Source organism: Kribbella alba (assembly GCF_039529635.1).
GTDB lineage: Bacteria > Actinomycetota > Actinomycetes > Propionibacteriales > Kribbellaceae > Kribbella > Kribbella alba.
This window is the reverse complement of the sequence record NZ_BAAANE010000008.1, coordinates 266,743-308,713: the sequence shown is the minus strand read 5'-3', so window position 1 is coordinate 308,713 and position 41,971 is coordinate 266,743. Positions and strand designations below refer to the sequence as shown.

Annotated in this window: 43 protein-coding genes, 2 tRNA genes and 1 other RNA gene; 25 read left to right on the top strand and 21 right to left on the bottom strand. The window is 67.9% G+C overall.

The window, feature by feature from the left end; genetic code table 11:
- The first annotated feature begins 194 nt into the window (after positions 1-194).
- The gene (locus ABD210_RS24770) at positions 195-926 is read left to right on the top strand and encodes a hypothetical protein (RefSeq protein WP_344114478.1); all 732 of its coding nucleotides are present in this window, start codon (positions 195-197) and stop codon (positions 924-926) included.
- A 207-nt stretch (positions 927-1,133) separates the two neighbouring features.
- Here ABD210_RS24770 and ABD210_RS24765 read toward each other — a convergent pair.
- Positions 1,134-1,221, bottom strand: a tRNA-Ser gene (locus tag ABD210_RS24765).
- A gap of 257 nt (positions 1,222-1,478) precedes the next feature.
- Here ABD210_RS24765 and ABD210_RS24760 point away from each other — a divergent pair.
- Positions 1,479-1,928, top strand: coding sequence for a hypothetical protein (locus ABD210_RS24760; RefSeq protein WP_344114477.1), 450 nt, complete (start codon positions 1,479-1,481; stop codon positions 1,926-1,928).
- Positions 1,861-2,475, top strand: coding sequence for an SET domain-containing protein (locus tag ABD210_RS24755; RefSeq protein ID WP_344114490.1), 615 nt, complete (start codon positions 1,861-1,863; stop codon positions 2,473-2,475). Before ABD210_RS24760 ends, ABD210_RS24755 begins: the two co-directional genes overlap by 68 nt.
- 121 nt (positions 2,476-2,596) lie before the next feature.
- Here the strand turns inward: ABD210_RS24755 and ABD210_RS24750 are convergent, their stop codons facing one another.
- The gene (locus ABD210_RS24750) at positions 2,597-3,406 is read right to left on the bottom strand and encodes a TIGR03620 family F420-dependent LLM class oxidoreductase (protein WP_344114476.1); all 810 of its coding nucleotides are present in this window, start codon (positions 3,404-3,406) and stop codon (positions 2,597-2,599) included.
- A 105-nt stretch (positions 3,407-3,511) separates the two neighbouring features.
- Between ABD210_RS24750 and ffs the strand changes: the two genes are divergently transcribed.
- From ffs to ABD210_RS24735, 3 genes are all read left to right on the top strand, one after another.
- Positions 3,512-3,608: signal recognition particle sRNA small type (ffs, locus tag ABD210_RS24745), an RNA gene on the top strand.
- A 173-nt stretch (positions 3,609-3,781) separates the two neighbouring features.
- The gene (gene nadE, locus ABD210_RS24740; RefSeq protein ID WP_344114475.1) at positions 3,782-4,597 is read left to right on the top strand and encodes an ammonia-dependent NAD(+) synthetase; all 816 of its coding nucleotides are present in this window, start codon (positions 3,782-3,784) and stop codon (positions 4,595-4,597) included.
- Positions 4,598-4,781: 184 nt separating this feature from the next.
- Entirely contained in the window at positions 4,782-5,954 is a 1,173-nt protein-coding gene (locus ABD210_RS24735) for an acyl-CoA dehydrogenase family protein (RefSeq protein WP_344114474.1), read from the top strand.
- Positions 5,955-5,964: 10 nt separating this feature from the next.
- On the opposite strand, the gene ABD210_RS24730 is transcribed toward ABD210_RS24735, so the two are convergent.
- The 3 genes from ABD210_RS24730 to ABD210_RS24720 form a co-directional block, all read right to left on the bottom strand.
- Positions 5,965-6,363, bottom strand: coding sequence for an SRPBCC family protein (locus ABD210_RS24730; protein WP_344114473.1), 399 nt, complete (start codon positions 6,361-6,363; stop codon positions 5,965-5,967).
- Between the two features lie 11 nt (positions 6,364-6,374).
- Positions 6,375-6,833, bottom strand: a complete 459-nt coding sequence (locus ABD210_RS24725; RefSeq protein ID WP_344114472.1) for a MarR family winged helix-turn-helix transcriptional regulator — start codon at positions 6,831-6,833, stop codon at positions 6,375-6,377.
- Positions 6,834-6,927: 94 nt separating this feature from the next.
- Positions 6,928-7,563 (bottom strand): TetR/AcrR family transcriptional regulator, encoded by a 636-nt coding sequence (locus ABD210_RS24720; RefSeq protein ID WP_344114471.1) that lies wholly within the window; start codon positions 7,561-7,563, stop codon positions 6,928-6,930.
- 79 nt (positions 7,564-7,642) lie between these two features.
- Between ABD210_RS24720 and ABD210_RS24715 the strand changes: the two genes are divergently transcribed.
- The 10 genes from ABD210_RS24715 (at position 7,643) to ABD210_RS24670 (ending at position 17,801) form a co-directional block, all read left to right on the top strand.
- Positions 7,643-8,356 carry an SDR family NAD(P)-dependent oxidoreductase gene (locus ABD210_RS24715; protein WP_344114470.1) on the top strand — a complete coding sequence of 238 codons (714 nt, stop codon included), beginning with the start codon at positions 7,643-7,645 and terminating at the stop codon, positions 8,354-8,356.
- A 25-nt stretch (positions 8,357-8,381) separates the two neighbouring features.
- Complete coding sequence (locus ABD210_RS24710; protein WP_344114469.1) at positions 8,382-8,720, top strand: VOC family protein; 339 nt, start codon at positions 8,382-8,384, stop codon at positions 8,718-8,720.
- Between the two features lie 109 nt (positions 8,721-8,829).
- Positions 8,830-9,933, top strand: a complete 1,104-nt coding sequence (locus ABD210_RS24705; RefSeq protein ID WP_344114468.1) for a Gfo/Idh/MocA family protein — start codon at positions 8,830-8,832, stop codon at positions 9,931-9,933.
- Between the two features lie 50 nt (positions 9,934-9,983).
- Positions 9,984-11,609, top strand: a complete 1,626-nt coding sequence (locus ABD210_RS24700; protein WP_344114467.1) for a long-chain fatty acid--CoA ligase — start codon at positions 9,984-9,986, stop codon at positions 11,607-11,609.
- Positions 11,610-11,659: 50 nt separating this feature from the next.
- The gene (gene rfbA, locus ABD210_RS24695; RefSeq protein WP_344114466.1) at positions 11,660-12,538 is read left to right on the top strand and encodes a glucose-1-phosphate thymidylyltransferase RfbA; all 879 of its coding nucleotides are present in this window, start codon (positions 11,660-11,662) and stop codon (positions 12,536-12,538) included.
- 45 nt (positions 12,539-12,583) lie between these two features.
- Positions 12,584-15,052 (top strand): DNA polymerase III subunit gamma and tau, encoded by a 2,469-nt coding sequence (locus ABD210_RS24690; protein ID WP_344114465.1) that lies wholly within the window; start codon positions 12,584-12,586, stop codon positions 15,050-15,052.
- Between the two features lie 286 nt (positions 15,053-15,338).
- Positions 15,339-15,845 carry a YbaB/EbfC family nucleoid-associated protein gene (locus tag ABD210_RS24685; protein WP_344114464.1) on the top strand — a complete coding sequence of 169 codons (507 nt, stop codon included), beginning with the start codon at positions 15,339-15,341 and terminating at the stop codon, positions 15,843-15,845.
- A gap of 1 nt (position 15,846) precedes the next feature.
- Entirely contained in the window at positions 15,847-16,446 is a 600-nt protein-coding gene (gene recR / locus ABD210_RS24680) for a recombination mediator RecR (protein ID WP_344114463.1), read from the top strand.
- Complete coding sequence (locus ABD210_RS24675; RefSeq protein WP_344114462.1) at positions 16,439-17,083, top strand: DUF5063 domain-containing protein; 645 nt, start codon at positions 16,439-16,441, stop codon at positions 17,081-17,083. Before recR ends, ABD210_RS24675 begins: the two co-directional genes overlap by 8 nt.
- Positions 17,084-17,147: 64 nt before the next feature.
- Positions 17,148-17,801 carry a hypothetical protein gene (locus tag ABD210_RS24670; RefSeq protein ID WP_344114461.1) on the top strand — a complete coding sequence of 218 codons (654 nt, stop codon included), beginning with the start codon at positions 17,148-17,150 and terminating at the stop codon, positions 17,799-17,801.
- A 13-nt stretch (positions 17,802-17,814) separates the two neighbouring features.
- Here the strand turns inward: ABD210_RS24670 and dinB are convergent, their stop codons facing one another.
- Positions 17,815-19,020: a DNA polymerase IV gene (dinB, locus tag ABD210_RS24665; protein WP_344114460.1), complete on the bottom strand. Its 1,206-nt coding sequence runs from the start codon at positions 19,018-19,020 to the stop codon at positions 17,815-17,817.
- Between the two features lie 80 nt (positions 19,021-19,100).
- On the opposite strand from dinB, the gene ABD210_RS24660 reads away from it, so the two are divergent.
- Positions 19,101-20,309, top strand: a complete 1,209-nt coding sequence (locus ABD210_RS24660) for an MFS transporter (RefSeq protein WP_344114459.1) — start codon at positions 19,101-19,103, stop codon at positions 20,307-20,309.
- Here ABD210_RS24660 and ABD210_RS24655 read toward each other — a convergent pair.
- On the bottom strand, positions 20,306-20,626 hold the full coding sequence (locus ABD210_RS24655; RefSeq protein WP_344114458.1) for an ArsR/SmtB family transcription factor: 321 nt from the start codon (positions 20,624-20,626) through the stop codon (positions 20,306-20,308). The genes ABD210_RS24660 and ABD210_RS24655 overlap by 4 nt on opposite strands.
- 262 nt (positions 20,627-20,888) lie before the next feature.
- Here ABD210_RS24655 and ABD210_RS24650 point away from each other — a divergent pair, with 262 nt between their 5' ends.
- Together ABD210_RS24650 and ABD210_RS24645 are read left to right on the top strand one after the other, a co-directional pair.
- The gene (locus tag ABD210_RS24650; protein WP_344114457.1) at positions 20,889-22,157 is read left to right on the top strand and encodes an aspartate kinase; all 1,269 of its coding nucleotides are present in this window, start codon (positions 20,889-20,891) and stop codon (positions 22,155-22,157) included.
- Positions 22,158-22,162: 5 nt separating this feature from the next.
- Positions 22,163-23,257 (top strand): aspartate-semialdehyde dehydrogenase, encoded by a 1,095-nt coding sequence (locus tag ABD210_RS24645; protein ID WP_344114456.1) that lies wholly within the window; start codon positions 22,163-22,165, stop codon positions 23,255-23,257.
- Between the two features lie 9 nt (positions 23,258-23,266).
- Here ABD210_RS24645 and ABD210_RS24640 read toward each other — a convergent pair whose 3' ends face one another.
- The 9 genes from ABD210_RS24640 to ABD210_RS24600 all read right to left on the bottom strand — a co-directional run bounded on the left by ABD210_RS24640 (position 23,267) and on the right by ABD210_RS24600 (position 30,926).
- A complete protein-coding gene (locus ABD210_RS24640; protein ID WP_344114455.1) occupies positions 23,267-24,259 on the bottom strand; it encodes a helix-turn-helix domain-containing protein in 993 nt (330 codons plus the stop codon).
- A gap of 625 nt (positions 24,260-24,884) precedes the next feature.
- A complete protein-coding gene (locus ABD210_RS24635; RefSeq protein WP_344114454.1) occupies positions 24,885-25,952 on the bottom strand; it encodes a carbohydrate kinase family protein in 1,068 nt (355 codons plus the stop codon).
- Between the two features lie 126 nt (positions 25,953-26,078).
- Entirely contained in the window at positions 26,079-26,708 is a 630-nt protein-coding gene (locus tag ABD210_RS24630; protein ID WP_344114453.1) for a CoA transferase subunit B, read from the bottom strand.
- Position 26,709: 1 nt separating this feature from the next.
- Positions 26,710-27,534, bottom strand: a complete 825-nt coding sequence (locus tag ABD210_RS24625) for a CoA transferase subunit A (protein WP_344114452.1) — start codon at positions 27,532-27,534, stop codon at positions 26,710-26,712.
- A gap of 30 nt (positions 27,535-27,564) precedes the next feature.
- The gene (locus ABD210_RS24620) at positions 27,565-28,653 is read right to left on the bottom strand and encodes a hypothetical protein (RefSeq protein ID WP_344114451.1); all 1,089 of its coding nucleotides are present in this window, start codon (positions 28,651-28,653) and stop codon (positions 27,565-27,567) included.
- 45 nt (positions 28,654-28,698) lie between these two features.
- Positions 28,699-29,394 (bottom strand): carbohydrate-binding family 9-like protein, encoded by a 696-nt coding sequence (locus ABD210_RS24615; protein ID WP_344114450.1) that lies wholly within the window; start codon positions 29,392-29,394, stop codon positions 28,699-28,701.
- Complete coding sequence (locus ABD210_RS24610) at positions 29,387-29,812, bottom strand: hypothetical protein (RefSeq protein ID WP_344114449.1); 426 nt, start codon at positions 29,810-29,812, stop codon at positions 29,387-29,389. The genes ABD210_RS24615 and ABD210_RS24610 overlap by 8 nt, the downstream gene beginning before the upstream one ends.
- Before the next feature lie 71 nt (positions 29,813-29,883).
- Positions 29,884-29,957, bottom strand: a tRNA-Pro gene (locus tag ABD210_RS24605).
- Between the two features lie 9 nt (positions 29,958-29,966).
- Positions 29,967-30,926 (bottom strand): metallophosphoesterase, encoded by a 960-nt coding sequence (locus ABD210_RS24600; RefSeq protein ID WP_344114448.1) that lies wholly within the window; start codon positions 30,924-30,926, stop codon positions 29,967-29,969.
- Positions 30,927-30,952: 26 nt separating this feature from the next.
- On the opposite strand from ABD210_RS24600, the gene ABD210_RS24595 reads away from it, so the two are divergent.
- A complete protein-coding gene (locus ABD210_RS24595) occupies positions 30,953-31,420 on the top strand; it encodes a GatB/YqeY domain-containing protein (protein WP_344114447.1) in 468 nt (155 codons plus the stop codon).
- Positions 31,421-31,479: 59 nt separating this feature from the next.
- On the opposite strand, the gene ABD210_RS24590 is transcribed toward ABD210_RS24595, so the two are convergent.
- The 4 genes from ABD210_RS24590 to bagA form a co-directional block, all read right to left on the bottom strand.
- Positions 31,480-33,873, bottom strand: a complete 2,394-nt coding sequence (locus ABD210_RS24590) for a penicillin-binding protein (protein WP_344114446.1) — start codon at positions 33,871-33,873, stop codon at positions 31,480-31,482.
- 152 nt (positions 33,874-34,025) lie between these two features.
- Complete coding sequence (lon, locus tag ABD210_RS24585) at positions 34,026-36,380, bottom strand: endopeptidase La (protein ID WP_344114445.1); 2,355 nt, start codon at positions 36,378-36,380, stop codon at positions 34,026-34,028.
- 132 nt (positions 36,381-36,512) lie between these two features.
- A complete protein-coding gene (gene bagB / locus ABD210_RS24580) occupies positions 36,513-37,661 on the bottom strand; it encodes an ArsA family ATPase (RefSeq protein WP_344114444.1) in 1,149 nt (382 codons plus the stop codon).
- On the bottom strand, positions 37,658-38,608 hold the full coding sequence (gene bagA / locus ABD210_RS24575) for an ATPase BagA (protein ID WP_344114443.1): 951 nt from the start codon (positions 38,606-38,608) through the stop codon (positions 37,658-37,660). The genes bagB and bagA overlap by 4 nt, the downstream gene beginning before the upstream one ends.
- A gap of 61 nt (positions 38,609-38,669) precedes the next feature.
- Here bagA and sp36 point away from each other — a divergent pair, with 61 nt between their 5' ends.
- From sp36 to cynS, 5 genes are all read left to right on the top strand, one after another.
- Positions 38,670-38,831: a Sp36 family protein gene (gene sp36, locus ABD210_RS24570; RefSeq protein ID WP_132190429.1), complete on the top strand. Its 162-nt coding sequence runs from the start codon at positions 38,670-38,672 to the stop codon at positions 38,829-38,831.
- Positions 38,828-39,289, top strand: a complete 462-nt coding sequence (locus ABD210_RS24565; RefSeq protein ID WP_344114442.1) for a RidA family protein — start codon at positions 38,828-38,830, stop codon at positions 39,287-39,289. Before sp36 ends, ABD210_RS24565 begins: the two co-directional genes overlap by 4 nt.
- A 44-nt stretch (positions 39,290-39,333) precedes the next feature.
- A complete protein-coding gene (locus ABD210_RS24560) occupies positions 39,334-40,125 on the top strand; it encodes an NUDIX hydrolase (protein ID WP_344114441.1) in 792 nt (263 codons plus the stop codon).
- Positions 40,122-40,916 carry an MBL fold metallo-hydrolase gene (locus ABD210_RS24555; RefSeq protein ID WP_344114440.1) on the top strand — a complete coding sequence of 265 codons (795 nt, stop codon included), beginning with the start codon at positions 40,122-40,124 and terminating at the stop codon, positions 40,914-40,916. The genes ABD210_RS24560 and ABD210_RS24555 overlap by 4 nt, the downstream gene beginning before the upstream one ends.
- A 173-nt stretch (positions 40,917-41,089) precedes the next feature.
- On the top strand, positions 41,090-41,539 hold the full coding sequence (gene cynS / locus ABD210_RS24550; RefSeq protein ID WP_344114439.1) for a cyanase: 450 nt from the start codon (positions 41,090-41,092) through the stop codon (positions 41,537-41,539).
- A gap of 58 nt (positions 41,540-41,597) precedes the next feature.
- On the opposite strand, the gene ABD210_RS24545 is transcribed toward cynS, so the two are convergent.
- Positions 41,598-41,971: Crp/Fnr family transcriptional regulator (locus tag ABD210_RS24545; RefSeq protein WP_344114438.1), on the bottom strand; the 374-nt coding region annotated here is incomplete at its 5' end.

Genomic DNA, 41,971 nt, shown 5'->3' with positions numbered 1-41,971 from the left:
CCATGACCACCAAGGGGTCAATTTTCAACTGCCGCAACGGGGTCAGTTTTCGGCTACCGTTGACAGTGCATCGCGGAGTACGTAAGGCGGCTTCGAGACAGCGACCGCCGAGACCAGACAGCATAGCTATGGGACGCAAACCGAACCTTGCATCAAGCATCTACGAGGGCGCGGACGGGAGTTGGCATGAGCGGGTGACCGTTGGTGTCCGCGATGACGGGACCCCTGACCGGCGGCACGTAAGAGGGAAGACCGAGGCCGCGCGCGAGCACAAGTTCAAGCGAACCGATCTTACGCGGATGTGGACGGGCGACGGTCTGATGTGGGGCGGCGATGCGCCACGACTGTCCAAGGTTCCGAGCCCTAAATCGCAGATCGCGAAGTTCCCTGCCAATCTCTGCCGACGCTGCAACAACGAGCAAGGCCAGCCATTCGATGCCGCATACGACAAGTTCGCTGAATATGTATGGAATAACACCGATTTGCTCTGGCGAAGCAGGCATGTAGATATGCAGACCATCTACGGGACCCCTTGGAATTCTTCCGTGGTTGATCTTGCGCGTTACTTCGCTAAGCACATCGGGTGTCGTATCTCGGAGGGTGGGTACGCGGTGCCTGACACTCTCGCGACGTTCATGGATGGCGGCGAGATGATGACCGACGTTCAGATGGTCCTCTTCAAGGAGCGAGCGCGGCGAAAGCTAGAACGCATGGGCCGGCGGGACGGTTTGGACTCTCGTGGTCTCTGGCTCGGCCCCGCTTCCGATGCCGTGAGTAAGAGTCGGCAGATACTGACCATGTACTCGTCGACCCTGATCTTGGCTCACGTCGGTGTTCTATACCGATGGGAGGAAGGAACGACCGACGCTGACCCCCTTCTATCTGTACCGACGTGCGCGGTTACACAGGCGGCATCGGCTGCCTGAGTTCTGAGGCGTCCAAGCAGCCAGCGCGAGCGCAGCCCTGGCGCGGGTGCGAGCTCTCAGGTGGCCGTAATGAGACAAGAACTGAGACCACCGATGGAACCAGCCCGGTCGCTGATGCGGCCGGGCCGGTTCTACTTCGGTCTCTCTGCGAGTGCCGGTACTGCGCTCTGACCAGCGGAAACACCGGTCAATCGGCCGCTCGGAGAGTGGCGGAGGATACGAGATTCGAACTCGTGAGGGGTTGCCCCCAACACGCTTTCCAAGCGTGCGCCCTAGGCCTCTAGGCGAATCCTCCAAGCCGAGAGAATACGCGGTCCGGGGCGACTTCTGAAATCGGGGGTGTGGAGTGTGGATCGTCGCGGTTGAGCCGACCGCCAGGCCATCGACGGGGTCCGCCGCGTACTTGTCACCGCCTGCGGGGCAGGGCCGGCGCGCCGATTGATGGCCTGGCGGTCCCAGTGGCGCGGGAGGGGCAGCCCTGGTAGCGACTGCGCCTAGCGCGAGGGTGTAAATGGCGCGAGCGAAGGCGTGCGGCGATCTAGGGTCCGAGGCATGGAGAGCGCTCGGATGGAGTTGAAGGAGATCGGACCCGAGGACGTCGCGGAGGTTCAGTTGCTGATCGAGTCTGATCCCGGCTACACCGAGCGGATCACGGGGTATCCGCCTGGGCAGGCGGATGCGGAGAGCTTGTTGATGGCGCGGCCTGAGGGATTGTCGGAGGACGCCAAGGTCGTGCTTGGCGTGTGGGAGGACGACCAGTTGGTGGCGGTGGTGGATCTGCTCAGGGGGTATCCGACTGGGCACACCGGGTTCATCGGGTTGCTCGAGGTACATGGCGGACCACCAGGGGCGGGGAGTGGGCGCCGCGGCGTACAGGTTGGTGGAGGACTACGTCGCGACGGCCTGGCCGGAGGTGAGGACGTTGCGGTTGGCGGTGGTGGATACCAACGCGGCGGTGGCTGCGGGGTTCTGGCAGCGGCGCGGGTTCGAGCTGACTGGTGAGGAGAAGCCGTACAAGTACGACAAGCTGGAGTCGGTCGTTCGGCTTTATGAGAAGCAGCTCTGCTGGGGGCATCCGCACCTGGCAATACAGAGGTCGGAGATTGCGGGGCAGGGCTTGTTCGCGAGCAAGCCGATCTCGAAGGGCGAGGTCGTCTCCCGGCTTGCTGGGCGGAAGGTCACCACGGCGGAGCTGAAGGAGTTGCTGAAGAATCCGCCGGTGGACACGATCACGCTCGACGAAGACGAGCATCTGGTGCTGCCGAGGGATCCACGGCCGGTAATTGCCTATGGCAACCACAGTTGTGACCCGAATCTGTGGTGGATCGATGCCGTCACGTTGGAAGCGCGGCGGGACATCGCGGCCGGCGAAGAGGTGACGAGCGACTACGGCACCAGCACGGGGGTCGACTACGAGCTCGCTTGCCGTTGTGGCTCACCGCTGTGTCACGGCACGATCACCGGCGACGATTGGAGGCGGCCTGAGCTTCAGGAGCGCTACGGCGACCACTGGATCCCAGCGCTACTGAGCAAGCAGCGTGTGAGCTGAGACCGCTCACCTTCGTCCATGCGGATGCGGCAGCCCAGAACTTCCGGACTGCACTCCACGGTGAGGTCGTCTTCCTGGAGTCGGAAGGCCCAGGTGGAACAACCGCCTCGAGGAGGCAGTACTACGAAGAGAGCAGCACGGGGGCTAGGGCTCTCCACTGCTCGATGGGTTGCGGGCCGGTTTCGCCGGTGATGACGTTGATGGCGACCTGGTCGGCGCCTGCAGCATGGTGTTCGGCCAACTTTGCCGCGATCTCCTCCGCCGTACCCCAGGCGGCAAGCTCGTCCACCATGGCGTCAGGCAGCTCCGCCAGATCCGTTTCGCTGAAGCCCTGCCGCCGAAGTGAAGCCGCGTAGGCGGGGATCCGGGGGAAGAAACTGATCGTTTCCCGCGCAATCGAACGAGCCCGCGAGGCGTCGGTCTCCAGCACGACCAGGTGGTTCACGGTGAGCAGCTTGTCCGGGCCAAGGATCGCGCGGGCTGTGGCCGTGTAGGCCGACGTGATCAGGAACGGATACGCCCCAGCGCTGCGGTCGCGGGCGAGCTCGAGCATGCGTGGGCCGAGCGCCGCGAGCACCCGACGATCGACTGGTACGCCGGTCAGCTGGTCGAGGTAGGCGTTCAGGGTGGCGAGCGGTTTCGGGCCGCGGGCGCCGCCGAGTCCGACGATGAACCGGCCGGGTGCAGACGCCTCCAACCCGACGTACGTCGCGGCTACATCCCCCGCGGGATAGGTGTCGACGGCAAGGATGCCGCTGGCGAACTTGATCGACCTGGTCGCGCCGACCAGCTCGACGATCGTCTGCAGGCCGGGGAGTGGACCCCGACAGCCAGATGACGGGATACCCGAGCTCTTCCGCGGCTGCGGCGGCTTCGAGGGAATGGGGGCTGCTGGTGAGGCCTGTCGAGATCCCGAACGGCCCGAGTGCAAGCTTCGTCACATCAGCCAGCTTAGGAAGCCCCGCCAAGCCCGAACCGGGCGGAGGCCCGGAGGAGGCCGATTCCAGACCTTGGCCGGAGATCCCGTACACTCTTGGCTGGTTCCCCGCGTGGCGGTATCTCGCCCAACTCCCCCAGGGCCGGAAGGCAGCAAGGGTAAGTGAGCTCTTCCGGGTGCGCGGGGAATCCTCATGTCCGGACCCAGACGGCCCGCCGAAGCATGGCTCTCGGGTGGCTCGGCTCCACATCGGCGGAGCGGACAGCGCCCGCCCGGTCGGCGGATTCCGGCACCCGGACGGCCACCACCTGATCCCGCTGCAGGAGAAATAGGCTGGCCGGGTCAGACCCGAGCCGACGAGGGAGCCCGATGAACGAGGACCGCCGCTATCTGCAGGAGTTGATCATCGCGGAGCTCGGGGTGACCCCGTCGTTCGATCCCGACCTGGAGATCCAGCGCCGCCTGAACTTCCTGACCGACCAGCTCCGCCTGTCCGGCGCCTCGTCGTACGTGCTCGGCATCAGCGGCGGCGTCGACTCCAGTACTGCGGGGCGCCTGTGCCAGCTGGCCGTCGAACGCATCCGCGAGGACGGGGGGAACGCCCGCTTCATCGCGATGCGCCTCCCGTACGGTGTCCAGCTGGACGAGGACGACGCCGCGAGAGCGCTCGAGTTCATCCGCCCGGACGAGACACTCACGGTGGACATCAAGCCCCCGACGGACGCGATGGTCGAGTCGGTCAAGCACTCCGACCTCGGCGAGCGGGCGGACTTCCACACCGGGAACATCAAGGCGCGGCAACGGATGATCGCCCAGTACGTCGTGGCCGGCGCGCGCGGGGGACTCGTGGTCGGGACGGATCACGCGGCAGAGGCGGTCGTCGGATTCTTTACCAAGTACGGCGACGGCGCGTGCGACCTGACACCGCTGTCGGGGTTGACCAAGCGCAGGGTCCGGGCGATCGGCGCCAAGCTCGGCGCCTCGGACGAGATCACGGGGAAGGTCCCGACCGCGGATCTGGAGACGAACAACCCGGGCCTCCCCGACGAGGTCGCTCTGGGCGTCACCTACGACGAGATCGACGACTTCCTCGAGGGCAAAGACATCGACGACAAGGCGGCCGAGGTCATCATCCGCCACCACCGCCGCACGATCCACAAACGAGCCGTCCCCATCGCCGTTTGATCGCCCCCCGGACGTCCAACACTCACCAAGGCCGCCCGTCGGGACGTAGCGACGCTCACCTCCACCGCTGCGCGCTCGGTCAACCCTGCTTGGTGAGTGTGGGCGGTCCGCCCCGCCGTGAAGCCGGGTCCCGCGAATCTCCATCAACAGGTGAGTGAGCGTAGATCGGCCTAGGGTGAACCACATGGTTGACTTCTCACTCACTGATGAACAGCAGGCGATCCGCGAGACGACTCGTGAGTTCGTCCGCCGCGAGCTCATGCCGCTGGAGAACGAGGTGCTGCGGCGTGAGCGGGAAGGGCTCCCCGGGCTGGAACCGGAGCGGACCCAGGAGCTGAGGGCGAAGGCGAGGTCGTTCGGGTTCTGGGGGCTGAGCACGCCCGAGGAGTACGGCGGGATGGACCTGTCAGCCGTCGACCAAGCCCTGATCACGAGCGAGCTGGGGCGTACCTTCGTGCCGTTCTCGTTCGGCGGCGAGGCCGACAACATCCTCTATGAGTGCAACGAGGAGCAGCGCAAGGAATACCTGCTGCCGACCATCTCCGGCGAGCGGCGGTCCTGCTTCGCGATCACCGAACCGGGCGCCGGCTCTGACACCCGCGCGATCCGTACGACGGCGCGGCGCGACGGCGACGACTGGGTCATCCGCGGTGAGAAGACCTTCATCACCGGGGGCAACGAGGCCGACTTCGCCATCGTCATCGCGGTCACGGATGCCGAGAAGGGCTCGAAGGGCGGGTTCACCGCGTTCCTGGTCGACCGCGAGCGCGGCTGGACCTCGGACCGGATCATCACGATGGGCCAGGCAGTCCCCGCGACGCTGAACTTCGACGACGTCCGGGTACCGGCCGACCACGTGCTCGGCGAGATCGGGCAGGGATACGAACTGGCGATGCGCTGGATCATGAAGGGCCGGTTCATCATCCCGGCCCGCGGTATCGGCGCCTGCGAACGCCTACTCCAGCTGGCGATCGACCACGCCAACACGCGGCAGACCTTCGGCAGCGCGATCGGTGACAACCAGGCGATCCAATGGATGATCGCCGATTCCGAGGTCGAACTCGAGGCCGCTCGCTGGCTCGTTCTGTACGCCGCTTGGGTGGTCGACCAGGGCCGGCATCCGCAACACGACAGCGCGATCGCCAAGCTCTACGGCACGAACACGGTGAACCGCGTGGCCGACCGGGTCCTGCAGATCCACGGCGGCATGGGCTACACGAAGGAGCTGCCGATCGAGCGGTGGTTCCGCGAGGTCCGTCTGTGGCGCATCTTCGAGGGCACGGACGAGATGCAGCGCCTGATCATCTCCCGCGACCTGCTCCGCGGCTACCGCAAACCAGGCGCCCACTTCCACTGAGCCCGCAGGGTCACGCGGTTCGGCTGAGCTGGGTGACCCGGTTGGCGAGGCGGCCCAGACGGACTGACGCGATCCCGCGGTAGGCAGGCCGCAGTACTGCGGCGAGCGGGCCGGCCTGTTCGAAGGAGTGGGTGACCTGGTCGTCAGGGCCAAGGATCCAGCTGCCAGTCTCGTGGAAGCCCGGGACCTGCCAGCTGATCTCGATCCGGTCCGGCTCGATCGCCGTGTACTCGAGGTGGCCGCTCAGACCGGGGCGGACGCGCAGGGCGTAGCGAACGCCGACAGCCGGCTCGTCCGGACCATCGATCGCGAGGAAGGCCTCGTTCCACTCCGGCAGGGAGAGTGTGTCCAGCAGCGTGTGACGGATCGCGATCGGGTCGGCGGGGATGCGTGAAACGGCTTGTTCCATGACTATTTCTCCTACTCGGTGTCGCGCCGACGGGCCAGCGCCTCGCCGGTGGGGAAGGCCTCGGCGACTGCTCGCAGCGTGCTGATGGTTTCGCTCACCGGTTGTCCGGCGACGAGTTTGTCGATGGTGTTGTGCAGGACTCGCTCGGCCGCGACGATGCGGCGGCAGAGCGCCCGGCCGTCCTTGGTCAGGCTCAGCGCCAGATAGCGCCGGTCGTCAGGATCGATGTCGCGCTCGACCAGACCCTGCGCGACCAGCCGATCGACCAGGCGGCTCGGGCTGTTGCCGGTCTCGCAGACCAGCAGCCCGCCCAGTGCGTTCAGCGTCAGCGGCCCGTGGTCCCGAAGCACGCGCAGCACCTCAGCCTGCGACGGCGTGATCCCGAGCGGCCGGAGCTCGGCGGCGAGCAGCCGGTTTCCCTCGCGCTGGACCGCCAGCACGAGATACCGCAGCTCCTCGGCAACCTTCACCTCAAACAGATTACACGACACGTATGTCGTATCAACTAATACCCAATGCCTGTTACTACTGGGGTTTGGCGATCTGGGACTTACCCGGGCACGCTCAAGAAGTAGCGGCGTCTACCAGAGCGGCTGCCACCGTGCGCGCAGTGTTGTCCGCCGCCTTGTCCTTGTCGAGCCACGCGCTGATGCCCGACCCGTCGTACAGCAGCACCAACTGCTGAGCCAGCAGCACGGGATCCTTCGCACCCGCCTCCACTGCAAGGTCGAGGAACAGTGCGTGCAGCCAGGCCCGATAGTTGTGCGAGGACTCCTCGACCGCCGGGATGTTCGGCGCGTCCGCGTTCGCGCCGATGAACGCGCAACCGCGGAAGGACGGGTCCGTGAACGACAGTCCCTGGACCTCGAACACGCCGACCAGCCGCTCTTTGGCGGTCTCGTACCGCTCGGCGAGCTCCTTCGCCATCCGCTCGCTGGTCGCGTCATGCCGGGCCTGCAGGTACGCCCGGATCAGCCCTTCCTTGTTGCCGAACGCGCTGTAGAGCGTCGCCTTCGCCACCCCTGCGTGCTCGATCACCCGGTCGATGCCGACGCCCTGGATGCCCTCGGCATAGAACAGCTCGTTCGCCGCCGCCAGCAGACGCGCCTTCGCGGCCGCGCTGCGCTCCTTCGGTGACGGATTCGGTGTGGCGGTCTTGGCGGTAGAGCTCTTGGTGGTGGTCGGTGCCTTCGGTGCCATGTCTTTGACTTTAACAGACAGGTCTGTCTAGTATCAATCATATAGCAGACAGACCTGTCTGCCTCATAAGGAGAAGACCATGTCACAGACCGCGTTGGTCACCGGTGCGACCTCGGGAATCGGCCGGGCGATCGCGCTCGAGCTCGGCAAGGCCGGCCACGAGGTGGTGGTGCATGGCAGGGACGCTCTGCGCGGCGCCGCCACCGTCGAGGCCATCACCAGGGCAGGCGGCCGCGCCCGTTTCATCGCCGCCGACCTGACCGACGCCGATGACGTACGGCGCCTTGCCGCCGCGGCCGGGCAGATCGACGTACTGGTCAACAACGGGGGACTGTCGGCCTTCGCGCCGACTGCGGAGTTCCCTGTCGATCGGTTCGACGCGTTGTTCGCCGGGAATGTGCGAGCGCCTTTCCTGCTGGTCGCGGCCTTCGCGCCCGGGATGGCCGAGCGAGGGAACGGAAGCATCATCAGCATCGGCAGCATGGTCGGCGCGATCGGCCTACCGGGCGGCGCGGCCTACGGAGGCACGAAGGCCGCGCTGTCAGCGATGACGCGAGCGTGGGCGGCGGAGTTCAGCGCCAAGAACGTGCGGGTGAATCTCGTGGCCCCGGGTCCGGTCTACACCGACGGCGCGGATTCCGACTTCATCAAGTACCTCGGCAGCACGACCGCCATGGACCGCGGCGCCGAACCCCGCGAGATCGCCGAGGTCGTCGCGTTCCTGGCGTCCCCAGCGGCCGGCTACATCACCGGTGCCACCATCGCCGTCGACGGCGGTCGCACCGCCATCTGAAAAGCCTCAAGGAAGAAGGAGAAACATGAGTACAACCGTGATCGGAGTCAGCCTCGACACAACGGACTCGGCCGAGCTGGCCGGATTCTGGGCGGGTGTCCTCGGCCTGACCGTCAACGCCGGCGCCACCTCGGAGTACGCGGCAATCGAGTCCACGCCCCGGTTGGTGTTCCACCGGGTTCCGGAGGGCAAGGTCGTGAAGAACCGGCTGCACCTCGACCTGCTCAGCGACGAGTTCGACCTTGAGCTCAAGCGACTGCTCGGGCTCGGCGCCACCCGCGTCAACGAACTTAGGCAGGGCGGTGCGCACTGGATCACGCTGGCAGATCCGGAGGGCAACGAGTTCGATCTGATCGCGGGCTGATCGGATCAGCGGGCGAGTCCATCATGGGGACGGCGGTCGCGGCAGGCGATGGGCGGGCGAGAATGATGTGGTGCCGTGGGAGCGGCGGCTGAACCGATGAAGGGGCCACATGCTGACAAGTCCGCTGAAGGGTTCGCGTCCTGGGCGGTACGGGATCGTCGGCAGCGGCTGGCGGACCGGATTCTTCTTCCGTCTGGCGCGGGCGATGCCGGAGCGATTCGCCGTCACGGGTGTTGTCACGCGCAGCGCCGATCGCGGCCGGGAGGTCGAACGCGAGTGGGGAGTGTCGACCTTCCGGTCGGTGGACGAGCTGGTCGCGGCGGACCGGCCGGACTTCGTCATCGTGTCCGTGCCCTGGGATGTCGCTCCCGACGTGACCGGCGAACTCGTTGCCCTAGGCATCCCGGTGCTGAGTGAGACCCCACCGGCCCCGAACGCGGCGGGTCTGCGCCGGCTGTGGTCGGAGGTCGGCGACAGCGGCCTGGTCCAGGTGGCAGAGCAGAACCCGCTGCTGCCGTCGCACGCCGCACAGTTGGCGCTGATCCGGGCCGGGGTACTCGGTGAGGTGACTTCGGTCCAGCTGTCGTCCACCCACCTGTACCACGCTGTCGCCGTGATCCGTCGGCTGCTGGGCGTGGGCCTGGCGTCGGCGACCGTTGAAGCGCGGAAGTACGTCGCGCCGCTGGTCGATCCGATGGCCCGCGACGGCTGGTCAGGCGACACCGAGCCGAAGGACGCGACCACCACCCTGGCGACGATGGATTTCGGCGGCGGACGGATGGGTCTTTACGACTTCACCGACAACCAGTGGCACAACCCGCTGCGCAGCAACCGGATCGTCATCCGCGGCAGTCGCGGTGAACTCGTGGACGAGAAGGTGGTCCGGCTGGCGGATCCGGCGACGGTGCTGGAGTCGCGGTTGGTCCGACGCCAGACCGGCCTCGACCTCAACCTGGAGGGGTTCGCGCTGGACCACCTCAGCCACGACGGCACCGTGCTTTATCGCAATCCGTTCCCGGGTGAACGGCTGGCCGACGAGGACATCTCGATCGGGGCTTTGCTGGCGGGGATGACGGCGTGGTGCCACGGGGAGGGCGAGCCGCCTTACCCGCTCGCCGAGGCGTCCCAGGACCACCTGATCGCGCTCGCCATCGAGGAGTCAGCCGGCACCGGGCAGCCAGTCGTCGCCGGCCGAGAGCCCTGGTCGAGCTGACTCCCGAGCTGTGGTGGCCAATCTGACATCGGGACTGGCACAGTGGGCCCATGAAGGGTCTGATGCAGGACTACCAGCTGTCCTTGGACACGATCTTCCGCCGGGCTGAGCAGCACTACCCGGACAAGACCGTCTATACGGGCGGCCCCGCGCCCTCCAGGACGACGTACGCGGAATGGGCGGCGCGGACCAGACGGCTGGGTGGCGTGCTCGACACGCTCGGGATCAGTGCCGACGGCCGCGTCGGCACGTTCGCCTGGAACTCCGGCCGACACCTTGAGCTGTACTTCGCGGCGCCGTGCACCGGCCGAGTCCTGCACACGCTGAACATCAGGCTGTTCCCCGACCAGGTCGTCTTCATCGCGAACCACGCCGAGGACGAGGTCGTCTTCGTGGACCGCTCCCTGCTCGGGGTGTTCCTTCCGCTGCTGGACAGGCTCCCGCTGGTCCGGCACGTCGTCGTGATGGACGACCTGCCGCCGGGTGCTCCCGGGGTGGAGGTCCCGGAAGACGGCCGCTTCCACGACTACGAGGAACTCCTGGCGGCGGCGGAGCCGGTCGAGTTCCACGTCGACGACGAGAACCAGGCCGCCGCGATGTGCTACACGAGCGGGACGACCGGGAATCCCAAGGGCGTCGTGTATTCGCATCGGTCGACCTGGCTGCATTCGATCGGCGTGCTCACGAACGCGGGGATCGGCCTGGCCGAGACCGACACGGTGTTGCCGGTGGTCCCGATGTTCCACGCGAACGCCTGGGGTCTCGCGCACGCTGCGCCGATGGCCGGGGCGAGTCTGGTGTTCCCGGGTCCGGACATGTCGCCGCAGGGAATCCTCAAGCTCCTGCAGGAGCAGGGCGTCACCCTGGCTGCGGGTGTGCCGACGATCTGGCAGGGGTTGCTGCCGCTTCTGGATGGCGTGGAACTACCCAAGCTGCGGCGAATCCCCTGCGGCGGGTCCGCAGTACCGAAGGCCTTGTCGGAGGCGTTCCGGGAGAAGTTGGGCAAGCCGATCCTGCAGGCGTGGGGCATGACGGAGACGAGCCCGGTCGCGACCGCGGCGCACGTGCCTGCTCGGTATGCGGATCTGCCGGAAGAGGACAAGGCGAACCTGCGGGCCAGGCAGGGACTGCCGCTGCCCGGCGTGGAGGTCCGCATCGTCGAGCCTGGCTCGATCACGCCGCTGCCGTGGGATGACGAGGCCACGGGTGAGCTGCAGGTTCGCGGACCTTGGATCGCGGCCGAGTACTACCGGCCCGATGAAGGTGTCCAGCTGAACACCGACGACGGCTGGATGAAGACCGGCGACGTGGCTGCGATCGACGCGTACGGCTCGGTGCGGCTCGTGGACCGGACGAAGGACCTGGTGAAGTCCGGTGGCGAATGGATCAGCTCGGTGGAGCTCGAGAACCTCCTGATGGCTCACCCGGCGATCAAGGAGGCGGCGGTGGTCGGCGTACCGCATCCCAGGTGGGACGAGCGGCCGCTGGCGTGCGTAGTCCTGGCAGAGGGCGAGACCGCGACAGCCGAGGAGATCCTTGCTTACCTCGAACCGCTGGTCGCGAAGTGGTGGCTGCCGGACGCGGTCGAGTTCATCGACGAGGTGCCGAAGACGTCGGTCGGCAAGTTCTCCAAGAAGGACCTGCGGACGCGATTCGCGGAGTACCACCTGGAGTGATCGTCGCCTCGACGTGGTCCGGACTGTGAACCTGGGTAGGGTGCGGTCGCATGCGAGGGATCATCCTGGCCGGCGGCTCCGGCACGCGACTGCATCCGCTGACCATGGGTGCCAGCAAGCAGTTGCTGCCGGTGTACGACAAGCCGATGGTCTACTACCCACTGTCCACGCTGATGCTGGCGAACATCCGCGAGGTGCTCGTCATCACCACGCCGGACGACACGTCGCAGTTCCAGCGCTTGCTGGGCGACGGGTCGCAGTTCGGGATGGAGATCTCGTACGCCGTGCAGCCGAGCCCCGACGGGCTCGCCCAGGCCTTCCTGATCGGCGAGTCCTTCATCGGTGGTGAGCCGGTTGCGCTGGCGCTCGGGGACAACATCTTCTACGGACCGGGTCTCGGGATCCGGCTGCAGACGTTCAATGAGGTCGACGGTGGGGTCGTGTTCGCCTATCGCGTGGCGGATCCGAGTGCGTATGGCGTCGTGGAGTTCGACGCCGAGGGGCGCGCGCTCAGCATCGAGGAGAAGCCGGACGAGCCGAAGAGCAACTACGCGGTGCCGGGGCTGTACTTCTACTCCAGTGACGTGATCGAGATCGCCAAGGAGATCAAGCCTTCCCCCCGGGGTGAGCTGGAGATCTCGTCGATCAACGACGCCTACCTCAGGGCCGACCGGCTCCACGTCGAGGTGCTGCCGCGCGGCACGGCCTGGCTGGACACGGGGACCTTCGACTCGCTGATGGCGGCCGGCGAATTCGTCCGTGCCGTCGAGATGCGGCAGGGGCAGAAGATCAGTTGCCCCGAGGAGATCGCCTGGCGGCGCGGGTTCATCGACGACGCCGGACTGCAGAAGCGCGCCGACGCGCTGGCCAAGTCGGGCTACGGCGACTACCTCGCCGGCCTGCTCGAGGAAGCCGGCAAGCTCCGCTGATCGGGTGGGGAGGTTTTGTCGGCGCTCGGCGCTAGGGTTGCGGTCGTGGAAGCACCCCTAGCGTTGTACCGCCGGTATCGCCCGGAGACGTTCTCCGAGGTGATCGGGCAGGACCATGTCACCGCTCCGCTGCGGAACGCGCTGAGCAACAACCGGGTCAACCACGCCTACCTGTTCTCCGGACCGCGTGGCTGCGGCAAGACCACCAGCGCCCGGATCCTGGCCCGCGCGATCAACTGCGAGAAGGGCCCGATCGCCGAGCCGTGCGGGGTCTGCAAGTCCTGCACCGACCTGGCCCGCGGCGGGCCCGGCAGCATCGACGTGATCGAGATCGACGCAGCCTCGCACGGTGGTGTCGACGATGCGAGAGACCTGCGCGAGCGGGCCTTCTTCTCGCCGGTCGAGAGCCGCTACAAGATCTACATCATCGACGAGGCGCACATGGTCACCACGCAGGGCTTCAACGCCCTGCTGAAGCTGGTCGAGGAGCCGCCGCCGCACCTCAAGTTCATCTTCGCGACCACCGAGCCGGACAAGGTGATCGGCACGATCCGGTCCCGGACCCACCACTACCCGTTCCGCCTGGTGCCGCCGAAGGTGCTGGCCGACTACATGGCTTCCCTGTGCGAGGCGGAAGGCGTGACCATCGCGCCGGCCGTGCTGCCGCTGGTGGTCCGGGCGGGTGCGGGGTCTGTGCGTGATTCGCTGAGCGTGCTCGACCAGCTGATCGGTGGTGCTGACGCCGACGGCGTGACCTATCAGTTGGCGGTCGCGCTGCTCGGGTTCACGCCCGACTCGCTCCTGGACGCGTGCGTGGACGGGTTCGCGGCGCACGACAGCAAGGCCGTGTTCGAGACGATCGAGAAGGTGATCGAGACCGGCCAGGACCCGAAGCGATTCGCCGAGGACCTCCTGCGTCGGCTGCGCGACCTGGTGATCCTGTCGGCGGTGCCGAACGCCGTGGCGTCGGGATTGATCGAAGCAGCCGAGGATCAGGGCGAGCGCCTGCAGACCCAGGCGGCCGGGATCGGCGCCGCCGAGCTGACTCGCGCGGCAGACATCGTGGCAGCCGGGCTGCTGGAGATGCGCGGCGCGACCGCCCCGCGGCTGCAACTGGAGCTGATCTGCGCGAAGGTCCTGCTGCCGGGCGCGGACGATTCCACCAACGGCATCCAGGCCCGACTCGACCGAATGGAACGCCGCCTGACCATCGGCGTCCCCGGCGCGCCGGACGCCGGCTCAAGCGGTACTGCGGGACCCCCGGCAGCCGCGCCCTCCTCGCCTACGTCTTCTTCAGCCTCGGCTGGTTCGGGCCGCTCGGCCGCTGCACCTTCCGCACCGAATCAGGCTGCTCCGTCGGTGACCCAGGCCGCGTCCTCGAAGGCGGCCGGTGCGGCAGGAGCCTCTTCGGCAAGTGATCGCTCCGGCGCCTGGGGGGACGAGTCCAGCGCATCCCAGCCGACCACAGAATCGCGAGGTGGACCGAACTCTGCCTCGGCAGGTTCCGCTTCCGCCGGCTCGACGCCGGCGGCAGGCCCGTCCGCTGGGTCGTCTGCCGCACCTGCCACGGCTGGGACCTCACCGGGCTCGGTCGGGTTGGCTGATGTGCGGCGGTTGTGGCCGGAGATTCTCGAGGCGGTGAAGACCAAGCGGCGGTTCGCCTGGATCATGCTGAGCCAGAACGCCCAGGTCATCGCGATCGACGAGCAGATCTTGACCCTCGGACTGGTGAACGCCGGTGCCCGGGAAAGCTTCGCCCGCTCCGGCAGCGACGAAATCCTCCGCGAGGCGATGATGGACACGATCGGCCTGAACCGCCGGGTCGAAGCCGTCGTCGACCCCTCCACCGATCCTGGTTCCGGCTCTCCAGCTGCTCCCAGCTCCCCGCCTCCGAGCAGCCCGCCCACCTCGTCGTGGGAGTCCACTCCCCCCAGCGATCACACTCCAGGCACCCCAGCCGGCGCCGCGCCGAACCACCCAGCCGACCCGTCAACCCCTGCCGGCAACACGCAAAACCCCGGAACTACTCCGAACCAGCCATCCACGGGGATCAACCAGCCCGCCGGTGCGGCGAGCGGCGGGGTCGACACCCCGGGAGCCCCTGTTGGTGGTCAAACCCATGCGGACTCAGCGGGGAACTCCCCGCGCGCGGCAGTCGCAGTACAAGATCGACCGGCTACGAATGGCGACCCGGCCGGCGAAAGCGCAGTGCGGGCTCCTCTCCAAGCCGACCAGCAGGCCGGTGGCCCCCCTGCTCCCACCGCAGCACCCGATCTCCCTGCGGACCGCCGCGACCAGGCCGCCAGCAAGCGCCGCGCCGCCGAAGCAGCCGTCGCCGCCGAGCAAGCCCGACGGGCAGCTGTCGCCCCCGTCGACGAAGCCCCCCTCACCCCAGAGGAAGAAGCCGAAGCCGTCGGCGAGGATGACGTCGTCCTGGAAGAGGACTCCCGCAGCCACACCGACCTCCTCCGCGAAACCCTCGGCGCCCAGATCATCACCGAAGAACCCAACTGATCCCCCACGGGTCGAGCAGGTCACCAGCTGAGCATGGTGCGTGCTCCCTGAAGTCGAGGTTCATCCACAACGTCGGAGCGGCCCTGTGGTTGTCGACACGCGCCGGGCGCAGGCTCGGCGTACCGGCTTCATCCACAGACTGTGGATGAAGCTGTCCACAGTCTGTGGAGAACCCCTGGGATACTCATCGGTTTCCGCCGGTACGATGGCTCGCGCTGGGGTTGTCCGCAGGACCGGCTAGGCTCGGGTCAGCGGAACTGGGAAGCAGTTCGGACGGGAGATCGCGGTGTTCGACGGTGGCGGTGCGCAGGGCGGCGGCGGCTTCGACATGTCCGACCTGCTCGCACAGGCGCAGGCGATGCAGAACCAGCTGATGGAAGCTCAGGCCAACCTGGAGAACCAGGAGGTCGAGGGCACCGCCGGCGGTGGTCTGGTGACCGCGCTCGTGTCCGGCACCGGTGAACTGCTCAGCCTGACCATCCACCCGCAGGCTGTGGACCGCGACGACACCGAGACGCTGGCCGACCTGATCGTGGCCGCGGTTCGTGACGCCTCGGAGAATGCCAAGGAGGTCGCGGCCCGCGCGATGGGCCCGCTCGCGGGTGGCCTCGGCGGCGGGTTGCCCGGCTTCGGCGGCCCGGGAAGCAGCGGCCCGGGAAGCGATGGTCCCGGCGACGAGGGCCACGGCACCCCGGAGATCGGCGGCTCCAGCAGCGGCAACGACAACACCCCCGGCATCGGCTTCACGCGTCCTGGCGGCACGACCGGGCAGCCCGGTCAGAACCCGGGCTGACGTGTACGAAGGGGCCGTCCAGGACCTCATCGACGAGCTCGGCCGGCTCCCCGGCGTCGGTCCGAAGTCCGCACAACGCATCGCCTTCCACCTGTTGTCCGCCGACGAGACCGACGTCCGGCGGCTGGCCCACGTGCTGGTACAGGTGAAGGAGAAGGTCAAGTTCTGTGAGATCTGCGGCAACGTCTCGGAGGAGACGCAGTGCCGGATCTGCCGCGACCCGCGTCGCGACCTCGCGCTGATCTGCGTGGTCGAGGAGGCCAAGGACGTCGTGGCGGTCGAGCGGACCCGCGAGTTCCGCGGTCGCTATCACGTCCTCGGCGGCGCGATCTCGCCGATCGAGGGGATCGGACCGGACGAGCTGCGGATCAGGGAACTGATGCAGCGGCTCGCCAGCGGTGAGGTGACCGAGATCATCCTGGCCACCGATCCGAACCTCGAAGGTGAGGCGACAGCCACCTACCTGAGCCGCTTGCTACGGCCTATGGGGTTGCGCGTCACCCGTTTGGCTAGTGGACTTCCAGTAGGCGGTGACCTCGAGTACGCCGACGAGGTCACACTCGGACGGGCGTTTGAAGGGCGACGATCGATCGATGACTGAATCAACCGATATTGCAGAGCGCGCGCTGGCGACGGACTCCGAGGACCTGCTCGAGTTTGCCGAACAGATCGCCGACCAGGTGCAGAGCTTCCTGATCTCCGTGCGGGACATCGCTGCGCAACCCGACGAGGACGGCGTCGACGAGGGTCTCGCCTCGCTGCCGTACCTGCTGCTCGAGGTGAGCCAGCTGCTGCTCGCCGGCGGCCGGCTCGGCGCGTTCGAGGACTTCGTCCCCGAGGAGCGGTTCGAGAGCGACGCGGGTCCGGATCCGGACCTGGACGCGATGCGCGACCGGCTGGCGATCCTGTTCGAGGGCCTGGACGAGTACGCCGAGGTCTTCGACCCGTACGCCGCGCCGCCTGAGATCACGGTGAACCGGTTGTCCGACGACCTGACCGCGATCGCGACGGACCTGGTGCACGGACTCGCGCACTACGAAGAGGGCCGGGTCGTCGAGGCGTTGTGGTGGTGGCAGTTCTCCTATGTCTCCACCTGGGGCGCGGCCGCGAGCGCAGTACTGCGGGCTATCCAGTCGCTGATCGCGCACGACCGGCTGGAGCCTGCCCACGACCCCGAGACCGAGGCCACCGACCGCGAGCTCGTCGAGGTCGCCGAAGAGGTCGTCCAGCGCCGCTGACCAGTCGGCGGTCGCCTGTGGATAGCCGGCGGCACGACCGCGCGGATTCCGGTTGAATGGACCGGTGTCTGTTTACGAGGTCATTCGTCGGCTGCCGGAGATCGACAAGGTGCGGCGGATCAGCCGCGCCTTGGCGATGCTGGACGCGGTGCTGAGCCCAGAGCCGCAGTACCGGTACTACAGCTTCGACTCGCGGTGGTCGCCCACCGACGAGACGGCGCTGATGCGGAACGGCAGCGGCGACGAGTATTCGATCGTGTTCTCACCCGACGGCGCGATCGCCCAGGGGCTGGATCACGAGTCTCCGATGTCGCCGTTCAATCCGGGCGTGGAGGACTCCTGGCCGGGCCTGTTCATCGGCGTCCCGGACGCCCTGGCCGCGGCGCTCGACGAACCGGCCTTCCTGGGCGTGGACGGCAAGCGTTGTGTGACGGTCTGCTTCTGGCGCCTGTATGAGGACTCGTCCTGGCAGTGCGGGCCGGTCCAGCATGCCGAGAAGGACGGCGCCGACTGGCTGTTCGACCTGCTTGCCGACGGCCGGCCTGAGGCGTATCTGAGGTTCGCCGAGGCCTACTACGAGGTCGAGTTGGAACTCGACGCCGTCCAGCACGTCTATGCCCTGATGCCGTTGACCGAAGAGGTCGTGACCGCGCTGAATCCCGAGCTGATGCTGAAAGACCTCAAGGACGACATCGCCGAGATCGGCTACCCCCGCTAGTCCGAGACTCGAGTCAGTCCGGAAGCATCGGGACGGTGAGGCCCTGGTCCCGGCCGAGGAGGATTCCCCGGGTCACCGCGGCAGAGCCGAACTTGTCGCGCACGTGGTCCAGTGCGCTGTCGAGTTCATCATTACTGGCCTTGTCGAACGGGAGTGCCAGCTGCACTGTCGCCTCATTCTCCAGGTTGCCGACCGAGATGCCGACCATGGTGATGCCCTGCCTCTCGATCATCGGCCGGGCAGCCGCCAGCAATGACCGCGCGGTGATCAGGATCGCCCGCGTCTGACCAGTTGCCTGAGGCAACGTATGCGACCGCGTCGCCCGGCTGAAGTCGTCGAACCGCAGCCGCAGCGTGACCGTTCGCCCAGCCCGTCCGGCAGACCGCATCCGCCGTGTCACCCGATCCACCAGTCCGGCCAGTACTGCGTCCAGGGTCGCCGCCGACTTGGGGGATCGTCCGAGTGCGCGTTGTGAGCCGATCGAGCGGCGCCGGCGGCCGACCTCGATCGGACGTGGATCCCGGTTGTGCGCGAGCGCGTGCAGGTGCCGGCCGGAAGCCCGGCCCAGCATCGCGATCAACGCGGCCTCGGGCAGGATCGCGATATCGCCGACTGTGGTCAGCCCCCGGTTGCGCAGCTTCTCGGCGGTCACCTCGCCGACTCCCCAGAGCCGCTCGACCGCCAACGGATGCAGGAACTCCAGCTCGCCATCCGGTGGGACCACGAGGAGGCCGTTGGGTTTGCCGACCCCGCTGGCCACCTTCGCCAGGAATTTCGTTCGCGCCACCCCGACCGTGATCGGCAGACCCACCTCGGCCATCACCCTGGCCCGGAGGCGCCGGGCGATCTCGACCGGCGTCCCGGCGATCCGGCGGAGGCCGCCGACGTCGAGGAACGCCTCGTCGATGGACAACCCCTCCACCAGCGGAGTGGTGGTCTCGAAGACCTGGAAGACCGCCTTGCTGGCTTCGGAGTACGCGGACATGCGCGGTGGGACGACGATCGCCCGGGGGCATCGGCGCAGTGCCTGGCCGCCGCTCATCGCAGTACGGACGCCGTAAGCCTTGGCCTCGTAGCTGCAGGCGAGGACGACGCCGGCGCCGACGATCACCGGACGTCCGCGCAGGCTGGGGTCGTCCCGCTGCTCGACCGACGCGTAGAACGCGTCCAGGTCGGCATGCAGGATGTTCGCCCCCGCCTGATCCGATGACACGAACATATGTTCGCATACTCACAGCAAACCTGAATAGGGAGAAATCCCGAGGCGCTCCCGGGTCGCGACAGGACAGAATGCGGGTTATGGACCTGTCGGCATACCGCGCGCTCTGGAAGAACCGAGGGGTTTCCGCCCTGTTGGCGTCGGCCCTGCTGGCGAGGTTGCCGGTGATGGCTGCCTTGGTGCCGGTGTCCTTCCTGGCCAAGGATGCGGCCGGCAACTTCGGTTGGGCCGGCGTGGTCGCCGGGGCCTACTCGGTCGGCATGGCGGTCGGCGGGCCGATCTGGTCCCGGGTGGCTGACCGGCGAGGTGCCCGTGGTGTCGTGATCGCTACGGGGATGGCCTGGGGATTGGCGATGGCTGCGCTGGCCCTGCTGCCGTCGGACTTGTTCCGCTTGATGCCGGTGTTGTCCGCACTGGCCGGAGCGGTCGTGTCACCTGTCACTTCGACTCTGCGCGCAGCTTGGCCTCGGCTGGTCCAGGGGCCACAGCTCAGGACCGTCTACGCGCTCGATGCGACCGCGCAGGAGGTGCTGTTCTCTGTCGGCCCGCTGCTGGGCGCAGTGGTGGTCAGCTTCGCCAGCCCGCGGGCCGGAGTACTCACTGCTGCTGTACTGGCGGGCGTGTCGATCTGGTGGTTCGGGCTGCGTCAGCCGCCGGCCCTGCCGCATGACGATGCATCCGGAGCGAGGTTGACTGCGCCGCAGTTGCTGTGGCATCACCGCCGGTTGCCCTTGATCGTCGCGTTCGGGCTCTGTGTCACGGCGTTCGCATCCATCTCGCTGGGCATCGTGGCGTTCGCGGACGTCCACGGCAACAGGCTGATCGCCGGCATCCTCGAGACCGTATGGGCCGTCGGCAGCCTGCTCGGCGGACTGGTCATGGGCGCGCTGCCAGGTCGGCGCGACTCGTACGTCTGGCGGCGCGCGTTCCTGATCTCGCTCGGGATGCTGCTGTGCGCCTTCGCCACTGCCTCGCCGGTGTCGCTGGGCATCGGCCTGCTGCTGTCGGGCTGCGTGTTGGCTCCCACTGTTGGTGCTCTGTACGAGCGGCTCGGCGCGCTGACTCCTGCCTCGGTCCGCACTGAGGTGTTCGGCTGGATGACCAGTGGCGGGATGGTCGGCGGGGCGATCGGGTCCTCGGTCGCGGGCCAGGTGGTCGAGACGTTCGGAGTTCGTTACGTCTGGGTCCTGGCCGCCCTGTTGACCTTCGGCGCCACAGTCTCCCTACTCCGCATCCCGCCGCATCGCCCCGCCGAGGAGGATGCGCTCACCGAGGCGGTGGCGATCTAACCGCGGCGTCCGCGGCGGATCTCGGTGTCCAGGGCGTCGAGGCGGTTCGTCCAGAACTTGCGGTACTGGTCGAGCCAGGCGTCGATCTCCTGCAACGGGCCGCTGTCGACCGCGTAGAGGCGGCGGTTGCCGTCCACCGTTACGGTGGCGAAGCCGTTGTCCCGGAGGACTCGCAGGTGCTGGGACACCGCGGGCTGGCTGATCCCGAACTCCTCGCCGATCGCGCTCGCGATGGCACCCGCCGGTAGCTCTCCGTCCGCGAGCAACTCCAGGATCCGCCGCCGGACCGGGTCGCCGAGGATGTCGAAGGCATGCATGGTGTCCGAGTATTTCAGTCGGAGCTTATATAAGCAAGTGGTCTGTTCCGCCGGAAGGTCTGCGGTCGGATCGGAGCCCTGCCAAGGTTCCTCCAGGCGTGAGGTGAACTGGCCGGAGGGCATGCCCAGGTGATGGTCGGCCCGCAGACAAGCGGAGGTTCACAGCTAGAATGACCCGGAACGACTACGCCTTGTGCAGCGCGGCACGGCGTACCGCAACCAGTGTTGCCGCTGGGGATTCAAGCTTTGAGGAGACACAGCTGTGGGACGCGTCGTGCACAAGTACGGCGGTTCTTCGGTCGCTGACGCCGATTGCATCAAGCGTGTGGCCCAACGGATCGTCGCGACGAAGAAGGCCGGGAACGACGTGGTGGTGGTCATCTCCGCGATGGGGGACACCACCGACGAGCTGATGGACCTGGCCCAGCAGGTCTCCCCGCTGCCGCCGCCGCGCGAGCTGGACATGCTGCTCACCTCGGGCGAGCGGATCTCCGCCGCGCTGCTGGCGATGGCGATCGCGAACCTGGGCTACGAGGCAAGGTCCTTCACCGGTTCACAAGCCGGCGTGATCACCACCTCCGCGCACGGCAACGCACGCATCATCGACATCACGCCGAGCCGGATCGAGAGCGCGCTCGGCGAGGGTCACGTCGCGATCGTGGCCGGCTTCCAGGGTGTCGCGCAGGACACCAAGGACGTCACCACGATGGGCCGCGGCGCGTCCGACACCACCGCTGTCGCGCTCGCCGCGGCTCTGAAGGCGGACTACTGCGAGATCTACACCGACGTGGACGGCATCTTCACCGCGGACCCGCGGATCGTGCCGGCCGCGAAGCAGATCCCGAGGATCTCCTACGAGGAGATGCTCGAGATGGCCGCCTGTGGCGCGAAGGTTCTGCACCTGCGTTGCGTGGAATACGCGCGGCGCTACAACGTCCCCGTCCACGTGCGTTCCTCCTTCTCCCAGAAGGAAGGCACCTGGGTCGTCGATGCGAAGGATATTCACACCATGGAACAGGCGATCATCTCCGGCGTGGCCCACGACCGTGGCGAGGCCAAGATCACCGTGGTCGGCGTGCCCGACAAGCCGGGTGAGGCGGCCCGCATCTTCGAGACGGTCGCCGGTGCCGAGACCAACATCGACATGATCGTGCAGAACGTCTCGGCGGTCGCCACCAACCGGACCGACATCTCCTTCACGCTCCCGCGCTCCGACGGCTCGCGGGCGATGTCCGCACTGGCCCGGATGAAGGACGAGATCGGCTACGAGCAGTTGCTGTACGACGACCAGATCGGCAAGGTGTCGGTGATCGGCGTCGGCATGCGTTCGCACCCGGGCGTCTCGGCGAAGTTCTTCTCCGCCCTGGCCGACGCCGGCGTGAACATCGAGATGATCTCGACCTCGGAGATCCGGATCTCGGTGGTCGTGGACGAGAACCTGGTGGACGCAGCCGTGACCGCGGCGCACACTGCATTCGACCTGGACGACGAGCACACCCAAGCTGTCGTGTACGGAGGAACTGGACGGTGACACCTGTGAGCGCTTTGGATCAGACCGAAGACCGGACGGGGCTCCCTTCGCTGGCGGTGGTCGGTGCGACCGGCGCCGTCGGCACGGTGATGCTCACCCTGCTCTCCACGCGGGAGAACGTCTGGGGCGAGATACGGCTGATCGCGTCGGAGCGCTCCGCGGGCAAGCGGCTCAAGGTCCGCGGCGAGGAGGTCGAGGTCCTCGCGATCAGCCCGGAGGTCTTCGACGGTATCGACGTGGTGATGTTCGACGTACCGGATGAGGTGTCCGCGCACTGGGCCCCGATCGCGGCGTCCAAGGGCGCGGTCGTGGTCGACAACTCCGGCGCCTTCCGGATGGACCCGGACGTGCCGCTGGTGGTGCCCGAGGTGAACGCCGAGGCCGCTCGCAACCGGCCGAAGGGGATCATCTCGAACCCCAACTGCACAACGCTTTCGATGATCGTGGCGATGGGCGCGCTGCACCACCGGTACGAGCTCGAGCAGCTCGTGGTCGCGTCGTACCAGGCGGCCTCTGGCGCTGGTCAGGAAGGCATCGACGCGCTGTACGACCAGCTGATGAAGGTCGCCGGCAATCGCGAGCTCGGTACGACGCCGGGCGACGTCCGCCGGGTGATCGGCAACGCCCTGGGGCCGTTCCCGGCACCGCTCGCGATGAACGTGGTGCCCTGGGCCGGGTCGTTGAAGGATGACGGCTGGTCCTCGGAGGAGCTCAAGGTCCGCAACGAGTCCCGAAAGATCCTGAACCTCCCGAATCTCAAGGTCTCCGCGACCTGCGTCCGGGTGCCCGTGATCACCACCCACTCCCTGTCGGTGCACGCCCGCTTCGGCCGCGAGGTCGATGTGGACGAAGCCCGCGAAGTACTGCGGGACGCTCCCGGCGTGCTCGTGTTCGACAACCCGGCCGAGGCGGAATTCCCCACGCCGGCTGACGTCGTGGGCACCGATCCCACCTGGGTCGGGCGGATCCGCAAGTCCCTCGACGACCCGCAGGCGCTGGAGCTCTTCGTCTGCGGCGACAACCTCCGCAAGGGCGCGGCCCTCAACACCGCGCAGATCGCCGAGGTCGTTGCCAAGGAGTTCACCCCCGCCGCGTCGTAGTACGAGCGGCTAAAGCCAGCTCTCGCGGGCCGCGTGCAGGGCCAGCTGGAAGCGGGTGCTGGCGCCGGTGCGGTTCATCAGGCGTTCGAGGTAGCGGAAGAACGTGCGGCGGCTGATCCCCAGCGTGCGGGCGATCGTGTCGTCGGCAGCCCCGGTGGCCAGCAGGGCCAGCAGGCGGCGCTCGATCGGCTCCAAGCGGTCGTCCCCGGCGCCGACGGACGCGTGCAGGGGCAACGCGTTTCGCCAGCACAGCTCGAACATGCCGATCAAGGCAGTCAGCAGGCTGCTCGGCCGGATGATCAGCAGGGACCGGTTCACGTCGGTATCGCGCACCGACATCGAGACGAAGGCGATCGAACCGTCGATGATGGTCAGCTTGGCCGGTACGTCGGGCAGTACCCGCGCCTGCTCGCCGGCTTCCACGCACGGCAGGATGTTCTCGGTCAGGTAGCCGGGCACCTCGACCGACTCGGGTGAGTAGACCACCCGGTAGGAGACACCGCGGTTGAGCTGCTCGATCTCCATCTGGTTCGGGCCGGCGCCCAGGTAGTACGGCGGGGAGTCGATGGCCAGGATCTCGCGCTGCGCGCTGCCCTTGATCTGGTTGATCCGCTCGACGATGGCGCTCCCGCTGACCACCTCGATCAGGTGCGTGGTGGACTCGTTGTGCACGGTCCGGCGGAACTCGTCGTAGGCGTTCAGCACCTCGATCCGGGCCTGCTTCAACTCGGACTCGCGGCGTAGCGTGAGCGCCTCCAGACCGGCGTCGGGAGGCACCGGCAGAAACCTCGAGTGGTCGGATCCGGAGCGCCGGGCCAGGCCAGCCTGCACCAGGCCGCCGAGAGTGGCGTCGATGGTCGACCCCCGGTCTGGGACCGCCTCGTCGAGCTCGGTGATCGAGGACGGCCCGGTCCGGAGCAGGTGCTGGTAGACCCTGATCTCATCGTCGCCGAGGCCGAGCACCCGCAAGTGGTCGGCACGCTCCGTGTCGGTCGAGCTCACAATTCTCCCCTCCCTCCCGAGCGCGGTCACTGCCCGCTACCGCCACTCCAGGGTAGAACGATCCGCAAGAGTCTGTCGGAACTGTCCGTATCCCGGTGACCGCGCCGAGCAATCTTTGTTGTCCTGTCAGCATTCTTGTGCCGTGTCACCATCTGGCCACCATTTCCGCGCAGTTGTGAGCGAGAATTGAGGTCCAGCAGCCCGGCGACGGACCACCTGAGCGCCGCCGGGCTGCTGTTCCAATTCTGGCGGTAGATCACTATCCCGTCAGCGAACCCCGTTTCGGTTGGGTCTCGATCCCGGCGCATCGGTGCCCTCGCACTCCAGTGCCATCACCGGCTGTGCTGGAGGGTGTACAAACTGTGCAACTCCATCGTGAGGCCGATGAGGAGACACCGATGCGCCACTGCTCTCAAGACCGCCTTCTTGGGTGCGATGACCGCCGCCCTGGTCATCGTGCCCGCCCCCTCGGCGAGTGCCCGGACCACCTCCGCCCAAGGTGATCCGAGCCCCCGAGTCGTCGGTGGAACCCGCGTGGCGCAAGGCGAGTTTCCGTGGATGGTGAGGCTGTCCATGGGGGCCGCGCACTGCGTGGGTTCCACCGGCAGCAACACCCGGGAGGAGCTCAGCCGCGCCGCCGGCGAGACCTGCGCTTGCCGGAATCGGCCCGGCCGCGGTTGTGCTGACCATGGCCGGGCCGGTGGTCCTCAGAATCAGGAGGCGAGGGCTCAGCAGGCTCGGGCTCGCGAGGCTCTTCAGTGCTCGGTCGGACGGCGGTAGCGGGGCGTGGCGCCACGTCGGACACGCCGGCGAGCTGCAGAGTCATCAGCTGCTCTGCGGTGATCAGGTCCGTGTGGGTCCCGGGCGAGCCGCAGGCCCAGGCGCCCGCGATGGAACCGGCTACAGCGGCCTCGCGGTAGGACCTGCCGTCCAGCCAGGTGGTCAGGAAGGCCGCCACATAGGCGTCGCCCGCGCCGTTGGTGTCGACGACAGGACGATCCGCGAGCTCTACAGCCGGGATGTGGACGGGTGTCTCGCCGGCCACGTGGAGGTGGCTGCCTTCAGCGCCGGCCATGGTGATCACGGCCTGGGCCCGGCCGTTCGCGAAGATCCACTCCACCGCGTCCTCGCGCAGTTCGCTGGTCGACACGAACACCAGGTCGGCCGCGCGGGCGAAGTCCCGGTGGAACTCGTCCTTGCCGTCCCAGTCGTGCAGGTCGGTCGACATCGTGCAGTCCGCCGCAGCCAGATCAGGAAGTGCTTGCCGGGCGAAGTCCATGATCGACAAGTGGACGTGCCGGGTCAGCCGGATCCCCGGTCGCCACAGATCCGGGTGGACCTGCATTCCCGTGGGATGCCGGCCGTCGTACAGCGAGAGGCGGTTGCCGTCCGGCGACACCAGGTTGACGGATCGCCGGGTGCCGGTCGGGTGGACGCCGTAGGCGAGCGGCAACCCCAGGTCGGCGTAGGTCCGCCGGATCCGTTCCCCCTCGGCATCGTCGCCGATCACATCGACCAGCGCGGTGTCCAGCCCGAGCCGCTGACAGCCGAGGGCGACCCCGTGCCCGGTGTGCCCGACGTACGACTCGACCGGATCGACATGGATGGTCTCTCCGGGCGGCAAAGGTAACGACGGCACCCGCACGATCGTGTCGATTCCGACTCCACCGATCACGAGCACGTCCAGGTCCATACCCTCATCCTGACCGAGAAGCACAACTCATGGGTAGGACGGGTGTCGTCCGGCCGTCCCGGGTAGGTCAGCCCACGCCGGAGCATCGACGCATGGTCACCTCGCCGCTACTTTGAGGCGCCGGTCTCAACGTTTGATCGGGGCGCCGGTCTTGTCCTGGAGCTCGTCGAAGGTGACGCCGTCGGCCAGCTCGACCAGCTGCAGGCCGTCGTCGGTGATGTCGAGAACGGCCAGGTCGGTGATGATCCGGTTGACCACGCCGCGACCGGTATAGGGCAGGTCGCACTCCTCGAGGATCTTGTGCGAGCCGTCCTTGGCGACGTGCTCCATCAGCACGATCACCTTCTTGGCGCCGTGCACGAGGTCCATCGCGCCGCCCATGCCCTTGACCATCTTGCCCGGGATCATCCAGTTCGACAGGTCACCCTTGGCCGACACCTGCATCGCACCGAGGATGGCCGCGTCGATCGCACCGCCGCGGATCATGCCGAAGGACAGCGACGAGTCGAAGAAGGAGGCTCCCGGCAGCGTCGTCACGGTCTCCTTGCCGGCGTTGATCAGGTCCGGGTCCTCGTCACCCTCGACCGGGTAGGGGCCGACGCCCAGGATGCCGTTCTCGCTCTGCAGTACGACGGTGACGCCGTCGGGGATGTAGTTCGGCACCAGGGTGGGCAGGCCGATGCCCAGGTTCACGTACGAGCCGTCCTCCAGCTCCGCGGCGGCGCGGGCTGCCATCTGCTCACGGGTGAGTGGCATCTCAGGCCTCCAGCTTCTCGCCGGCGGCCTCGTAGGCCTCGCGGGGTTGGCCTGACCGGGGCGGTGGGGTGGGCGAAGACTTCAACACCGTGCGCTTCTCGATGCGCTTCTCGATATCCTTGCCGACAGCAACAACTCGCTGGACGTAGACGCCGGGCAGGTGGATCTCGTCGGGGTCCAGCTCACCGGGCTGGACCAGCTCCTCGACCTGCGCGATGGTGATCCCGCCGGCCATCGCGGCCAGCGGGTTGAAGTTGCGCGCGCTCCGGTCGAACACCAGGTTCCCGTGGGTGTCGCCCTTCAGCGCGTGCACAAGCCCGAAGTCGGTGGTGATCGAGTCCTCCAGCACATAGGTGGTGCCGTTGATCTCGCGCGTCTCCTTCGGCTCCGACGCCTTCGCCACCGAGCCGTCCGGGTGGTATTTCTGCGGCAGCCCGCCGTCGGCGACCTGGGTGCCGACCCCGGCCAGGGTGAAGAACGCGGCGATCCCGCAACCACCGGCGCGCAGCTTCTCGGCGAGCGTGCCCTGCGGCGTCAGCTCGACCTCCAGCTCACCGGACAGGAACTGCCGGGCGAACTCCTTGTTCTCCCCGACGTACGACGAGGTCATCTTCGCGATCCGCTTGTCCGCGAGCAGGATGCCGAGCCCCCAGTCGTCGACCCCGCAGTTGTTCGACACGACGCTGAGCCCGCTGACGCCCTTGTCGTGGATCGCGCTGATCAACTGCATCGGGTTGCCGCACAGCCCGAAGCCGCCGACTGCGAGGCTCGCGCCGTCGCCGATGTCGTCGACCGCTGCCTGCGGCGACTCGTACGTCTTGTCCATCGGGCTGCTCCGTTGCAGGTCTGGGCTGGGTCAGCCCGACTCTAACCAGCCGCCGGAAATCCGGCGAGGGCCACCTGATGTGGTCGCAGACACACCCTCGGCTTTCGCCAACTCGGCCAGCGCCTCGGCCTTCGCGAGGTCCGCACCAGCCCAGTCCGTGTCACAGTCCGGCAGGGCAGCCAATGCGTACTCACGCGCCGACGAGAGGTCTCCGGCGTACCGGGCAGCCCTGGCCAGGCCGATCCGTGCCGCCGCTGAGGTCTCCGGCAGTCCAGCTTTGAGCCCCAGCTCCAGCGCCCGGGTGTAGTCAGCACGAGCAGCTGCAGGGTCACCCAGGCCCAGCCGAAGGTCTCCCCGACGGCACAGCACCAGTGCGGCCCGCTCGTCCGTGCCGAGCTCGCCAGCGATGGCCAGTGCCTGGCCAAGCAGGTCAACAGCCAGTTCGGTTCGGCCGGAGTTCGCGGCGAGGTCTGCGAGCGCGTCGAGCGCCAGGGCGCTGCCCCAGCGGTCACCGATGAGCCGGAACCGCGCGAGTGCGTTCTGCAGAGCCCGCTCCGAACCGGCCGGGTCACCCTCCGCGAGGCTGGGGTAGCCCCGGCAGAGCTGTACTGCGGCGCGCCCCCAGGCGTCGCCGCCGCGCTCGTTCGCGGCCAGGACGTCCGTCACCAGCCTCGCGGGCTGGAACGGCCCGAGCACGAAGGACCAGAGCAGGACCGTGACGGGACGATCGAACAGTCGGCCCGTGGCGTTCTGAGCGCGTTCGACCTCCGCGGGCTGGGCAGATCCGGCTGCGTGGAGAACTGCGAGCAGGTACTCCTCACCCAGCCCGTGCGGGATCGTAGGCCCGAGCGCGTCGAGTACGCCGCGCGCCGCCCTGGCCGCCTCGGCGCGGAGCCCGTGCATCCACCAGAACGTCGACAGTCCGGCCACCAGGAGCAACGCGGTCCGCAGGTCGTTGTTGGTGGCCCACTCCAGCGCCGCCCGGAGATTGTTGCTCTCCTCCCCCAGCAAAGTTGCCCAGCGCAACTGATCTGCGCCGCGCAACTCGGGCTCGGCGCGCTCCACCAGATCCAGGAGTGGTGGCACGTCCTCGCCGTACGAGCCGTGGCGGAACCCCATGTCCATCATTGTCGCCTCGGCCCCGGCGGCCTGGCCGGGCGGGGGTCAGAACTCGAGGATGCCCCAGTGCTGCGGCTTGTGCATGTCGACCTCGTACTGAGGGGACCAGACCCAGAAGTCCTGGGCCTCGCCCTTGCGGTATTCGCCGGCCACGATCTGGTGGTCCCACTCGATCCGCATCAGGTTCATCCGCCACTCGTCGCCCGCGGCCGGCGGGGTCTGCCCGTACGCCGCCAGGTCCACCCACGGCAGCGCCAGTTCCACCGACCACCCGGCATCGGTGTCAGCCGGGTCGTTCAACGTCCCATCCAGGTGTACTGCGGTGCGCAGGCCCGGCAGGTTCGTCGGGTCCACCGGCACGCCGCCCTCGGAGTACGGCTTGGGCAGGGTGAGCTCCCAGATGGTGCCGAGCGGGTTGATCTCGAACTCGTAGTAGTTCTGGCCGTCGCCGTCCGGGTCCAGGAAGACCTCGAAGTTGTTCTCCTCGAACAGCATCGTGTTCTTCTTCGCCATCGTCGACCAGACGTGCGGTTCCTCCAGCCGCGCCCCGACGTACAGGAACTCGTCGTCGTACATCAGTTTCGCCCTGGTGCTGAACCGCGGCGCCGGCGAGTCGCCGCCGCGGATGTCCACGAACTCCTCGGTCCACGGCGCGGTCTCCCAGGCCGGGTCGGACACCGTGCCGTCGAGCTTCGGCGGGGTGCTGGTGCGGTGGCACTTGTAGCGGGGCAGTTCAGGCATCGGCTCGCTCCAACCGTCCGGCGATGAGGTGTGCGACTAGGAAGGTGATGGCAGTCAGGACCGGTACGACGAGCAGGGTCCAGGTGGAGAACAGGTCGTTCGACAAGAAGGCGAGCACGATCAGCAGCATGAACATCACGCCGAGGAAGGCCACCAGGCGCGGGTGCGGCATCGCCAGCCGGCTGAGCGCCAAGGCGCCCAGCACGATCGTCACCGCCACGGTCAGCACCAGCAACGGGAGCCCCATCGCGCCGCAGTTCGGCGTGTCCCGCACCCGGTCGCAACCCCGCTCGCTGAGCCAGACCAGCGCGATCGTCGCGAACCCACACAACAATCCCACGACGGCCAGAATCAGCAGCGGCGGCAGCGGCGGCGCGTCGAACCGCCCTTCGTCCTCGTCGGACTTGTCGTCGCTCATTGCGGCAGGCTACCGACAATCGTCTGAAAGAAGCGAAGGCGGTGGCTCGTGAGAGCCACCGCCTTCATCTGTCGGGCTGACAGGATTTGAACCTGCGACCTCGTCGTCCCGAACGACGCGCGCTACCAAGCTGCGCCACAGCCCGAAGTCGCGGTTAGCTTACATGTGCGCCCGGCTGGGACGAAATCGGGTTTACCCGGGGCACCAAGGTCAGCAGCGTGGCCTCGGGGCGGCAGGCGAAGCGCACCGGCGCGTACGGCGAGGTGCCGAGCCCGGCCGACACGTGCAGAGCCGCCTGACGGTCCTCGTGGCCCCACGTCGTCAGGCCCTTCACCCGGGACGTGTCCAGGTCGCAGTTCGTCACCAGCGCGCCGTAGATGGGCACCGCCAGCTGGCCGCCGTGGGTGTGCCCGGCCAGGACCAACGGATACCCGTCGTCGACGAAGGCGTTTAGGATCCGCTGGTACGGCGCGTGGGTGACTCCGATCGACAGGTCGGCGGCCGGATCCACCTCGCCCGCGACCTCGTCGTACCGGTCGCGCTTGATGTGCGGGTCGTCGGTGCCGGCGAAGTCGAGGTGCAGGCCGTTCACCTTGAGGGTTGCCTTCGCGTTGTTCAGGTCGGTCCAGCCGGCGTCGGTGAAGGCTGATCGCAGCTCCTCGAACGGCAGGTCCGGGTGGTGCGGCTGGTGGCGCTGCTGCTGCGGCGGGAGCAGGTAGTTCACCGGGTTCTTGAAGCGCGGCTTCCAGTAGTCGTTGGAGCCGAAGACGAACACGCCGGGCAGGTCGAGCAGGTCGCCGTAGGCGCGCAGCAGCGGGAGCACGGAGTTCGGGTTCGAGATGTTGTCGCCGGTGTTGACGACCAGGTCGGGCTCGAGCTCGGCGAGCTGGTTGACCCAGCGGATCTTCCGCTCCTGGGTCGGCATCATGTGCAGGTCGGAGACGTGCAGCACCTTCAGCGGTTCGGCGCCGGGCGGCAGCACCGGCACGGTGAACCGGCGCAGCGTGTACCAGCGCACCTCGATGCCCGCCGCGTAGGCGACGCAGGCGGCGCCGACACCCGCGACGACGGCTGTGGTCTTCAAAGTCGTGATGGCAAGGCGCCGGAAGCTCATTTCACCAGCCTGCCACAATCGTGGTCATGTCCAACTCCGAGATGAAGCAGCGCCTGCACGACGACATGACCGCCGCCCTGAAGGCGCGCGACGAGATCCGCAAGTCCACGCTGCGGATGGCGCTCACGGCCGTGACGAAGGCTGAGGTGGCCGGCAAGGAGGCCCGCGAGCTGTCCGACCCGGAGATCATGGAGGTGCTCACCGCCGAGGCGAAGAAGCGGCGCGAGTCGGTCACCGCGTACCGCGACGCCGGGCGCGACGAGCTGGCCGACAAGGAACAGGCCGAGGCGGACATCCTGGCCGAGTACCTGCCCGAGCAGCTGACCGCCGAGGAGATCGCCGCCCTGGTCACCGACACCATCGAGGCCACCGGTGCCGCCGAGCTCGGCCCCCGCGGCATCGGCAAGGTGATGGGCGCCCTCCAGCCCAAGGTCAAGGGCAAGGCCGACGGCGGCGCTGTCTCAGCCGAAGTAAAGCGCCAGCTGGCCGGCTGACAGTCCTACGAAAGCGTGAGGGGCGTCTCCCAGCTCGGGAGACGCCCCTCAACGCGTTGCTAGCGGCCGCCGCCGCCGCAGTTCGGGTACTTCGGGTTCCAAGGCGGGCAGTTCGGAAGGTTCGGCGGCTTGTTGGTCGCCGGGTTACTCGGCGGGTTGTTGGTTTGCTGACCGCCATTGCCGTTGGAGATGTACAGGGTGACGAGGGAGCCGTCGGGTGCGCCGTCGGACCGACGGGGGCTCGTGTAGGCCACCGTCCCCGCGCTTTCCTGTGAGTCCACCTGGCCGGGGGCGATCGTCACCTGGAAGCCTGCCTGCTGCAGCGTGTTGGTGGCGTCCTGCGGGCTCAAGCCGGCCACGCTCGGCAGGTCCTTCACATTGCCACGAACTGTCTGGTCATTGGGGGCGGCGAAGTGGGTCGTAGGCAGGCCCTTCAAGGCACCCTTCATCGCGGTCTGCCAGATCGGCCCCGCGGTGCCCGAGCCGGAGGCGTCGGACATCTTCTTGCCGTCAAGGGTCTGGCCGATGAGGTTGTCGTACGGCACGGTAGCGTCGGCGACGACTGATGCCGCCGCGAGCGACGAGGAATAACCCGCGAACCAGACTGCCTCGTTGTTGGTGATCGTTCCGGTCTTGCCGGCCAGGTCGCTCGGACCGAACTTCAGCTTGCCACCGGTTCCGCCCGGCTCCATCACCTGGTGCAGGACGTAGTTGACGCCGTCTGCGACCGATGGCGAGATCGCCTGGTTGCAGCTGATGCCGGGAGTGGTGATCGGCTTGCCGGAGTTGCTGGTCACCGAGGTGATCAACTGCGGCGTGCAGTACTTCCCCCGGGCGGCGAACGTGGCGTAGGCGTTCGACAGCATCAACGGGGTCACGTACCCCACGCCGAGTGTCATCGAGACGACCTGGTCCAGCGGTGCCTTGACCGCGGACTGCGCGTCGTACATCCCCAGCTTCCCGGCGATCTGAGCGATCGGGCACAGGCCGGTCTGCTTGGACAGTTGCAGGAAGTAGGTGTTGGTGGATGCGCGGGCCGCATCGATCATGGTGAGATCGCCCTGCGCCGCCGTCGAGTTGCTTGGCGTGTAGCTGTCGTAGGACTGCGTCGTGCCGCTGCAGGTGGAGTACTTGACCCTCGTCAGGTCGATCGTGTGCGGCGAGTTGATCCGGTGGTTGAGCGGGAAGCCCTTCTGGATCGCGGCCGCGATTGTGAACGCCTTCATCGTCGATCCGTTCTGAAACCCGCCGTAACCACCGGCGTACGACTTCTCGACGTTGTAGTTGTAGGCCGTCTCGTTCTTGTTGTTGCCGTACGGCTTGCTCTGCGCCATCGCCTTTACCAGCCCAGTGCCCGGCTGCACGATGGTGATCGCGGCGACCGAGCTGTCGGTCGGCTTGGTCTTCTGGTTGATCGAGGCCTGCGCGGCAGCCTGCGTCTTCGTGTCCAGCGAGGTCTTCACGGTGATGCCCGCGGTCTTGATGTAGTGCTCGCGGTCTTTGGCGGTCTTGCCGAAAGCCGGGTTGTCCAGCAGCTTCGACACGACGTACTCGCAGTAGAACGGGTAGTTCGAGTTGGCGCATCCGTTCGGGACCTGCTGGATCTTCTTCGGGTCGAGCACCGGTGTCTTCACAGCGTCGTTCGCCTGCTTGGCGGTGATGACGTTGAGCTCCTGCATCCGGCCGAGCACGGTGTCGCGGCGATCCTTCGCGCGCTTCATGTCGTTCGTCGGGTCGTAGCCGCTCGGGTTCTTCACCAGGCCTGCGAGCATGGCGGCCTGGGGCAGGGTGAGCTTGGCCGCGGTGGTGGAGAAGTAGTGCCGGGCCGCCGCCTCGACGCCGTACGCGCCGTCACCGAAGTTCGCCAGGTTCAGGTACTTCTCCAGGATCTGGTCCTTGGTGAACTCCTTCTCGACCGCGACCGCGTAACGCAGCTCGGCGATCTTGCGCTGGTAGGTCTCGGCCGTCGCGGCCTTCACCTCTTCGGGCGTGCGCGCCTTCTCGATCAGGCTGAGCTTCACGTACTGCTGGGTGATGCTCGAACCACCCTGCTGCACCGAGCCCTGGCTCTGGTTGCGCAGCATCGCGCGCAACGTGCCCTTCGCGTCCAGGGCGCCGTGCTCGTAGAACCGGTCGTCCTCGATCGCGACGATCGCCTTGCGCATGATCGGGTTGATCTGGGCCAGCGTCACCGGCACCCGGTTCTGCTCGTACAGGTTCGCGATCAGCGAGCCGTCGGCGGCCAGGATCTTGCTCTTCACCGCCAGCGGGGCGGTCTTCAGCTCCTGTGGAAGGTCCTGCAGGGTCTGGTTGGTCTTCTCGGTGCCATAGCCGGCCAGACCCGCGAACGGGATCGCCAGACCTGCCGCCAACGCGCCCGAGAGCACGCTCACCCCCAGGAACAGAACTACCGACTGGACGACGCCTCGGTCGCCCTTCTCCCTTACGCGCATGGCAAGAGCCTACGCGATGAGAATGCCACGCCGAATTCGCGAATGTGTTCTATGTCACGTCAACCTGAGAGCGGTTTCAGGCGTCTGTACGACGAAAACGGCCGGACCACAGCGAGGGTGGTCCGGCCGTTTTCAGCTGGTACTCAAAGGGATCAGGCGGCGTACTGCCGGGCGTCGACCTGGGCTGGTTCCAGCGCCAGTTCGAGCACCTGCCGGACGTCGCTGACGGGGTGAACCGTCAGTTCCGCCAGCACCGACTCCGGCACGTCCTCCAGATCCGGCTCGTTCCGCTTCGGGATCAGGATGGTGGTCAGTCCGGCCCGGTGGGCGGCGAGCAGTTTCTGCTTCACGCCACCGATCGGCAGGACCCGTCCGGTCAGGGACACCTCACCGGTCATCGCGACCTCCGAACGGACCGGCCGTCCCGAAAGCAGCGAGGCCAGCGCGGTCGTCATCGTGACACCCGCGGAGGGCCCGTCCTTCGGCACAGCACCGGCAGGAACGTGGATGTGGGCGTTCCGCTCGGCCAGATCACCGACCGGCAGCCCCAGCTCCGCTCCGTGCGACCGCAGGTAGGACAGCGCGATCTGTGCGGACTCCTTCATCACGTCGCCGAGCTGACCCGTCAGCGTGACTCCGGTGTGGCCCGTCTCCTTGTCCGCCAGCGACGCCTCAACGAAGAGGACGTCACCACCGGCGCCGGTGACAGCCAGACCAGTCGCCACACCCGGCAGCGCAGTACGTTCGCCGGACTCCGGCGTGAACTTCGGCGAGCCGAGGTAGCCCTTCAGGTCCGCTGCGCCGATCGTGAGCGAGTCGCCCAGGTCGTCGCCGAGAGCCATCTTGGCAGTCACCTTCCGCAGTACCCGGGCGATGGACCGCTCGAGCTGACGGACGCCCGCTTCACGGGTGTACTCGCCGGCCAGCAGCCGCAGCGCCGAGTCCTCGATGGTGACCTCCTCGGCCCCCAGCCCGGCCCGGTCCAGCTGACGCGGGAGCAGGTGGTCGCGGGCGATGATGACCTTCTCGTCCTCGGTGTAGCCGTCCAGCTGCACCAGTTCCATCCGGTCCAGCAGTGGCGCCGGGATCGAGTCGAGCACGTTCGCCGTGGCCAGGAAGACCACGTCGGACAGGTCCAGCTCGACCTCCAGGTAGTGGTCCCGGAAGGTGTGGTTCTGCGCCGGGTCGAGGACCTCGAGCAGGGCGGCCGTCGGGTCACCCCGGTAGTCCGCGCCCACCTTGTCGATCTCGTCCAGCAGCACCACCGGGTTCATCGAACCGGCTTCGGTGATGGCTCGCACGATCCGCCCGGGCAGCGCCCCGACGTACGTCCGGCGGTGACCACGGATCTCGGCCTCGTCCCGGACGCCACCCAGGGCGACCCGGACGAACTTCCGGCCCATCGCACGCGCCACGGACTCGCCCAGCGAGGTCTTACCCACGCCAGGAGGACCGACCAGGGCCAGTACTGCGCCACTGCGGCGACCGCCGACCACCCCGAGGCCACGATCGGCCCTGCGGCGGCGTACGGCCAGGTACTCGGTGATGCGTTCCTTCACGTCGTCCAGCCCAGCGTGGTCCGCGTCCAGGATGGCCCGGGCCTCACGGATGTCGTAGCCGTCCTCGGTCCGCTCGTTCCACGGCAGCTCGAGCACGGTGTCCAGCCAGGTACGGATCCAGCCGACCTCGGGGGACTGCTCCGCCGTACGCTCCAGCTTGTCGACCTCGGCGAGCGCGGCCTTGCGGACGTGCTCGGGCAGGTCGGCGGCCTCGACGCGGGCGCGGTAGTCCTCCTCCTCGGAGGCGGTGGTCCCGTCCAGCTCGGCCAGTTCCTTGCGGACGGCGGCGAGCTGTTGGCGAAGCAGGAACTCACGCTGCTGCTTCTCCATGCCCTCCTGGACGTCCTTCTGGATGGACTCTGAGACCTCGAGCTCGGCCAAGTGGTCCTTCACCCAGCCGATCAGCTTCGTCAGCCGCTCGGAGACGTCAGACGTCTCCAGCAGCCAGCTCTTCTGCTCGTTGTTCAAGTAGGACGCGTAGCCGGCCAGGTCCGACAGCTCTGCCGGCTCGTTGACCTGCTTCACGGAGTCGATGACCTGCCAGGCTCCGCGACGCTGCAGAACGGTGGTCACCAAAGATTTGTATTCACGGGCGAGCTCGCCCGATCTGTCGTCGGTCGTCTCATCCAGCACCGTCGCACCGACCCACAGAGCGGCCCCGGGACCAGTGGTCCCCGCGCCGATCAGGACCCGGCCGACACCCCGGATGACCGCCGCCTGGGCTCCGCCCGGCAGCCTGCCGATCTGCTCGATCTCGCCGAGCGTCCCGGCCTTCGCATATTTCCCGTCCAAGCGCGGCACCAGCAACACCTGATCCGCCCCGGAGGCCTGCGCCGCGTCGATCGCCGCGCGCGCCTCGGTGTCGGCCAGTCGAACCGGCACGACCATTCCAGGCAGGACCACGACGTCGTCGAGCGGTAGAACAGGAAGATTCAACGTCTCAGTCACGCTGTCACACACCCTCTATCTGAAGATTGAGTCTGACAGGCTCAACCATGGCCCCGGGCCGCTCATTCCCAGGCTTTCCGGACGTTCGCTGAGGGTGAAAGCTGCCGGATCGCGTCCGCTAAGCGGACGGCATCAGCCCGCCGCCTCGTGCTCGGCAGGGGACCCGGTGAGGAGCGCGCCGATGGTCCGCAGGCCGGTGAGGTCGTGGATGTCGTCGGGGAGGGCGGGCACGTCGATGGTCGGGATCGAGCGGTGGGCCCGGCGGAAGCGGTCGAGTCGTTTGCGCTCGCTGACCACCTGCCGCATCTTGTCGGCGTGCAGCCGGAGCACCGCCGCCGTCAGCGGCGACTTGTCGCTCTCCTCCAGCTTCTCCGCCGCTGCGAGCGACCGCTCGGCCGACAGTTCCGGCGCCCGCGTCGTGGTCACCCGATTGAGGACGACCCCCGCCAGCGGCATCTGCTCCTCACGCAACCGCTCGGTGAAGTACGACGCCTCTCGCAGCGCGTCGTTCTGCGGTGCAGCCACCACCAGGAAGGCGGTGTCGGGCTCGCGCAGCAGCGCCACTGTCTGCTCGGCCCGCTCCCGGAACCCACCGAACAACGTGTCGAAAGCGGCCGCGAAGGTCTGCACATCCGTCAGCACCTGCGCGCCGAGAATCTTGTTCATCACCGACATCGCCAGATTCACCCCGGCCGACATCAACCGCAGTGGGCCCCGCGCCGGAGCCAGCAGCAACCGCAGGAACCGCCCCTCCAGCAACGACGCCAGCCGCTCGGGCGCGTCCAGGAAGTCCAGCGCGGACCTCGACGGCGGGGTGTCCACCACGATCAGGTCCCACTCGCCGGTCCGCTCGGCCTGCTGGTGCAACTGCCCGAGCTTCTCCATCGCCATGTATTCCTGCGTCCCCGCGAAGGACGACGAAAGCGCCAGGTAGAAGGGATTCTTCAGGATCTGCTCGGCCTTGTCCGGCGTGGCGTGCGCGAGCACCACCTCGTCGAAGGTCCGCTTCATGTCCAGCATCATCGCGTCCAGCCGGCCGCCCCTGGAGTCGTCCACCTCCTTCACGGCCCGCGGCGTGTTGTCCAGCTCCGTCAACCCGAGCGACTGCGCCAGCCGACGGGCCGGATCGATCGTCAGTACTACGACCTTCCGCCCGCGCTCGGCGGCTCGCAGCGCCAGCGCGGCGGCGGTGGTCGTCTTGCCCACCCCGCCGGATCCGCACGTCACGACGATGCGGGTGGCGGGATCCTCGATCAGGGCGTCCAGGTCCAGCGTGCTCACGGGCGCAGCTCCTCGGCCAGGTCGAACAAGGCTCCGTGGTCGATGCCGTCCGGCAGCAACGGCAGCTGGACGACCTTCTTGCCCAGGGCATCGATCCGGTCACGGTTGTCCCGCTCCAGCGCCACCCGTACCGCGTGGTCGTGCGCCTCCGCGGACAGCGCGGCCACCAGCTCCTTCGTGGCGGTGATCCCGGCGGCCTTCAGGCCGCGGGTCAGCTCGGCGGCCGGGAGCTTCTCCTTCACCGCAAGGGCGAGCGAGTCGTCGTCGAGCGGACTGTGCCGGACCATGTTCACCACGATCGAGCCGATCCGCAGGTCGAGCGCCTCCAGTTGTCGCACCGCGTCGATGGTCTCCTGGACCGGCATCTCCTCGAGCAGCGTGACCAGGTGCACCTGAGTGACGTCGGAGCGCAGCATGCCCATGATCGCGTCGGCCTGGTTGCGGATCGGCCCGACCTTGGCCAGGCCGGCCACCTCGTGGTTCACGTTGAGGAACCGCCCGATCCGGCCCGTGGGAGGCGCGTCGAGGACGACGGCGTCGTACGCGAGGCGGCCGTGCGCCTTGCGCCGGGTCGCCTCATAGACCTTGCCAGTCAGCAGTACGTCGCGAAGGCCTGGGGCGATCGTGGTGACGAAGTCGACCGCGCCCACCTTGTCGAGCGCCTTCCCGGCCCGGCCGAGGTGGTAGTACATGTCCAGGTATTCGAGCAGCGCCGCCTCGGCGTCCACCGCCAGCGCGAACACCTCGCCGCCGCCTGGTCCCACCGCGATCCGGCGTTCGACGTACGGCAGCGGCGGTACGTCGAAGAGCTGCGCCAGGCCCTGGCGGCCTTCGACCTCGACCAGCAGGATCCGCTTGCCCTGGTCGGCCAGCGCGAGCGCCATCGCAGCGGCCACCGTCGTCTTGCCGGTTCCCCCTTTGCCGGTCACCACATGCAGCCTCGCCATACCGACCAGCCTAGGACCTGGCCCACAGCGGCTCGGGGCAGCCGCCCGTTAGAGTCCAGCCATGAAGAAGTTCGAGTACTTCACCGCGCCTCTGCTGGTCCACTCGACCAAGGAGATCCTCGACAACTTCGGTCAGGACGGCTGGGAACTGGTCCAGGTCATCCAGGGGCCGAACCCGGAAACGCTGGTCGCCTACCTGAAGCGGGAGATCACCGAGTCATGAGCCACCCCGAGGAGAAGCTGGCCGAGCTCGGCCTCAAGCTGCCCGAGGTCGCCAAGCCGGTCGCCGCCTACGTGCCCGTGGTCCGGACCGGCAACCTGGTCTACACGTCCGGCCAGCTGCCGCTGCGTGAGGGTGCGCTGATCGCCACCGGCAAGAACGGCGACTCCGTCGACGCCACAGTGGCGTTGGAATGCGCGCAGCAATGCGCGCTGAACGCCCTCGCCGCGATCAAGTCCGAGATCGGGGACCTGGCGAACATCACCCGGATCGTCAAGGTGGTCGCGTTCGTCGCCTCCACTCCCGACTTCACCGGGCAGCCGCAGGTGGCGAACGGTGCCTCCGAGCTCCTCGGCCAGGTCTTCGGCGAAGCCGGCCAGCACGCCCGCAGCGCCGTCGGTGTCCCGGTCCTGCCGCTGGATGCGCCGGTCGAGGTCGAACTCATCGTCGAGGTCGCCTGATCGCAGTGGTCCGGGACCTTAGGTCGCAGCCCCTGTCCGGCCGGATGGCTGCTGAGGCGCTGTCATACGTTCGGGAGGGCCGGGCCGCGGCAGAACCACGTCCGGCCTCGACCGTCATCCTGCTGCGCGACACCGCCACGGGCCCGGAGGTCTACCTGCTCCGGCGCCGGCAGTCGATGGCGTTCGCCGCCGGGATGACCGTCTTCCCGGGCGGCCGGGTCGACCCTACGGACTCCTCGATCGCCGATTCGTGGTCCGGTCCGCCGCCCTCGGAGTTCGGTGACCGCCTCGGCTGCTCCGCGGACGCGGCGGCGGCCTACGTCGCGGCCGCCGTACGGGAGACTTTCGAGGAGTCCGGAGTTCTGCTCGCGGGCCCGTCGGACGGTTCCGTGGTCGCGGACACCACCGGTGACGACTGGGAGGCGGATCGGGTCGCGCTCGAGGCCCGCACCCTGGGATTCGCCGATTTCCTGCACCGCCGGGGCCTCGTCCTGCGGGCGGACCTGCTCGGCGCGTGGGCTCACTGGATCACGCCGGAGTTCGAGCCCCGTCGCTATGACACTGCCTTCTTCGTCGCCGCGCTCCCCGCCGGTCAGGTGACGCGCGACGTGACGAGCGAGTCCGACCAGGTGGCTTGGCTGCACCCCGCCAGCGCAGTACAGGCGGTTGTGGCAGGCGACATGCTGATGCTGCCGCCGACGTACCTGTGCTGCCGCGACCTCATCCCGTACGACGCGGTCGCCGACGTGCTGGCGGCATCCACCGAGCGCGAGATCCGGCCGATCCTCCCGACTGTGCGGGTGGAGAACGACCTGGCGTATCTGGAGACCACATGACAGTCGAGGTTGTCACCCCGTACGCATCCCGCGTGCTCGCCGCGAACCCCGGGCCGATGACCCTGGAGGGCACGAACACGTGGATCCTCCGCGCTCCGGACGCGGCGACGGCCGTCGTGGTCGACCCCGGGCCGATGCTGGAAGACCACCTGCGGGCGGTGCTCGACGCAGTCGCGTCATACGGGTGCACTGTCTCGACGGTGTTGCTGACCCACGGACATCTCGACCACTCGGAAGGCGCCGCCTGGTTCGCCGCGCAGGCGAACTGCCAGGTCCGCTCGGTGAACCCGGCGTTCCGGATCCCGACCGACCACGCGCACGGCCTGTCCGAAGGCGACGTGATCACCGCGGACGACCTGCGGATCGAGGTGCTCCCGACGCCGGGTCACACGCTCGACTCGGTCTGCTTCTGGCTCCCGGAGGACGGCTCTCTGCTGACCGGCGACACCGTGCTCGGCCGCGGTACGTCGGTGGTCGCCTGGCCCGACGGCGCCCTGGGCCCCTATCTGGAGTCCCTCGAACGCCTGCAGGCCTTCGCCGAATCCGCCGCCGGCGTCGAACGACTCCTTCCCGGCCACGGTCCCGTCATCGACGACCCGACCGCCGTCCTGTCCTTCTACCTCCAGCACCGCCGCGAACGCCTCGACCAGGTCCGCGAAGCCGTAGCCGCCGGCCACACAACCCCCGAGGCCGTCGTCCAACACGTCTACGCCGACGTAGACCCCATCCTCTGGCCCGCCGCCCAACGCTCAGTCCAAGCCCAACTAGCCCACCTCGGCCTCTCCGCCTGACGCGCGCTTCCGCGCATTCGCGGGTGGGTTACCCCTTCAAGTTGTGGGTTGCCACCCGATTTTCCCGGGGGTCCGGTTCAACCCGCAAGATCGGTGGCCAACCCACCAGGTCAGCGGGTAACCATGGCTGGGGAATGGTGGGAAGTGGGACTACGAGGAAGGCGTGGTGCGTGATGGGTGAGCTTGGGCGGATTGAGGCTGGACGTGGGGTGGTGCGGGCCAAGCGGGGGAAGGGGATCAGCTGGGCTGAGATCGCGGCGGAGGTCGGGCGGGGGAAGGTCTGGGTGACCGCGGCGTTGCTGGGGCAGCATCCGGTGGATCGGGAGCTGGCGGAGCAGGTCGGGAAGCTGCTCGGACTGGATCAGGAGATCGTCGAGGCCCTGCAGTTGCCGCCGGTGCGCGGGGCTCACGTGGTCGATACCACCGAGCCGGCCGTCTACCGGCTGGAGGAGATGGTGCAGGTGTACGGAAGTGCGATCCACGAGCTGATCCGCGAGGAGTTCGGCGACGGGATCATGAGCGCGATCGACTTCGAGATGGACTTCCAGCGGGTCGCGGATCCCAAGGGCGACCGGGTGGTCATCACCCTGAACGGGAAGTACCTGCAGTACCGCGAGTTCTGATCACGCCAGCAGGCAAAGACCCGGCCGGGACCCGAGCGGGCGCCGGCCGGGACCGAGATCAGCGGGCGCGGCGCTGGAGGCGGTCGACGTCCAGCAGTACTACGGAACGCGGCTCCAGGCGGACCCAACCGCGGGAGGCGAAGTCGGCCAGCGCCTTGTTGACGGTCTCGCGGGACGCGCCGACCAGCTGGGCGAGCTCTTCCTGAGTCAGGTCGTGGTGGACGTGGACGCCGTCGTCGGCGGTCCGGCCGAAGCGGCTGGCCAGGTCGAGCAGCGCCTTGGCCACGCGGCCCGGCACGTCGGAGAAGACCAGGTCGGCGACCACGTCGGAGACCTTGCGGAGGCGGGACGCGAGCTGCAGCAGCAGGCCGCGGGCCACCTCGGGGCGGCCGGCCAGCCAGCGGAGCAGCTCGTCGTGGGTCAGCGACATCA

What these genes read in the sequence shown, in the direction of transcription:
- ABD210_RS24760 (WP_344114477.1), top strand. Translation starts at nt 1,479, where the DNA reads ATGGAGAGCGCTCGGATGGAGTTGAAGGAGATCGGACCCGAGGACGTC.
- nadE (WP_344114475.1), top strand. Translation starts at nt 3,782, where the DNA reads ATGAACGAGGACCGCCGCTATCTGCAGGAGTTGATCATCGCGGAGCTC.
- ABD210_RS24735 (WP_344114474.1), top strand. Translation starts at nt 4,782, where the DNA reads ATGGTTGACTTCTCACTCACTGATGAACAGCAGGCGATCCGCGAGACG.
- ABD210_RS24730 (WP_344114473.1), bottom strand. Translation starts at nt 6,363, where the DNA reads ATGGAACAAGCCGTTTCACGCATCCCCGCCGACCCGATCGCGATCCGT.
- ABD210_RS24720 (WP_344114471.1), bottom strand. Translation starts at nt 7,563, where the DNA reads ATGGCACCGAAGGCACCGACCACCACCAAGAGCTCTACCGCCAAGACC.
- ABD210_RS24715 (WP_344114470.1), top strand. Translation starts at nt 7,643, where the DNA reads ATGTCACAGACCGCGTTGGTCACCGGTGCGACCTCGGGAATCGGCCGG.
- ABD210_RS24710 (WP_344114469.1), top strand. Translation starts at nt 8,382, where the DNA reads ATGAGTACAACCGTGATCGGAGTCAGCCTCGACACAACGGACTCGGCC.
- ABD210_RS24705 (WP_344114468.1), top strand. Translation starts at nt 8,830, where the DNA reads ATGCTGACAAGTCCGCTGAAGGGTTCGCGTCCTGGGCGGTACGGGATC.
- ABD210_RS24700 (WP_344114467.1), top strand. Translation starts at nt 9,984, where the DNA reads ATGAAGGGTCTGATGCAGGACTACCAGCTGTCCTTGGACACGATCTTC.
- rfbA (WP_344114466.1), top strand. Translation starts at nt 11,660, where the DNA reads ATGCGAGGGATCATCCTGGCCGGCGGCTCCGGCACGCGACTGCATCCG.
- ABD210_RS24675 (WP_344114462.1), top strand. Translation starts at nt 16,439, where the DNA reads ATGACTGAATCAACCGATATTGCAGAGCGCGCGCTGGCGACGGACTCC.
- dinB (WP_344114460.1), bottom strand. Translation starts at nt 19,020, where the DNA reads ATGTTCGTGTCATCGGATCAGGCGGGGGCGAACATCCTGCATGCCGAC.
- ABD210_RS24660 (WP_344114459.1), top strand. Translation starts at nt 19,101, where the DNA reads ATGGACCTGTCGGCATACCGCGCGCTCTGGAAGAACCGAGGGGTTTCC.
- ABD210_RS24655 (WP_344114458.1), bottom strand. Translation starts at nt 20,626, where the DNA reads ATGCATGCCTTCGACATCCTCGGCGACCCGGTCCGGCGGCGGATCCTG.
- ABD210_RS24635 (WP_344114454.1), bottom strand. Translation starts at nt 25,952, where the DNA reads ATGGACCTGGACGTGCTCGTGATCGGTGGAGTCGGAATCGACACGATC.
- ABD210_RS24630 (WP_344114453.1), bottom strand. Translation starts at nt 26,708, where the DNA reads ATGCCACTCACCCGTGAGCAGATGGCAGCCCGCGCCGCCGCGGAGCTG.
- ABD210_RS24625 (WP_344114452.1), bottom strand. Translation starts at nt 27,534, where the DNA reads ATGGACAAGACGTACGAGTCGCCGCAGGCAGCGGTCGACGACATCGGC.
- ABD210_RS24620 (WP_344114451.1), bottom strand. Translation starts at nt 28,653, where the DNA reads ATGGGGTTCCGCCACGGCTCGTACGGCGAGGACGTGCCACCACTCCTG.
- ABD210_RS24615 (WP_344114450.1), bottom strand. Translation starts at nt 29,394, where the DNA reads ATGCCTGAACTGCCCCGCTACAAGTGCCACCGCACCAGCACCCCGCCG.
- ABD210_RS24610 (WP_344114449.1), bottom strand. Translation starts at nt 29,812, where the DNA reads ATGAGCGACGACAAGTCCGACGAGGACGAAGGGCGGTTCGACGCGCCG.
- ABD210_RS24600 (WP_344114448.1), bottom strand. Translation starts at nt 30,926, where the DNA reads ATGAGCTTCCGGCGCCTTGCCATCACGACTTTGAAGACCACAGCCGTC.
- ABD210_RS24595 (WP_344114447.1), top strand. Translation starts at nt 30,953, where the DNA reads ATGTCCAACTCCGAGATGAAGCAGCGCCTGCACGACGACATGACCGCC.
- ABD210_RS24590 (WP_344114446.1), bottom strand. Translation starts at nt 33,873, where the DNA reads ATGCGCGTAAGGGAGAAGGGCGACCGAGGCGTCGTCCAGTCGGTAGTT.
- bagA (WP_344114443.1), bottom strand. Translation starts at nt 38,608, where the DNA reads ATGGCGAGGCTGCATGTGGTGACCGGCAAAGGGGGAACCGGCAAGACG.
- sp36 (WP_132190429.1), top strand. Translation starts at nt 38,670, where the DNA reads ATGAAGAAGTTCGAGTACTTCACCGCGCCTCTGCTGGTCCACTCGACC.
- ABD210_RS24565 (WP_344114442.1), top strand. Translation starts at nt 38,828, where the DNA reads ATGAGCCACCCCGAGGAGAAGCTGGCCGAGCTCGGCCTCAAGCTGCCC.
- ABD210_RS24560 (WP_344114441.1), top strand. Translation starts at nt 39,334, where the DNA reads ATGGCTGCTGAGGCGCTGTCATACGTTCGGGAGGGCCGGGCCGCGGCA.
- ABD210_RS24555 (WP_344114440.1), top strand. Translation starts at nt 40,122, where the DNA reads ATGACAGTCGAGGTTGTCACCCCGTACGCATCCCGCGTGCTCGCCGCG.
- cynS (WP_344114439.1), top strand. Translation starts at nt 41,090, where the DNA reads ATGGGTGAGCTTGGGCGGATTGAGGCTGGACGTGGGGTGGTGCGGGCC.